Below are 57671 nucleotides of genomic sequence, written 5' to 3'. Positions count from 1 at the left end.
CGCCAGTGAAATCGGCCTGCCCGCCGATGACATCACGCTGGAAGAGGGTGACACGGATACCGCGCCTTACGGGCTTGGGACCTATGGATCCCGGTCCACTCCGGTCGCTGGCGCGGCCACGGCAATGGCGGCCCGCAAAATTCGGGCAAAAGCCCAGATGATCGCGGCCTATCTGCTGGAGGTACACGACAATGACGTCGAATGGGACGTGGATCGCTTTGCTGTCAAAGGCGCGCCGGAGCGGTTCAAGACCATGAAGGAAATCGCATTCGCCGCCTATAATCAGGCCATTCCTGGGCTGGAGCCGGGTCTGGAGGCCGTCAGTTACTATGACCCGCCCAATATGACTTATCCGTTCGGAGCCTATATCTGTGTCATGGAGATTGACGTGGATACTGGTGAATGGGAAGTCCGGCAGTTCTATGCGCTGGATGACTGCGGTACTCGGATCAACCCGATGATCATCGAGGGGCAGGTCCATGGGGGTGTGACCGAGGCACTGGCCATCGCGATGGGTCAGGAGATTGCCTATGATGACATGGGCAATGTGAAAACCGGTACGCTGATGGACTTTTTCCTGCCAACCGCGTGGGAGACGCCGAACTATACCACTGACCATACGGTGACCCCATCCCCGCACCATCCGATTGGCGCAAAGGGTGTGGGGGAAAGCCCGAATGTCGGCGGTGTGCCTGCGTTCTCGAACGCAGTGCATGACGCGTTCCGGCCTTTTGGGTTGGTGCAGAGCCATATGCCGCACGATCACTGGCGGATTTGGAAGATTGCCAATGGTCTGGGGATGCATGGGTGATTGGTATCGGACCGGCTGTTGCCGGTCCGACCGACGGAGGGGGCTCTGCCCCCTCCGAACCTCCCCCGGGATATTTGGGGCCAGATGAAGATAGGATCCTGGTTTTGACCTTGAACGACGTGCAGAACGGGTTGGCCGAGCAGGGCTATGTTGCCGATGATCGGTTGGTCATGGCGCTGCATCTGGCGCAGAAACTTGGGCGCCCGTTGTTGCTGGAGGGGCCGGCGGGTGTGGGGAAAACCGAAGTTGCGAAAGCGGTGGCAGCCTGGCGCGATACGCGATTGATACGTCTGCAATGCTACGAAGGTCTGGATGCCAGTCATGCCATCTATGAATGGAACTATCAGCGACAGCTATTGGCGATCCGGGCGAGCGAAGCGCAAGGCGGCGTCGCTGAGGCGCAGCTGTTTTCGGATGAATATTTGCTGAAAAGGCCTTTGTTAGAGGCTATCTCGGAAACGAAACCTCCGGTTCTTTTGATTGATGAGATTGATCGGGCGGATGAGGAGTTCGAAGCCTATCTTCTGGAAATCCTGTCAGACTTTCAGATTACCATACCCGAGTTGGGAACGGTGCAGGCACATGTGCGGCCTGTCGTCATTCTGACGGCCAACGGGACGCGGGATTTGTCGGATGCGCTGCGCAGAAGGTGTTTGTACAGCTTTCTTGACTACCCATCGAGGGAGACCGAACTGGCAATCCTGCGGGCGCGACTGCCTGAAATTGAAGGGATTCTGGCGCGTCAGATCATCGGTGTTGTACAGGCGCTGCGTCAGGAAGATCTTGAGAAGAAACCGGGCATCGCAGAAATGCTGGATTGGGCAGCAGCCCTGTCCGGGTTGGGTGTCAATGATCTGGCCAAATCCCGCGAAGACGTGCAGGCGACGCTGGTGTGTTTGCTGAAAACTGCCGCAGATTACAATGCGGCACCGCCCGAGGTGATGGATCGCCTGATTGGAAAGGTCGCGTGATGCAGGTTACGCGCTTTCCCTCTCGGGCCTCGGGTCTTGCCGACCGTATGTCGGGTTTCATAGCGCATTTGCGAATGAACGGTATGCAATTGGGGGCGTCGGATGCGGCGGACGTGCTTGCCGCCTTGTCCGAAGTGGATGCAACGGATGCCAAACAGGCCCGGCAAGCCATGTGCGCGATATTGACCGGAGATGCAGAAGATTGGCGCCGGTTTGATGAACTGTTTGACGCCTATTGGTTCAACGCTGGCGCACAGCGTTCGGGAAAAGCGAAAAACAAGCATGTGCGGGTGCAGTCCGCCAAGCCAATGATCTGGCAGACCAGAACTCAGGGTGAGGACGAACCACGATCCGGGTCGGAGCAAGAGGCCACTCTGCCTGACTGCGGTGAAGGGGAAGCCGAAGGGGTGGACGGTAAGTTGATCGCTACGCGAACGGCCAACCTGTCACGCCGGGACTTGCGAGAGTTGATGGATGAAGAGACTCTAAAACAGGCTGAAACAGCCGCCCTGACCTTGGCGCGGGCATTTCGGGACAGGCGATCGCGCCGCCGGAAACGGGCGTTGCGCGGGGCTGTTCTGGACATGCGCCGAATACAGCGCGCCAGTCTGGCGCGAGGCGGTGAGCCGCTGGACCTGTATCGCCGAGCGCGGCCGCCGCGCCCGATGCGGATTGTGGCATTGTGCGACGTGAGTGGTTCGATGACCGTATACTCACGTGTGTTTCTGGCTTTTCTGAAAGGGTTGATCGGCAGCGGGATCAAGGCGGACGCGTATTTGTTTCACACGCGATTGATGCGGGTCACAGATGCGTTGCGCGACCATGACACCCTCCGGGCTGCGGGTCGGTTGTCGCTGATGGCCGAAGGCTTTGGCGGCGGTACGGATATTTCCGGCAGTCTGGAGCGATTTCTGTCGGGATACGGTGCGCGGGCACTGAACGGGCGTACTGTCGTCCTGATCCTGTCGGACGGATATTGCAGTTCTGATCCGCAGGATCTGGGGGATGTGCTGGCGCGTATCAGGCGCAAGGCACGTCGGATCGTCTGGCTGAACCCTTTGAAGGGCTGGAAGGATTATAAGCCGATTGCGGCAGCGATGCAGGCAGCTGAACCCTATCTGGACGCGCATTTACCGGCCAATACGCTGGATGCATTGGCGGCGCTTGAGCCGCAGTTCCAAAAGCTGTGAAAGGAGTCTGACATTGGCGAGTTTCGACATTTTTGACACCATCGATCAGCTGCGCGGAACCGGAGAGGCCTTTTGCGTGGCGACGGTTTTGCGCACGGCGGATGCGACCTCGGCCAAAGCTGGGGGCAAGGCAGCGATTACCCAGGCGGGTGAAATCCTGGGGCATCTAGGCGGGGCTTGTGTGCAACGCGCGGTCCGGGCCGCGGCGCAACAGGCTTGGACGTCCGGGGTGCCGCAGATTATCCGTGTCAAACCTTCGGAAAAGGTGGTGAAAATGACCGATCCCGATGGTGTGCAAACGTTCAAAAGTGGGTGCCCGTCCGGTGGCACTGTTGATCTTTTGGTCGAGCCCTATCAACACGCGCCCCGGCTGGTGATTTTCGGCGAGGGGTCGATTGCCAAAGCTCTGGCGGCACATGGATCGCTGGCCGGATTTCGCACGGTTGTCGAGGATGGGCTTGATATTGCTGGAAACCATGTGCGGTTCGCCTTGGCTCAGGTCGATGCGCTGGGCGTGGAGCCGCGGGACTTTGTCGTGGTGGCTGCGCAGGGGCGCAGCGATGCATCCGCTTTGAAGGCTGCATTGGAAACCGATGCGACACGCGTGTCGATGGTGGCCAGTCGCCGCAAGGCAGCTACGCTGACTGCAAAGCTTATCGCCCAGGGATTGGACCCTTTGAAAGTTGCGCGCCTGAAATCCCCGGCGGGGTTGGACATACATGCCATAGATCCGCATGAGATCGCCCTGTCGATTTTGGCCGAGATTGTGATGTGGCGGAACGGTGAAAAGGCAGCAAAGGTGTCGCATGATGAAAAGCTTGCTTGAACACCTTTGCCACATGTGGCCTGCGTGGCTGGCTTAAAGGATAGAAACGGCTGCAATGCGCCTATTTCCAAGATGTTGTTGAACAAAGGAAAGACCTGAATGGAACTGACTGATGAAATCCGTATCGCAGCGCCACGCGACGTCGTTTACCGCGCGCTTAACGATCCCGACATTTTGATGGAATGCATCCCGGGATGTGAGGAACTGACGCAGAAATCACCAACCGATCTTGAGGCGAAAGTTGTTCTGAAAATTGGCCCGGTCAAAGCGCGCTTTGCGGGTGAGGTCACATTGGACACGGCCAATGCACCAAACGGGTTCTCTTTGATGGGTGAAGGCAAGGGCGGGGCGGCTGGATTTGCCAAAGGCGGCGCAGACGTTTCGTTGACCGAAGAAGGTGACGAAACCGTACTGAAATACACGGCGAAGGTTGATGTTGGTGGCAAGATCGCTCAGCTCGGCAGTCGGCTGATTGCGGGAACCGCCAAGAAGTTGTCGGCAAAGTTCTTTACGCGGTTCGGAGAGATCGTGTCAGAGCAGTCGACTGCATGATCCGGGGCGTTCCATAGCCGAGAGGTTGTCAAAGCATGGACCACTGACGACAAGGCGGGGGAACCCGCCATCAACCGAAGTGTGGCAATCGGCGGTGACTGCAAATACTCAGTCAGGACAACACCCTTCAGCGAGAGCTGCGAGCACCCCTGTCAACGGGGGGTTGAAAATCGGGTTTTGCCCATAAAAAATTGGCTTTTCCCGAAATAACCGGTAGATTTTCTGCAAAAGGTGGAAAACACCGGAGGCAGTAAGAGAGCAGATGTCACAGGCAAAAACTCGTGTTTTGCGGACCACGATACCTGCCGGTCTTGTCGGCAAACGGGACGGTCTTTTTTTCTTGTGGGGCGAGATTGAGCGCGCCCGTTTGAAAATTGAAGACGGAGCCCACCACGACTCTGCAACGCCAGATGGGCCAAATGTAAACATGGCAGACGCAGCAAGGCGTCTGGTACAGGTGCCGGTGGACGAGTTCATATTTTATTGATGGGCAACGTCTGGATGGAAATAGCGGAATCTATTCTTTTTCAAAGATCAGGATAACTTCGCCGAGGCGTATGCCAAAGCGTGAGACGTAAGCGCGGTTTAACAGACGGTCCTCGGTCAGCAGCCACATCCAATCGTCAAAACTGACGCGCATCGTGCCATCTTTGACAGGCAGGTCAATCTTGTATTTCCAGTTGAAGGTGTCGCCCCTCTCGGTCCCGCTGGCGGTTCCCAGCACACCGGGCGCAGTACCAGTCCACGTGTCATCGCCAGTCTTTGTCAGCGTCCAGATGCGCTGTTCGGTTGCGCCGTCGTCGTAGATAAAATCCTCGACCAGTGTCAGGGTTTCCCCGTCCCATGTGCCGTCGATATCGACTTCAAATCTGCGTGGAACATTCCCCAACACATCCTGAAACTGCCCGTAAGCCACGGTCTTTCCGTCGAAGAATTCCTCGAGGTTCAGTTGCCGTTCAGACAGAAAGGTTGTCGGAACCTTCGGTTTGCCAGAGCAGGCAACCAGAAGTGCAAAGCTTGCGACGGAAACGCATGTAATCAGAGAGCGACCTGTGATCATTGCACCAGCCGCCTTTCTGAAGTGGTGCTATACTCATTTGCGCCACCTACGTGGATCGGATGTGATTTGGGGGTCGGGCGCATTGTTGCAACGAGCTCAGCAACCTTGATGCCAAACTTACGCATCTCGGAACGATTCATAATGACGCCATGTTCTGTCAGATACATCCAGTCTGTAACATCCAGTGTGTGTCCTCCTGCGTCTTTGGGCAGAATGATCCTGTAGGTCAGCTTGATCGTTGCGCCGGATATCGTGCCGTGACCTTCGCCAACGATATCCTCTGCTGTTGCCGTGAACGTATTTCTGGTGCCTAGCGTCAGATACCATTTACGGTTCATCTTTTTGCCATTTGAGTACGTGAAGAACTCGGAAAGTGTGCCGGTGTTCCCATTCCACTCACCGATCATGCGGGCCACAAAGCTGTTCGACATCCTGCCATTGGGGCCATAGATCAGACCCTCGGACAGGATTTCACCGTTCAGATGCCTTTTCAGCGAAAAGATGGGCCCAGTACCGGCATAGTCTGACGGGGTCTGCGCACGAAAGCTCAGCAGTCGGGCGCGGAAAAACATTGCAATCAGCAGAGCCAGCAGGATGATGGCGAAAGCATTCATTTGCTTGTAACCTCGGTTGGCAGGGTCAGGACCATTCCAAAGGCCCCAAGTTTCAGGATGCAGGGCAGCACCGCGTAGGCGAGATTGAGTGAATCAAGCGCTTGGGCGGAATTGGTTTGACCGGGGGTGAAGCCACTGCGCTCCAGCAATGGCAGGGTAATAAAGGCTGCCAGAGCCAGGCCCAGCTTGCCAGCAAAGGACCAGATACCAAACGCTGTGGACGCGTTAAGACCGGCTCGGGTCAAAGTGAACGAAAACATGGCGGGCAGCACGACCATATCCGCGCCCAGAGCGGCACCCGAGGCGAGGCAAATCAACGCAAAACCGGTGAGGTTCCCAGCGCTCAGTGTGGCGGCACCGATAAACCCCGCGATGGAAAGCGGCATCGCAATTATCAGTGTCTGTTTCGAGCCAATTTTGTTGCTGAGCTTTGCCCAAAGCGGCACGCTTGCGCCCGCGCTGAGGAAAAACAGGATCAGCAACGGTCCGGCTTTGCCGGGCAGTTGCAAACGGTCCTCTACGAAAAAGAGAAACAGGGTCGATGTGGTGGCCACAGGCAGGCTGTTGATCAAAGCCAGCACCAGAAGGCGCAAACCCCCGGCCTTGCCCAGGCTTGCGAAAGACAGACCGGATCCGGTGATTGGGGGCCGCCGCCAGATCGGAACAGTCAACAAAAGGGTTGCGACCGATAACAGACCCAGAAACAGACCAAATGCGGGATAGCCTTGCGCGTGGGCTCCGGCGGCAACAAAAAGGGCAGGGGCACTTGCCGCGATGATAACGCCTGTCAGTTGTCCGCCTTCCCGATAAGCGGCGAGGGTCATCAACTCCTTCGCATCCGCGCGTTTTGCTAGCGTCGCACTTCGCCCGTAGAGCAGGATAGTCCCCAGGCTATAAGCCGAAAACAACAGTATCAGAAGAACAATCAATGTCAGTACATCTGCGCCTTGTTGCAGGCTGAACAGCGCCGGAAATCCAATGGCAAGGCCGAGAGCTGCCATGGACGCAAAGACAAGCTGGCCACCGGGCCATCTATCTATCGCCCAACCGATCAGTGGGTCCTGTACCAGATCGACCAATCGGATCATCAGCAAGACGGTGCCAATCACCCCCAGTCCAATGCCCAGATTCACCGCCGCAAAACGCGGTAGATGAATGTATAGCGGGATGCCCGCCGCAGCGAGCATCAGCGCGTATAAGCTGACCCGAGGGTAAAGCATCACTTTCCCTGAAGCATCTGGGTGAAGGACGCTGACCGTGTGTTTTCGCCGAGGAAAACCGACATGAAACTGCGTTTGATGCCCGGATATGCCATTGTGCAGGTCTTTCGACCGTTCAGCCAGAAACTGACCTTGTCTGGCCCGTCGGACACCGCCAGATAACTGTCACCCTTGGTGACACCCCTAAAACACACGTCCAGTTGGTCGCCGACCGGGGCAGGGTGGCCGACGCGTTTCATCTCGCCGAGCGTCGAGTTGACCAGCGCATTCTTCTTGATGCTTTTACGGTATGTCAGCTGAAGCCCGAAATCTTCACTCCAACTGAACGAAGCACCTTTGGGTGTGTAAAGCTTGGCGTCGTAAATCGGAAACCCGAGATAGCGGAAGGTTGCAGTTCCGCGAAGTTGTGCACCATCCAACTCTTCCGTCACAGGCGACGCGATCAACCCAGTGGGGGCCAGCAAGGAAAGGCTTAGAAGGCTCGCGCGCAACATCCCGCTATTCGGCGGCAACAGAGATGGCCGGATTTTGTCCAAGAATGGCATATTCAGCTCCGATTGTTTGCGGGGCACCATTTATCCGCTCAACAACATGCATCGCGCTGGCGATCCCGTCTTCGTGAAATCCGTGCCGGTTATACGCACCGGCGAACCAGGTTCGGTTCTGTCCTTGTATCTCGCGAATATGCCCCTGTGCTTTCAGGGCGGCTTTGTCGAATACCGGGTGGGCAAATTCGACCTGATCATAGATTTTATCCGCTGGAATCTCTGTCGAGGCGTTCAGCGTCACAAAAAGCGGGTCGTTGTCCGGTATGTTCTGTAGTCGATTCATCCAATATGTAACGCCTACGTCTCCGGCCTGTGATCGATAGGTCCAGCTGGACCAGCATGCACGCCGCTTTGGCATCTGGCCAGGATCACAATGCAGGGTGGCGGTGTTGGGTTGGAACCGAATTGCGCCCAGTGCAGCGGTTTCCGCCGGGGTGGCATTCCCGCCCAAAATGGCAAGCGATTGGTCAGAGTGGGTAGCCAGGATGATCTCATCAAACTGATCCACCGCACCCTGACTGCGGACCGTAACACCTGTCTCACTCCGGGAAATGTTCTGAACCGGACTGGCCAAACGGATTGCCGCCCCTCGTGCCCGTAGGGCGGCATCGATCCTGCGGACATATTCGATACTGCCACCTTTAACTGTGTACCACTGGTGTTGATTTGCGCGGCCACTGGCCAGAAGGGCGTGATTTCGAAAGAACTGCACCAATGAGCGTGCAGGGAACTGATCCACCAGTTCAACCGGAGTTGACCAGATCGCCCCACACATTGGCATCAGATAGTTGTGGCGGAACCAGTGTCCCAGACGAAGCTGATCCACCAACTCACCAATCGTGGTGTCGTCATCTCTTGCAGCCTCCGGAGCCTTTTTGCCAAAGCGCAGAATGTCGGCAATCATCTTGTAATAGGCAGGGCGCGCAAGATTGCGCCTCTGCGCGGTCAGGGTGCGCAGATTGTTCAAACCATATTCGATACGACCATTGTCGATTGTCGCTCCAAAACTCATTTCGCTTTCGATCACGGGAACATTGAGCTCATCAAAAAGTCGGGTCAGAAAAGGATAGGTTGCGTAGTTGAAGACGATGAAACCAGTATCCACCGGTTGATCGCCGTTCTTCCCGGCCATGACTGTGCGGGCATGGCCACCTAAACGCGGTTCCGCCTCATAGAGGGTCACGTCATTGTTTTCTGAAAGGTAGTAGGCGGCTGAAAGGCCTGAAATACCTGCACCAACAACTGCGATTTTCTTCCGTACACCCTGGGTTTCGTCGAACATTCCAGCCTCGTTATGTGGTTCTTAGAATGAAATACGCGGGGTAGGTGCAGCTGGATCAATCCGGTTGGAAGTTTTGTCAGAAGCGCGATCGCATTTGATCCAACTACGTCACGGGCCCGTAGAATATGAAACATGACTGAATCGGCCCGCGCATGAGCAGCTTTGACGGAAAAACCTATTGGATCATCGGCGCAAGCGAAGGTTTGGGTCGTGCTTTGGCTAAGGCGCTAAGCGACAGGGGCGCGCATTTGATCTTGTCGGCGCGTAGTTCTGAACGTTTGGCCGACATCTGCTCCGAGCTTCCCAATGCCCGTGCGATCCGGTGCGATGTCACTGATTTAGACTCTGTTCGCGGGGCTGTGGCCGAGGCGGGTCTGGTCGATGGGCTGGTTTACAATGCCGGCGCGTATGACCCCGTGCGCTCGGCGGATTGGGATACAGAGGCGTCGCTCAGGATGGGTGATGTAAACTATCTGGGTGCTTTGCGTGTGTTGGGTGAAACCGTCCCGGACCTTGTTAAGGCAGGTCGGGGGGATATTACGCTGATCGGGTCGCTCGCGGGCTATCACGGGTTGCCAGCGGCCATCGGATATGGGGCCAGCAAGGCGGCACTGATTTCCCTGGCGGAAACGATGCGCCATGATCTGGCGGGCACCGGCGTGACCGTGCGGATCATTAATTCCGGCTTCATCAAGACCCGTCTGACTGAGAAAAACAGCTTCAGGATGCCCATGCTGATGAGCCCCGAGGATGCGGCGGATCGTGTGGTCAAGGCGATGTTGCGGCGCCGTTTCCGTACAGATTTTCCTGCACCATTCTCGTGGTTTATCCGTCTGATTGACTATCTGCCGGATCTGTTGGTGTACCGAGGGAAATAGACCCTAACCAAACTGCCCGTGACAAAACCAGCCTGCAGACATGGTTCCGCCATGGCCATAAAACAGCCACAACCGCTCGCCCTGCTGTGTCACTACAACCCAGTAGTCCCGCACGCCGCTGCGCCAGTTCGGGTCATCCAGCCACCATTCCGGTGCGATCCGTTCCGGGCCGGTGGCCTGCGCCAGCTGCCAGTTACGCCCGCGCCAGCGAAAGGCGCTGGGCACGTCAGGGGTTTCCGGTGCCATCACCGGCTCAGGCTGCCACATCAGCAGGGGGCGGGGGCGTGGCGGCGCAGGCCAGTCGCGGGCAGGTTCCGACCATGCCGCCGCCAGCGTTTGCGCCGTTTTCTCAGGGATGTGCGAGGCCGCGGGATGGCGCCGGGTGATCGCCTCAAGCCCCACCCGCGCGCCCAGCTTGCCGATCAGATCATCCACGGCGGTGTTGCCCGCCAGCCGGTTGCGGGCCACACGGCGGGCTTCGGCATGGCCGGCCACGGTACGGGCGTGGATGGGTTCTGTCTGAACCGCCTCAAGCCGCAGCATGTCGATGCCGTAGCCTGCGTCGATCTTGTCAACTTTCATCTCTAACAAAGGGCGAATGCGGTATTTATCGTAAGTTGGGCGGGCCAGGCCGACCTCGATAACCTCAGCTGCCTGATCGGCGCGGTGCGCCTCCAGCCGCAGGGTGCGGGCACCGCGCCCCTTTTCTTCCAGCTTGGTGCAAAGCGTTGGCAGAACCCGATCAACCGCAGCCATGACATCCTCAACCAGACCAATCGGGTTGGGCAGGGTCATCCGCACCGCGAAATGGTGCGGCGGGCGGGCGGGCGAAACAGGCTCGGGCGCGCTGCCCATGGCCTGATCCAACCGCAGAACCAGCCCGCGTCCAAACCTCCGCGCAAGGCTGGCGCGGGGTTGACCCAGCAGATCGCCGATGCGGCGCAGGCCCAGACGGTTCAGCTGCACGACAACCTGATCTTCCAATCGCAGCGCGGCGATAGGCAGGGGGCTGAGTGCGCCATAAGATTGACCCGGCGGTGCGATCCGCGCGCCTCCACCCAGGGCCCTCACTTGCGGCGCGGTGCCGCCTTTGGTCCAGTGCCGCCGTTTACCCGCCCGGGCGCGGGTGGCACGGGCCTCCTGACTGATGGCGTCGCCATTGCGGTCGGATGTGGCCGCCTGCCCCGCATAGCGCGCCAAAGCCCAGGCTGCGCCCAGCGTGTCGGCGATGCCAATCTGTACGCTGAGGCCCATATCCGCGCAATCGGTTTCAAGAACGTTCAGCAACGCCTCCTCTCCGCCAAACAGATGGGCGCAACCTGACAGATCGACGATCAGCCCGTCCGGGGCCTCTTCGGCCACCCATGGGCTGAACTTTCCCGCCCAGCGACGCAACGCGGCCAGGAACGCGGCTTCGGCCGGGGCGTTACGGTGCCGCGTGATCAGGTTGGCACACATGGCATGAGCATCCCGCACCGGCTGGCCGATACGCAGCCCGACAGCCTGCGCATCGGCATTCACTGAGGTAATAACCTGCATGTTCGACTGTTCGGCCACGATGGCCAAAGGCCCGGTATGCAACCCCCGCGCAGCGCGGATCAGCCGTTCAGCCCCCAGACGGGGGAACCATAGCGAAAGTATTCGGCGTTTGGGCATTTGCAGGCATCACAATGTTCTTACTTTGTTCTTAAGTGAGAATCGATGCCTGAGTCGAGTCCGCCCTTATCCGCAGGTCAGCCGCAGGATGATCCCGTCGCCATTCACGTACACGTTCAGCCGGTCGATGCGGTAATCCTGTGTGGCGATGCCATCCGGGCCCAGCACGCGCGACCGTGCGGGCAGGTTTGCCTGAATGTTCGAAACCGGCTGGCCAACGGTATCGGAAAAATCTTCTCCCTGACAAAAGGCCAGATCGACCGGGGCAGGTTCCGGCGGCAGCAAAGCGTCTTCGGGCGCGGGCGGGGTTTCAGCACAGGCCGCCAGAAAGAACAGGATCGGGAAAAATCGGTGCATTGGCGTTCCTCATTCTGGCAATGTCGTTTCTGCAATATCAATTAATTAGCCAACCTGCCATGAAAGCACGGTTGAAAACACCCTGTAATTGACGCAGGGTCGGGGCAAAAGTGACAGGGAGATAAGTAGCATGCGTACCCGTGCCGCCGTCGCCATTCAGGCAGGCAAACCTTTGGAAGTGATGGATGTGAACCTCGAAGGCCCCAAGGCGGGCGAGGTTCTGGTCGAGATCAAGGCCACCGGTATCTGTCATACCGACGAATTCACCCTGTCGGGTGCCGACCCCGAAGGCTTGTTCCCGGCCATTCTGGGCCATGAAGGCGCAGGCGTGGTGGTCGAAGTGGGTCCGGGCGTAACCAGCCTGAAGCCGGGCGATCATGTGATCCCGCTTTACACGCCGGAATGTCGCGAGTGTGAATACTGTCTGCACCCCAAGACCAACCTGTGTCAGGCGATCCGGGAAACCCAGGGCAAGGGCCTGATGCCCGATGGCACCTCTCGTTTCTCGACCTCGGATGGCGATCCGATCCTGCACTACATGGGCTGCTCGACCTTCTCGAACCACACAGTTCTGCCTGAAATCGCCCTGGCCAAGGTGCGCGAGGACGCGCCGTTCGACAAGATCTGCTATATCGGCTGTGGTGTCACGACCGGTATCGGCGCGGTCATCAACACCGCCAAGGTGGAAATCGGCAGCCGCGCAATCGTGTTTGGTCTGGGCGGTATCGGCCTGAACGTCATTCAGGGCCTGCGTCTGGCCGGAGCAGACCAGATCGTCGGCGTCGACCTGAACCCCTCCAAGGTGGAAATGGCCACCAGGTTTGGCATGACAGACTTCGTGAACCCGTCTGAAGTTGAAGGCGATCTGGTGCCGTATCTCGTCAACCTGACCAAGGGCGGAGCGGATTATACGTTTGACGCCACAGGCAATGTCGGCGTGATGCGCGCAGCACTTGAAGCAGCGCATAAGGGATGGGGTGAGTCGATCATCATCGGTGTGGCACCTGCAGGGGCCGAAATCTCGACCCGGCCATTCCAGCTGGTTACCGGTCGTTCATGGCGCGGTACCGCGTTCGGCGGCGCGCGTGGGCGCACGGATGTGCCCAAGATCGTCGACTGGTACATGGAAGGCAAAATCGAGATCGACCCGATGATCACCCACACCATGGGTCTAGACGACATCAACCACGGCTTTGACCTGATGCATAAGGGCGAAAGTATCCGTTCGGTGGTTATCTACTAAGAGAAAATCCACAGTTTTCCAACCAAGGCGCGCTGATCGGCGCGCCGTTTTTGTTGGACCTACTTTCCAGGCCGTGACGCCCCGGTATCTGAACGCGGCGACCGAACCCGCAGAACCGGGGTGTTGACCGAGGTGGTGTTGGCCCGGCTTTCTCGCCAAACAACATAGACGCCGGACGCGATGATGATGCTGGCACCGACGGCGACCCAGATGTCAGGGCGCTCGTCGAAGAAGATCATTCCAAACAGTGTTGCCCAGATGATCTGGCTGTATTGGCTGGGGGCGACGACACCGGCGGGTGCGGCGCGGTAGGCCAGAATGATCAGGTGTTGCGCGATGACCGAGAACACCCCAACCAGCGCCATCATCGCCAGATGAAGCAGGGAAGGCGGCTGGTATACAGCCGGTTGGGCAAGGCTCATCACGACGATAGCCAGCAGCATCGGATAGAGGATCAGCACGGCCGAGCGCTCCTCCTTCCCGATCTTGCGCACCAGGACCGAGGCAAAGGCGCTGCAGAAGGCGGCCATCAGGGCGGCCATGTGGCCCAGTGTGATATCCGTTGCACCGGGGCGCAGAACGATCAGGACGCCGATCAGGCCGACACCAACCGCAGCCCAGCGCTGAACGCGGACCACTTCACCCAGTATCGGGATCGACAGTACCGTGACGATCAACGGGAATGAAAACAGCAGGGAATAGACCTCGGCCAGTGGCAGAACCGAAAACGCGTAAAACGCGCAGGACATGGCCGTAACCATCAGGCCCGAACGCAGCAACACCAGCCATGGGTGATGCGGCAGAAAGTTTCCCGTCGTGCGGTCGGTCAGGATCGTGACGGCCATTGGAACGAACGAAAACAGCGTGGCGAAAAAGATGATCTGCATCACTGAATAGGTGCCGCCCAGCACCTTGATCAGCGCGTCGTGGCTGGCAAAGACGGCAAATCCCAGAAATGCATAGCCAAGCCCCCGCAGGGTGTTGTTTTGAGCACTCATCAATCCGGCCTCGGCCTATGTTGGTATGGTGACGATACATCATAGCAGCGCAGGCAGGGTTCCCGGCTGTCCGTAGTGCTGCTTAACCCTATTCCGAGGGCGCGAATAGCCCTTATTTTATCGCTAACATCGCATGGCCGCCATGATCCGGGATCATCGCAGGATCGGCGGCGCGTCTTTGGGCTGTCGTGCGGATTGGACACCTGCCTTCATGCCGACACCGATGCGGCGGGCCAAGGCGACCCACGGTGTGGCCGTTTCCGCGGGCAGGGTCCGGGTGGCGACCTCCTCGAACAGATCCAGCCAATGGGCAAAGAATTCCGGTTTCACATCGGGCCGTTCGATATGGACCCGTTGCGGATTGCCGTCGTAGCAGCGCTCATACAGGATGGCATTGCGCCAGAAGGCGGCGATCTTGTCCTCATGCGCGGGCCAGTCGGTGACGTGGTTGGCAAATACGGGCCCAAGAACCGCGTCTTGCCGGACACGGGCATAAAAGGCGCGAACTTGCGCGTTGATTTGCTCGGGCGTCGCGGGAAAGCGCGGGGGAAGGATGGGTCTGGTCATGACAGCCTGAATTTCGACTCTGTTTTTGGCAGATAGGGTGTTCCGGGGTTACGGAACAGAGGTGGTTTTGTCGCGCCCATCCGGCGTCAGCAGGTACCGCAGCAGGGCCACCGGGTGCGCCCGCAGGCTGAGGCGGGTGGCGACGTAATCTTCGACCACCTGTTCGCCCAGCGTCATTTGCGGCAGATAAGCCTCGGGTTCGTCCAGCGCCTCGCCCTCCAGATCTTGCGAAAACAGGGGCAGAGGCTTGGCTGTGGCAATTGCCTTGGCCTGCCACAGCGCCTCGCGCCGGGTCAGGTCGCAGGCGGCGAAGGCATCAGCCTCGGCCAGCCGTTCGATCACCGATGGTCCAAGGCCTGCGCGGCGCCAGACATCGTCGACCTGGGTGTAGCCGTTGCCGCGCGCGGCGGTCAGCCAGCTGGCGTCTTCCTCGCTCAGGCCCTTGATCTGGCGAAAGCCCAGCCGCAGCGCCAGCCCGCCATGGCCATCAGGCTCCATCACATTGTCCCAAAAGCTGGCATTGATGCAGACCGGGCGCACCTGCACCCCATGCTCGCGCGCATCCCGCACAATCTGGGCCGGCGCGTAGAACCCCATCGGCTGCGAATTCAGCAGGGCGCAGGCGAAGATGCCCGGATGGTGGCATTTGATCCAGGCCGAGGCATAGACCAGCAGCGCAAAACTGGCCGCGTGGCTTTCGGGGAAACCGTACGAGCCGAAGCCTTCGATCTGGGAAAAGCAACGTTCCGCGAAATCCTGTTCATACCCGTTGCGCTTCATCCCGCGCAAAAAGAGCGCGCGGAACTCGCTGACATTGCCATGTTTCTTGAAGGTCGCCAGCGAGCGGCGCAGCCGATCGGCCTGTTCCGGGGTGAAGCCCGCGCCGACAATGGCGATCTGCATCGCCTGTTCCTGAAACAACGGCACGCCCAGCGTTTTGCCCAGCACCTCGCCCAGCGCGTCCGAGGGGAAGCTGACCTCCTCCTCTCCGTTCCGGCGGCGGATATAGGGGTGGACCATGTCGCCCTGAATGGGGCCGGGGCGGATGATAGCAACCTCGATCACCAGATCATAGAAATTACGCGGCCGCATCCGCGGCAGGAAGTTCATCTGTGCACGTGATTCCACCTGAAACACGCCGATGCTGTCCGCCTTGCAGAGCATGTCATAGACTGCCGGATCCTCGGGTGGCAGGGTGGCGAGGGTATAGCTGGTCTGGTGGTGCTGGCCGATCAGGTCAAACGCCTTGCGGATGCAGGTGAGCATCCCGAGGCTGAGGACATCGACCTTGAGGATGCCAAGACTGTCGATATCGTCCTTGTCCCAGCAGATGACCGTGCGGCCCTCCATCGTGGCGTTTTCGATGGGGACAAGCTCATCCAGCCGACCCTCGGTGATGATGAATCCTCCCACATGCTGCGAGAGGTGGCGGGGAAAGCCGTCGATCTCATAAACCAGCATTAGAGTCTGTTTCAGGCGCCGATCTTCGGGGTCGAGGCCAATTTCGCGCATCCGTTGCGCCTCAAGCCCCGAGGCCGAGAAAAAGCCCCAAAGCTGTGAGGAAAGCGCCGAGATTGTATCTTCGGTCAGGCCCATGGCGCGTCCAACCTCGCGGATGGCGCGTTTGCCGCGGTAATGGACCACCGTGGCACAGAGGCCCGCGCGTTCGCGGCCATAGCGGTCATAGATGTGCTGGATCACCTCTTCGCGGCGTTCATGTTCGAAATCGACGTCTATGTCTGGCGGTTCATCGCGCGCCTCGGAGACGAAGCGTTCAAACACCATGGTGCCCATCTCGGGGCTGACCTCGGTGATGCCGAGGCAAAAGCAAACGACCGAGTTGGCAGCCGATCCGCGCCCCTGGCAGAGGATGCTGCGCGAACGGGCGAAATGGACGATATCGCGGACGGTCAGGAAGTAGGGTTCGTATTTCAGCTTGCCGATCAGCGTCAGCTCATGCGCCAGCATTTTTTTCGCCTTTTCGGACGCCCCGGCGGGATAACGCCATTTCAACCCCTCATGCGCCAGACGGTGCAGGCGCTGGGTCGGGGTTTCTTGTGTACTGCCCTCGTTGGGGTATTCATAACGCAGCTCGTCCAGCGAGAACGTGAGTTGTTCGCTGAGCGCATAAGCGCGGACAACGGCCCCCTCATGACCTTTGAAGATGCGTAGCATCTCGGCCTCGGAGCGCAGGCGCTGTTCACCATTGGCCAAAGCGTCCCGACCCAATGCATCCACTTTGCGACGCAGGCGGATGGCAGTCAGCACATCGCCCAGTTTGCGGCGGGTGCCGTGGTGCATCATCGGTGTCGCGCTGGCGAGCGTGAGGATGCCAAGCTGTTTTGCTTCGGTCTCTAATAAAGAGAAAAATGCGCTATCGGCGCCATCATACCGGGGGTGCATCAATAGATGCATCCGCCTGGCAAAGCGGCGCGTCAGCTGCTGCGCCTGTGTCCGCCACGCGCCCGCGCCGCCCGGAGAGCCCGCCGCCTGTGGCCACAGCAGCAGGTGGAGGCCATCGGAAGATTCGAGCAGGTCAGACAGGTGCAGGATGCAGTCGCCTTTCTCGGCGCGCAGGCGGCCTTTGGAGAGGATGCGACACAGGTTGGCCCAGCCCTGCCGGTTCAGGGGCAGAGCGGTGACCATGGGCGCATCGGTGAAGATCAGTCGCGCCGCCGGGATCAGGCGGGGAACCGCGTGGATGGGATAGGAGGGCGGCCTGGGGATGTGATCGGGGCAGGGTGGACCGATTGAGGTATTCTGCGCCTCCCACGCCAGCCGTTCGCGGACCTTGCGGGCGATCTCGCGCGCCTGAGTATGGGCGCGGACGATCCCGGCGACCGAGTTGTCATCGGCAATCGCAATGGCGGGTAGGCCCAGGGTGACGGCACGCTCCATATACTCCTCGGGGTGCGACGCCCCGGTGAGGAAGGTAAAATTCGACGTGATCGACAGCTCGGCATACATGGCGATTCCACATTATATTCACGTTTTGTTCTTTTTCGAGTCCTTTGCGCAGGAAACGGGTCGATTGGGTCCGGTCGCACGGGCATGGTCAGCAAAAAGGAGATCCGAGATGTTCAAAATCACCGCTTTGCCCACCAACGATGTACGCGCTCTTCAGGCAGGTGGCGCGGATGCATATGGTTCAACGCCGGAACGCGCTGTTTCGACGGGTGTAGGTAACCCGTGCCGCCACTGCCTGCGACATATCCCCGAGGGCGATGAGATGCTGATATTGGCACATCGACCTTTTTCAAAGACACATCCCTATGCGGAAACCGGCCCGATCTTTTTGTGTGCAACACCATGTGATCGGTACGAGGAAGACGCGCTGCCCGAAATTCTGACCACCTCGCCCGACTATCTGATCAAGGGCTACGGTACGGATGACAGGATCGTCTATGGCACTGGGGCGATCACGCCGACGGATCAGATCGGCGCAAAAGTCAGGGATATCTTTTCCCGATCCGACGTTGCCTATATTCACGTGCGATCCGCGCGGAATAACTGCTATCAGGCGCGAATAGACCGGGCTTAAAGCTTGACGCGGTGGATGCCCCGGCGTGGCTGATCCTGATCATCCGCCGGATGATCTTCGGTACGGGACGAGGTCAGGGCAAGGAATACATCCTCAAGATCGGCCTCTTCGGTGCGGACGTCGCGGATGCGGATATTCGCGGCGCGCACCGATTCCAGAACCTGTTCGGCGCTGGTCTGGATGTTTCGGTATTGCAGGACAAGGCTGCCATCATCGCGGAGAGCTGCCTCGACGCCTTCTGACACAGGCAGATCAATGATCGGGCTGTCGGGCACAATCACCATGGTGCGGCTGTCCATGCGGCCCAGCAGGTTGGCGGTGCTGTCCTGCGCGACCTTTTCACCGTGGTTGATAATGGCGATCTCGTCGCACATCTCCTGCGCTTCTTCCAGGTAGTGGGTGGTCAGGATGATGGTCATGCCCTGTTCGTTCAGCTTGCGCACATTGGCCCAGAGCATCTGGCGCAGTTCGATATCCACTCCCGCTGTGGGTTCATCAAGCACAAGGATTTTCGGGTGATGCACCAGTGCCTTGGCCAGCAGCAACCGCCGCCGCATACCGCCCGAAAGAGTGCGGGCATAGGCCTCGGCCTTGTCGCTGAGACCGACCAATTCCAGAATCTGATCACTGCGCCGTTGGGATTTCGGAACGCCATAGAGACCGGCCTGAACCTCAAGCGCGCCGCGCGGGGTGAAAAACGGGTCGAGGTTGAGCTCTTGTGGCATTACACCAATGGCCGATCGCGACTGGCGTGGATTCTGATCCTGGTCGAAGCCCCAGATCGCCACGCGACCCGCCGATTTTACCACCAGACCAGCCAGAATATTGATCAGGGTCGATTTTCCGGCACCATTCGGGCCCAGCAGACCAAAAACCGAGCCGCGCGGGACGGTCAGGTCAATGCCTTTCAGCGCATGCTTTTCGGGCTGACCCTTGCCTCCGCGATAGGTTTTGCGCAGCCCTTCGATCCTGATTGCCGCGTCGCACATGTGGCACTTGCCCCCGGTTTGATCATCGCTCATAAACGCACCTAATACATGCCCGCGTGGCCGACAACCGAAGAAGGATCGCCAGCCGTGACCATCGAAGCGCCGGAAACCAAGATCGTCGAAACCGCCCGTGTTGCCTGTGATGGCGGCGAAGGTGCGTTGGGCCATCCGCGCGTGTGGCTGCAAATTCCAGAAGACGCAGGCTGGGTTGAATGCCCCTATTGCGACTGCAAATATGTTCTGGCCGGGCATCAGACTGACGCCTGAGCCTGTGTTGCCCTGTCTGGGCATTGAGTATTTATGAAAAGATGAAGTTTGCGGCTGCGGTGCGGGTGGCTCTATCGTTGCGCCCGTGGCATTAGTGTTTTCGCAAACGATCAGAGAGGGCGCGAAATGACCACGAATTTCGGAAAAGGGTGTCACCTGCATCTGATCGACGGATCGGCCTTTATTTTCCGGGCCTATCATGCGCTGCCGCCACTGACCCGCAAGTCGGATGGGTTGCCGATTGGGGCTGTTTCGGGCTTTTGCAACATGCTGCAGAAATATGTCGAGGGAAACACCGGGGCAGATGCGCCGACCCATGTGGCAGTGATCTTTGATAAAGGTTCTCATACTTTCCGGAACGATCTTTACGACCTCTACAAGGCCAACCGCGAGGCGATGCCCGAGGATTTGCGCCCACAGATGCCGCTGACCCGCGAGGCGACAAAAGCGTTCAACATCGCCTGCAAGGAGATGGAGGGTTATGAGGCTGACGACATTATTGCGACCCTCGCCGTTCAGGCGCGGGATGCAGGTGGCCGTGTGACCATCGTGAGTTCCGACAAGGATTTGATGCAGCTGGTCGGGGACGGCGTCGAAATGCTGGATGCGATGAAGAACAAACGCATTGACCGGGATGGCGTGGTCGAGAAGTTCGGGGTCGGACCGGAACGTGTGGTCGATGTTCAGGCGTTGGCCGGTGACAGCGTCGACAATGTTCCGGGGGCGCCGGGAATCGGGGTCAAGACGGCGGCTTTGCTGATCAACGAATTCGGCGATCTGGAGACCCTGCTGGACCGGGCAGATGAGATCAAGCAGCCTAAACGCCGCCAGACCCTGATCGAAATGCGAGACCAGATCGAGCTTTCGAAGAAACTGGTTCAACTGGACGAGAATACACCGCTGGATTTCACCTTGGACGACCTTGAGGTGAAGGACCCCGATGCGGACACGCTGTTGGCGTTTCTGGCTGAGATGGAGTTCCGCACCCTCACCAAGCGTATCGCTGACAAGCTGGGGGTTGAGGCTCCGGTGATTGCCGACGCCCCTGCGCCAGCGGTGGAAGCGGTCGAGGCCGAGGTGATCCCGTTTGACAGCTCGAAATACGAATGCGTGCGTGATGCAGCGGCCCTGCAAAAGTGGATTGACCAGGCCTATGAGCGTGGTTGGGTTGCTGTGGACACAGAGACCACGGGCCTGAACGAGATGATTGCCGGTCTGGTGGGTATTTCGCTGTGTGTCGAGGCCGGAGAAGCCTGTTACATCCCGTTGACCCACCGCGATGGATCAGCGGATGATCTGTTTGGCTCGGATGCTTTGGCAGAAGGGCAGATGCAATTGGATGAGGCCCTGAGGCTTTTGAAACCGATGCTCGAGGACCTGTCGGTCCTCAAGATCGGGCAGAACATGAAATATGATGCCAAGATCTTCAGGCGGTATGGCATCGACGTGGTACCCATCGACGATACGATGCTGATGTCCTACGCCATGCATGGCGGTGAGCATGGGCATGGGATGGACACCTTGTCCGAGCGTTATCTGGGCCACACACCAATCCCGATCAAACCGCTGCTGGGGTCGGGAAAATCGGCAATTACCTTCGACAAGGTCGCGATTGACGAGGCCACGGCTTATGCCGCCGAAGATGCGGACATCACCTTGCGTTTGTGGCAGCTGTTCAAGCCGCAATTGCACCGGGCGCAGGTGACCACGGTCTATGAGACGCTGGAACGGCCGCTTGTGCCGGTGCTGGCCGAGATGGAGATGCATGGCATCAAGGTCGACCGTGATGTCCTGAGCCGGATGTCCAACGCATTTGCCCAGAAAATGGCCGGGTTAGAGGCTGAAATTCACGAGCTGGCCGGAGGAAGCTTTAATGTCGGGTCGCCTGCTCAGCTGGGCGAAATCCTGTTCGACAAAATGGGTCTGGAAGGTGGCAAGAAAGGCAAGACCGGCAAATACTCGACCGGCGCTGATATTCTGGAAGACCTCGCAACCGAGCATGAACTGCCGCGCCGTGTTCTGGACTGGCGGCAGCTGAGCAAGCTGAAATCGACCTATACCGACGCGCTGCAGACCCATATCAACCCCGACACAGGTCGGGTGCATACGTCTTATTCGATCACCGGAGCAAATACAGGGCGTCTGGCCTCGACCGATCCGAACCTGCAAAACATTCCGGTGCGGACAGAAGAAGGGCGGCGTATTCGTGAGGCTTTCATCGCCGAGCCGGGCAATGTGTTGTTAAGCCTCGACTACAGCCAGATCGAGTTGCGGATTCTGGCCCATATCGCTGATATTTCGGCTCTGAAACAGGCATTTTCGGACGGTTTGGATATTCACGCCATGACCGCGTCCGAGATGTTTGATGTGCCGTTGGATGAGATGACGCCTGATATCCGCCGTCAGGCAAAGGCAATCAATTTCGGTGTGATCTACGGCATCTCGGGCTTTGGTCTGGCCCGAAACCTGCGCATTCCGCGGGCCGAGGCGCAGGGCTTTATTGATCGTTATTTCGAACGTTTCCCAGGCATTCGCCGTTATATGGACGACACAGTCGAATTCGCGAAAGAGCACGGCTATGTGCAAACCCTGTTCGGGCGCAAGATTCACACGCCCGAGATCAATGCCAAAGGGCCACATGCCGGGTTCTCGCGCCGCGCAGCGATCAATGCGCCAATTCAAGGTACGGCGGCGGATGTGATCCGGCGCGCGATGGTGCGAATGCCCGATGCGATCAACGGGTTGCCTGCCAGGATGCTGTTGCAGGTTCACGACGAGTTGCTGTTCGAAGTGGCCGAAGATGCAGTGGATCAGGTGATCGACGTGGCCCGAGACGTGATGGAGGGCGCTTCGGATCCTGCGGTCAAACTGGATGTGAAGCTGGTCGTGGATGCCGGGAAGGGTGCAAACTGGGCTGAGGCGCACTAGCGGCGTTGTTCATCAGTCCTCGGCGGGCTGTCCTTGCAGCGGGTCAGCCCTGCGGCCTGACCATACGGTTCACCATTCGTTGCACGGACGGGCCAAACAGCAGGATTACGGTGAAGGCAATGGGCCAGCAAAATGCCCAGGACGCCATCCAGTCGCCAACTGTGCCGGGGTTAAACCCGATTGCTTTGACCGTCGCGATCCCCGTTACAATCAAGGACATGAGGCCGGACATGATCAGGCTGAAAACGGCACGGGCATAGCGGGCTGGTATCAAGGCAGGCATCCTAATGGTCGCAATGCCCTTGATGTGCGGTATCTGAATGAAAATTACCAGTGCAAGTCCCGCATCCAGTCGAGTGTGTCGCAGGTGCGTTGAGTTGAGGGTGTGTATTCCGCGCTGATCCAGCCGCTATAACCTGCCGCGTCCATGGCCGAGAACAAGGCCTTGAAATCCGTTGGTCCGCGACCCGGTTCCGTGCGATCCGGGGCTGCGCCAACTTGGGCATGGACCACCTGCGGATGAAAGCGGTCCCAGACAGCCAGCGCGTCGCCATGGATCATATGGGCGTGAAAGCTGTCATATTGCAGGCCGACATTCGGGCGATCCACCTGGTTGAGCACCTCTGCTGCCAGATCGTAATCGTTCAAAAAATATCCGGGCTGTGAAACCGGGTTGAGCGGCTCGATGGTGAATTGTTGCTGTGGGGCGAAATCGGCGGCCCATTGCAGATTTTGCACAAAACAACTCAATGCATCCGGCCCGGTAGCGTATCCGGACATGATGTGGATCAGGCCGGGGCGTAGCACCCTTGCATATCGCAGGACACGGCGAATGTCCGACTGGAACCGCGATTGACCATCGGGGATTGCTGCGTAACCCGGCGCACCGCCGGTGTAGTTGGGCGGTGGTGCGTTGATCAGCACAAGCTCCAACCCGTTGGCAAGCAAGGCGCGGCGGGTTTCCGTCGCGGCGATGTCGTAAGGAAACAAGACCTCGACCGCTGTGAACCCGGCATCTGACGCAGCCTGAAACCGCTCCAGGTAAGGCATTTCGGTAAATAGCAGTGAAAGGTTGGCAGCAAATCTGGGCATGAGCGGTCAGTGGTTGTGTTGATCCGACCATAACCAAGGGATGATTTTCGGGGAAGGGATCGAAAACGACAGATTGTCGAAAATCGACCAGATCGCTTGCTCCGAATCAGCAAGGGTCCGCACAGCGCGGCGCGTCATTACGGGTGCCGCATTAACAAAAGGTCCGAATCCAATGGCGATGAGCCCGGAACCCGTACGCGGGGCAACTACCGCTATGTCTGGTGGCCGAAACCCTGCGTTGTCAGGGAATGGGTTGGCGGTTGCCTCCATGATTACCTGGGCGGCGGGGTTCCCGGCGGCGGAAGTTTTGCTGCAAACCTGGCCCCCTGTTGCATTGCTGACCGCGCGCCTGGCGCTGGCGATCGCCGTTCTGATACCGGTCTGGATCCTGCTGGATGGCCCCAGCAGAGTGTTACGCGCAAGATGGGGCCGGGCGATGGTTGTCGGCGGCTTTGGTTTTGGCTTTGCCATGTTTCTGCTGATCGTTGCGCAGAAAATGACGGACCCGGTGACAGTCGCGATCATTGCATCCTGCGCGCCTTTGCTGGCAACGGTACTGGAGCTGATGGCAGGAACCCGACGGCTGAAGTGGACCTTTGCGTTGGGTGTTCTGGTGTCGGTTCTGGGTGGGCTGATTGCAACCAGCACCGCCGCGCCCGAACAGCTGGGGCTGGGCGCGGTTCTGGCGATCCTTGCAACGGGCCTGTTTTGCTGGGGCAGCATGGCCACTGCGCGCGACTTCCCCGAACTTAGTCAGATCGGGCGCTGTACGATTACCTTCGTCGGTGGGTTGCTCATGGCCGCGGTGTTGAGTTTTGGGGCGGCCCAGCTGGGAATGGATGTGTTGCCAACCGCTGCCATTGATGGGCAGCAATGGGGGATGCTTGGGATCTATGCCTTGATATCACTGGGGCTCAGCCAGGTGCTGTTCATCTCGGCCGTGGGCAAGCTGGGCGTGGCGCTGGCTTCGTTTCACATCAATATCGCCCCGTTTTACGTGATGCTGATCATGCTGATGTTGGGGGAAGACTGGAATTGGACCCGTGCGCTGGGCGCGGGCGTGGTTGCTTTGGCCGTAGTACTGGCCCAGGATCGCGCATCTCGGTCAGCCAAGATCTGCTGAAGGGATGAGCGGGAAGAACTGTCCACCTGACCAGACACCAAACCAGCCCTCATGGTGGCTGCCAATCTCGACGAGGCGGTAAAAACTTTTGCGGTCTATGCGGGCTTCGAGGTTGGCGCGGATCAATATGTAGGGTGACGGTTCTTCTGTTGCGGGATCAATAACAACCCGGATCGGATGAGCGGGCCCTGCAACAGCGATGCCGTCCACTTGTGTGCGAAAGGTCAGGTTCTGCGTCTGACCTTCGCCGGTTTGCTCGAAATCCACGGCGATGAACGGCGCGTCCTCGACAGTGATTCCCACCTTTTCAACCGGAGTAACCAGATAATATTTCCCGTCTTCTTTCTTAAGAATTGAGGAAAAAAGCTTCACAAGCTCGAACCGATTGATGGGCGAGCCTAAATAACTCCATGTACCATCTTTTGCGACACGAATGTCCAGATCGCCACAAAACGGGGGATTCCACAGGTGAACGGGCGGTAAACCTCGGGTTTTGGCGGCTTTAACCGATGCGGCCAATCCGTCGGGCGAGGGTTTCACAGGTTTTTGTCCGCTCATTGCTTTTGCCATTTCCTCTCAGCGCGATACACTTCAATCATATTCGTCCACGGAAGGGAAAGTCATGAACGAACCTGCCGACCTCGTAGCCGAGATCGAAGCGCTGGAAAACAAGCTGCAAGAGGCCAAGGCCTCGATCACCCGCCGCTTCATCGGGCAGGAAAGGGTCGTTGACCTGACCCTGGCTGCGCTTTTGTGCGGTGGTCACGCCCTTCTGATCGGTCTGCCGGGCTTGGGCAAGACGCGTCTGGTTGAAACCCTGTCAACGGTGATGGGGCTGCATGGCAATCGCATTCAGTTTACGCCCGACCTGATGCCAGCCGATATTCTTGGATCTGAGGTGCTGGATACGGCCGATGATGGCAGCCGCCATTTCCGTTTCATTCCAGGCCCGATCTTCTGTCAGCTGCTGATGGCGGATGAAATCAACCGCGCAAGCCCGCGAACGCAATCTGCGCTGCTGCAGGCGATGCAGGAGCGTACGGTGACAGTAGCCGGTGAGGACCGTTCCCTTGGTGTGCCATTCCACGTTCTGGCCACGCAAAACCCGATCGAACAGGAAGGCACCTATCCCCTGCCCGAAGCGCAGCTGGACCGGTTTCTTGTGCAGATCGATGTAGAATACCCCGACCGCCAGACCGAGCGGGATATTCTGCTGGCCACGACCGGTGTTGACGAAGACGAAGCACATCAGATTTTCAGCAAGGAAGAGTTGCTGGCTGCGCAGGTCCTGCTGCGTCGGATGCCCGTCGGGGACTCGGTTGTCGAGCTGATCCTTGATCTGGTGCGGGCCTTCCGCCCAGAAGAAGCGGGTGTATCCGAACGGGTTGCCGAAACCGTCGCGTGGGGTCCCGGGCCACGCGCTGCGCAGGCGCTGATGATGACGGTTCGGGCACGTGCGATGTTGCAGGGGCGTCTGGCACCCAATGCCGAGGATGTGCTGGATATGGCACGCCCGGTGCTTAGTCACCGGATGGCTCTCAACTTTGCGGCACGGGCACGCGGCGACAGTTTGGCCGACCTGATCGACTCGACTGCTGTCGGGTTGATCCGGACCGAGGCGGCAGCGTGAATGCCGCGCTGACCCTTCGCGAAAGATCCGAGGCCGAGGCATCGCGGCTGCCGCCCCTTTTGGCGCGGGCCGAGCATCTGGCGGGCACCGTTCTGCTGGGTGACCATGGACGGCGGCGCTCTGGCATGGGGGATGATTTCTGGCAATACCGCCCAGCACAGATCGGGGACAGTCGCCGGATGATCGACCACCGCCGCTCGGCGCGTGGAGATCAGCAATATGTGCGGGAACGCGAATGGCAGATCGCGCAATCGGTAATGCTTTGGGTCGATCAGGGGGCGTCGATGCGGTTTGCGTCCGACAAATCGTTGCCGACCAAGGCAGATCGCGCCCGGCTTTTGGGACTGGCAACGTCCATCCTGCTGGTCCGCGGTGGAGAGCGTGTTGGCCTGACAGGCACGACCTTGCCACCCCGGCGTGGCAATGCGCAGATCATCCGGCTGGCGCAAGCCTGGTCCGAGGATGATCAAACGGATTACGCCCCGCCTGAACATCGCGCCATGATCCCGCATGCCCGTGCCGTGTTCATTTCGGATTTTCTTGGTCCAATGGACGAAGTTGAACTGGCCCTGACCAAAGCCGCAGACCGTGGTGTTCGCGGCGTAATCCTTCAGGTGCTGGACCCGGGCGAAGAGACATTTCCTTATCGTGGGCGTACGATTTTCGAAAGCGTCGGGGGGTCCGTCCGGCACGAAACGCTCAAGGCGGCAGAGCTGCGGGACCGCTATCTGCAACGCCTCGCCCACCGTAAGGATGCGCTGACGCAGCTTTGCCGGGCGACTGGCTGGCAAATGGGCCTGCATCACACGGGCGATAGCGCGCAAGCGGCTCTGTTGTGGATATATCGTGCGCTGGACGGGGGAACGCGATGACGGTTCTGGCGGGCATCGGCTTTACCGCTCCATGGGTGCTGCTGGGTCTTCTGACCCTGCCGATCCTGTGGCTGATCCTGCGCGCGGTGCCGCCGGCGCCGATCCGTCGGATGTTCCCGGCGGTGACGTTGCTCTTGGGCCTGAAGGATGACGAAAGCGTTTCGGACCGCACGCCGTGGTGGCTGTTGCTGCTGCGGATGCTGGCAGCTGCGGCGGTGATCATAGGTCTGGCCGGTCCGGTTCTGAACCCGTCGCGGGATGAGATCGGGTCCGGGCCGCTGCTGATGGTGTTGGACGCCAGTTGGGCAGGCGCGACCCGATGGTCGGCCACGCTGGATCAGATCGATGCGCAACTGACCGAGGCCGGTCGCGCAGGGCGCACGGTGGCTATCCTGCGCCTGACCGAACCGGAAACACCTGTTTTTCAGGCGGCCGAGGCATGGCGGGGACATTTGCCGGGATTGATGCCCAACCCATGGCAGCCGACCGAACCTCAGATCGCACAGGCCATTGCGGCACTAAATTCAATTGATGGGGGGTTTGACACCCATTGGTTCAGTGACCGGCTGGATTATGTGGATCATGCGGCGCTGGTCTCCAGCTTGCAGGCTCGTGGCGATGTGGTGGTTTATCAGGCGGCGTCCCGGCCCATGGCGATCCTGCCTGCCGCTTATCAGGACGGGTTGATCCAATTGACAGTGCAGCGCGCAGGCCCCGGACCCGAGGAACGTGTGACAGTATTGGCACAAGGGCGCGACCCGGCCGGAACGGCGCGTGTGCTACATTCAGTGGAACTGACCCTGGAAGCCGGGAACGCTTCGGCGCAGGTCGATCTGGCGCTGCCATCCGAACTCCGCGCGCGGATCACGCGGTTCGAAATCCAGGGCCAAAGGTCTGCCGGGGCCGTGACCCTGACCGATGACAGCCTGCGTCGTCGCGAGGTCGCGCTGATTGCCGGGAGTTTGAACCGCGAAGGTCTGGAGCTGCTGTCACCCCTGCATTATCTGACTCAGGTCCTGAGCCCCACGGCGGATTTCGTCGATGGTGGCCTACCCGAAGTTCTGCCCGCCAATCCGGATGTCATTGTTCTGTCAGATGTGGCCCAGATGTCGGAACCGGAAAAGGCGGACCTGATTGAATGGGTCGAACAGGGCGGTTTGTTGCTGCGCTTTGCCGGCCCGCGCATGGCGGCCAGCGATCTTGGGCGTGACACCGAAGACACCCTGCTGCCTGCACGGCTGCGCAGCGGTGGGCGATCTGTCGGCGGCGCGATGAGCTGGGGTGAGGCCAAGACCTTGGCACCATTCCCCGAAACCTCGCCCTTCTATGGACTGGACATCCCTGATGACGTGGTCGTTTCCACTCAGGTCATGGCACAACCAGACCCTAACTTGGCGGATCGCGTAATTGCCTCACTGTCTGACGGCACGCCTTTGGTGACTCGTAAGGCGTTGGGGTTGGGGCAGGTGGTGTTGTTCCATGTGACCGCCGATGCAGAATGGTCGAGCCTGCCACTGTCGGGCCTGTTCGTTGAAATGCTGGATCGGCTGGCCGTGGCTTCGGCTGCAAAGTCCCGGCAAGAGGCTCAGTTACTGGGAACAACATGGGAGCCGGTACAAATCATGGACGGATTTGGCACCTTGTCAGATGCCGGAACCCTGGCAGGTGTCGACGGGGTTGAACTGATATCGGGCCAGATCGGGCCGGAACTGCGTCCGGGTCTTTATGAAAGTGGCAAGCAGAAGCTGGCGTTGAACGTCGTTTCGGAAGAAACTCAGCTGCGCCCTGTTGTCTGGCCCGCGAATGTGCCGATCAAAGGGCAGGAGGTCAGTACGGAAACGCCACTGGGCGGTCTGTTGCTCAGCCTTGCACTGATTTTGCTGACAGTCGATGTTATTGCATCGCTTGCTTTGTCGGGCAGGTTGGGTTTGGCCCGAACAACGGCCTTGGCGTTGACCGGTGTCCTGTTGGTACCCGAAGGTCACGCGCAAACGCCTGAGGACACCGAGTTTGCATTGGCTGCGACCCACGAACTGGTATTGGCGCATGTCCTGACTGGCGATGCGCAGGTAGATGATATTGCGCAAGCCGGGTTGCGCGGGCTTGGCCAAACCCTGCTCTATCGCACATCGGTTGAACCCGCAGACCCCATCGGTGTTGATCTGGAACGGGATGAGCTGGCGTTCTTTCCGTTGCTTTATTGGCCGATCTCAGCGAACCAGTCGCAACCTTCAGCCGAGGCCTATGTCAAGCTGAACGCCTATCTGCGGTCCGGAGGGATGATCCTGTTTGACACACGTGATGCGGATATCGCCAGTTTCGGTGCCTCCAGCCCAAATGGCCGCAAACTGCAACAACTGGCCGGACCGCTGAATATCCCTGCATTAGAGCCGATTCCGCGTGATCATGTTCTGACACGCACGTTCTACCTGTTACAGGATTTTCCGGGCCGATATTCAGGCACCGAGGTTTGGGTTGAAGCCGCGCCGCTGGATGCAGAACAGATCGACGGGATGCCTTTCCGCAATCTGAACGACAATGTGACGCCGGTGGTCATCGGCGGCAATGACTGGGCCGGTGCCTGGGCGGTGGATCGCAACGGGCAGGCCCTGTTGCCCGTCGGGCGCGGTTATGCCGGGGAACGGCAACGCGAGTTGGCCAATCGTTTTGGTGTCAATCTGGTGATGCATGTGCTGACGGGGAACTACAAATCCGATCAGGTTCACGTGCCCGCCCTTCTGGACAGGTTGGGACAATGACAGGAACCGTCATCTTCGATCCGCTGATCCCGTGGGCGATGCTGCTTGTCGTGGGTATGATTGCCGTGGCCGGAGTCGTTCTGGCTTTGTGGCGTGGATTGTCGGGATGGGCCTTGCGTGGGTTGGCGGCGCTGGTGATCATCGCTGCGCTGTCCGGCCCGGTCTATCAGATCGAGGATCGTGCACCTCTGACAGATATCGTTCTGATGTTCGAGGATGAAAGCGCCAGCCAGGCGCTTTCAGACCGGGTGGAACAAACGGCTATGGCCGCAGAGGATTTGGCCACCGAGATCGAGGCACGCGACAATACAGAACTGCGCCGCATCCGGGTCGGCGATGGTGAAGGCGATGAGGGCACGCAGATCATGGCAGCCCTGAACGAGGCCCTGGCCGAAGAGCCGCGTGCGCGTATTGCCGGTATCCTCGTGGTGTCCGACGGGATAGTGCATGATGTCGATCAGGCCCCGGATCTGCCCGCACCGATGCACCTGCTGCAAACCGGGCGGGAAAGCGACTGGGATCGCAGGCTTATTGTCCGAAACGCCCCTGCTTTCGCCATCATTGGTGAATCGGTGACCTTGACCCTGCGCGTCGAAGACAGCGGAGCTGCCCCCGCAGGTGCAACATCTGCACCGTTGGAAATTTCGGTGGATGGGGGCGAGCCCGAACAGTTCAGCATTCCAATCGGTCGCGATGTCGAACTGCCCGTCACATTGCCCCATGGCGGGCGCAACGTGATCCAGTTTTCCGTTCCTCAGGCTGAGGGCGAGTTGACCGACCGCAACAACACGGCCCTGATCCAGATGAACGGCGTAAGGGACCGCCTGCGCGTGCTGCTGGTCTCGGGTGAACCGCATCCGGGTGGTCGCACGTGGCGTAACCTGTTGAAATCCGACAGTTCTGTTGATCTGGTGCATTTCACCATCCTGCGCCCGCCTGAAAAGCAGGATGGTGTGCCGGTGGACGAGCTGTCGCTGATTGCCTTCCCGACGCGTGAGTTGTTTCTGGAAAAGATCAACGATTTCGACCTGATCATCTTTGACCGCTACAAGCGGCGCGGGATTCTGCCTGCGATCTATCTGGACAATGTCACAAGCTACATCAACGAAGGCGGCGCGGTCCTGGTTGCCGCCGGACCTGATTTCGCCGGTGCCGACAGCATCTTCCGCTCGCCCCTGGCGCCAGTTCTGCCAGCTCAGCCAACCGCGCGGGTGATCGAGGAACGATATGTGCCGATGGTCAGTGATCTGGGGCATCGTCACCCGGTCACGACCAACCTTGGAGAATCCGAGGATTGGGGGGCGTGGTTGCGACAGATCGACGTGAAACATCGCTCGGGCGACGTGCTGATGACCGGGGTCGAGGATCGTCCGCTGCTTGTCCTGAACCGTGTCGGCGAAGGGCGCGTTGCGATGCTTGCGTCTGACCATGCCTGGCTTTGGAGTCGTGGCTTCGAAGGAGGGGGTCCGCAGCTGGAGCTGTTGCGCAGGCTGGCCCATTGGATGATGAAGGAACCGGAACTGGAAGAAGAGGCGTTGTGGGCCGAGGCCAACGGTCAGTCCATGCGCATCATTCGTCAGACGCTCGGGACAGAAGTCGGCCCGGTAACAGTCACCTTGCCGAATGGCGAGACGTTGGAGATTACTTTGAAAGAGGTTTCTCCGGGTCGGTTTGAAGCGCAGTATTACGGCCCCGAGATCGGCCTTTATCGTTTGCAGGAAGGCGACCACATGGCTGTGATCGGCCTTGGCCCTGCTGCACCGAAGGAGTTCGAGCGCACCATCGCGACTGGTGATGTCCTTGAACCGGTGCTGGCCAGGTTGCGGGGCGGTGTGATCCGGTTGGAAGATGGGCTGCCGTCGATCCGCAACGTACGCGCCGGACGCCCCGCCGCCGGTCGGGGTTGGATCGGTCTGACCCCACGCAACGCGTATGAGACGCGGGATGTCACGCAGGCCGGGTTGCTGCCGCCCTGGCTTGTCTTGCTGCTGGCTGGAGGCTTTCTGCTGGGCGGTTGGCTGCGGGAAGGGCGGCGTTAACGCTGGCCCATTGCTGTTCTTTAACGGGAACCGGGCGCGCTCTGGTCGATCCGGAACGAGGCCCGGTCGGATTGGCCCTGTGCATCCACCACCACAAGTGAGGTAAATCCGGGTCCGGGATTGGGAATTTCGAATTCTCGCTGCCGTTGCCCGGTCAAGACAGGCACGCCGTTGGTCAAAACGGAAAACGGCCCGACACCACCGCGTAGTTTCACCGTGAGAGGGCTCCCGAAAGTCTCTAACACAGCGTTTTCTGGTGGAAACAACAGATCAGGTGCGGTTTGGTCCGTTTCGAAAGCCGCCGCGCGGGGCCGGAAACGTTGCAACGGTTGCGGCAATTGCGCCGCGCCAACCAACAGTGTTGATGGTGGCGGTGGGCGCAGGGGCGTGAGTTCGGGTTTCAGCAGGCCGAAAGCCTCGGTCAGAAGCGGCGCGGCAACGTCCCCTCCGAATGCGCCGGGAACAGGTGTGCCATCCGCGCGTCCCAGCCAGACCCCGATGACATGCTGCCCGTCAAAACCAATGGCCCAGGCATCGCGGTGCCCATAAGAGGTTCCCGTTTTGAAGGCCAGCGCCCCTGAAGTGCTGCCCGTGGGTGGTGTGATCCCGGATAGGATATCCGCAATCTGCCATGCTGAGGTTTCGGACAAAACACGAGAGGTGAGCCGTGCATCAGCCAGGGCGTCATGGCGCAGAATCGGGCCTTGCCCACCAGCGGCCAGCATCACGTAGATCTGCACAAGATCATGCAAGCTCAGACCGACGCCACCCAAGGATATTGCCAATCCGGGTGTACCACTGCTCAGGCGCGGTTCTGATCCTGCTGTCCGCAGTGCTGCCATCACGCGCGCAGGGCCCAGCTCGTGCGTCAGGCGCACGACAGGGATATTCAGCGACAATTGCAGCGCGTCCCGAACCCTTACATCGCCCCGGAAAACGCCATCGAAGTTTCGCGGGGCGTAACGCCCGAACATCACCGGGCTATCGCGGATCAGGGTTTCCGGATGGGCCAGCCCCTGATCGAATGCCAGCCCGTAAACCAGAGGTTTCAGCGTCGATCCGGGCGACCGCACGGCTTGGGTCATATCCACGAACCCTTGTCGTGCATCCTGATACCCGGCTGACCCGACCGAGGCCAAAATCTTACCGTCGCGATGATCTGCCACGATCAGCGCAGCGGACACGTGCGGCCCGACGCGCGCGGCGGCCCGAGCGACCACAGTTTCCAACCGGGCTTGCACCCCTGCATCCAGGGTCAGATCAAATACACCGGTTGCACGGGTTTGGCCTTTCACGCGGTCGGTCAGATGGGGTGCAAGGCGCGGAAACGGGATCATTTGATCAGGAATGGTTTCCGTCAGGGCTGCGTGCGTCTCAGCCTTGGTCAATACGCCGTGGCGCTCTAACCTGCGCAAAATCCGATCACGGGCAATTTGGGCTGTCTCGGGTCTGCGATCCGGGCGCCGCGCCTCCGGGGATTGCGGCAAAGCGACCAGCAGGGCCGCCTGTGCGGCGGTCAAACGGGTTGCTTCTTTGCCGAACCAGGCGCGGGCACCGGCACGGATACCTTCCAGATTGCCGCCATAGGGGGCATGGGTCAGGTAGAGGTTCAGGATCTGTGTCTTGCTCAGCTGCCGTTCCAGCGCCAATGCGACCCTAATCTGGCGAAATTTGCCACTCCAACGCCCGGTCGATCCATCTTCGATCAGCCGCGCGACCTGCATGGTCAGGGTTGATCCGCCCGAAACCGCGCGCCCATTCCAAAGGCTTTGCCCGGCTGCGCGCAGCAACGCGACAGGGTCCACGCCCGCGTGGGTCCAGAAACGTTTGTCTTCGTACCGGACCAGCATGGTGGTGAAATTGGGATCGACCGCGCCGGGCTGCAGCCTCCAGATGCCATTTGCAACCGGAAACACACGCAGGAGGTCACCGTTACGATCCCGCATCTCGACCGAAGTTTCAGTCAGAACGGGCGGCAGCACCGTGGCGTCGACCCAGCGGTCGACACCATCCCGCGCCAACGCCGCCAGATAGAGGGCACCGGCCAGCGCAAATAACAGGCGCGGCACCCTAGGCATGAGAGCCGCCCAAACAGGGATATGAAAGATGGCCAGTCACTGCACCTCGACCCGTCCCGTCGCCGTTCGCGCACGGTTCTGGGGGCGGTACATATCCTCGACCGAGGCCGCGGGATGGTGGAACACGCCCGGTGTGACAGCACGGGCGACATAAGCCAGTGTCACGGTCTGGCGCCTTGACAGGTCAACCGCAGCCAGGAACCTGTCCGAGCGGAACTCGGTATGTGTGGCATCAGACAGATCCAACCAGTCCAGCGACCGTACATCGCCCGATCGCAGCAGGTTCGGGTTGTCAATCTCGATTCCGGCGGCAAGGGGATCGTCCACCATCAGACGCGCCCCACCGCTTTCAAACGGCGTGACCGTCAGAACCGTGACAAACCGGTCCCCCACGGCAAAGCGGCCCGCGTCAATCAGATCGCCGTCCATCGAATAATACTGCCGTTCGATTGCATAGCCGGTGCCACCAGCCCCAGGCGGATCTTCGGGGATTCCGGTCACCGTCAGGGTGATATCGGTTGCCTGACCGTCGGTCGCAGTGATGTTGACCTCTTCCGCCTGCCCGGATTGCAGAACCTGAACAAAGGGGCCGGATACTGACACGCCATTGACCGTCAAACCGGAGCCGGACGGATCAGACACCAGCGCGTGCGCCGCCAGCAGGGACCATGTGGCCTCTTGCGTGGACAGGGGAGTGCGGCCCGTGCTTACCCGTTGGATCAATGCGTTGCGGTCAATCGCCTCGCTGCCCGCATCTACCGCCAGGGTCAGCAGGCCCGCCGCATCCCGCAGGCGGGTGCCGTAATCCGCGCGCCAGTGGTTTTCCTGATCGTTCGGCACCTGTTGCAGCATCCGCGCCGCACGGGCGAACATCGCGTCTGCGCGGGTCTGGTCCCCGTACGAGGCCAGCGCAGCGCCCAGTTGCGCTGCAGCCAACGGCGTGTCGAAAGCATCCCCTTTGACATCCGCATAATAGCGCAGATCGCCCATCGCCGCCGCGCCTTCCCGCGCCAGAACCATCAGGGCATAAGCGATATCCTGACCACCTTCGTCAAAATCCGGCGCATAATTGACCCGATTGCGCAGGTTATCCATGGCCTGCGCAAAAGCCTGATCCGGTACCGGGTGCCCCTGCGCACGGGCGCGCGACAGGAAATCGGTCACATAGGCGTCCAGCCAGAAATCACCGCTGCCTGCGCGCCACAGGCCAAAGGCACCGTTTGCAGCCTGACGAGTCAGGATGCTTCGGATTGATTCCGTGATGCGTTGATTCACCTCCGGGCCATTGCCCAGCCCCGAGGCCTGCGCAACAGATGACAGGTAAAGCAGCGGCAGCGCCTTGCTTGTGATCTGCTCGGTGCAGCCATAAGGGTAACGGTTCAACTGATCCAGCAGGCCGGGCATATCGAACTTTGCCAGTGCTCCGGCGGACAGGATGGCCTTGGCCGAGCCGGGTTGAAACCCATCAAAAACATCCTGCGAAAACAAAAAGCTGTCGCCCGCACCCAGCGCAAAGCGCCGTGTCCGGGCAATCACGGGATCATTGGCCCGCACCGGCATCCGCAGGGTTTGCGACAGATCGCGCCCGTCTGGCGTGGTGATGGAAACGCTGATCTCTGGATCGCCAATAACATGGGCCGTTACAGGGATGTCGAACACCGCTTTGCCACCATCCTCCAGCAGAAAGCTTGCCGGTACCGGGCCCAGTTCCAGCCCACTGGTGGTGGTCAGGCCAAGCGCCATGTCTCCGGATGCGCCATCCGCATGGACAATCTCAAGCCGCATCCGACTTTGATCGCCGGGGGCCAGAAACCGCGGCAGACTGGCAGTAACCACCACCGGATCGCGGACGATCATGTCAGCTTCGGCCTGACCGACGGCTTTTTGTGACCACGCGACGGCCATCAGTCGGACCGTACCATTGAAGGCGGGCAGGGGGATGTCGACCTCAACCGCGCCATCCGCACCGACCTGAACCGGGCCGCTGAACACCGCCATCAGATCTTGCGTCGGTGGCGGGGATTGGCGGCGCATCCCGTTGTCATTGTCGCCGCCAGAGCGAACCGTACCCATCGTTCCGTTCATGCCGTTGATCAGCCGCCCGTAAACATCACGCAGGTCCACACCCAGCCGACGTTGCCCGAAATAGTACGCTTGCGGGCTTGGGCTTTCGAACCCCGTCAGGTTGAGGATGCCCACATCCACAGCAGCAAGGGTCAGCCAGACTGGATCATCGCTTGTAACATTTTCGACCCTAACAAGGGCCTTCTGTGTTTGACGGGGCGAGGTAACCTCGGGCACCTCAATGGCAACCGACAGCGTGCGATCCGCAGGATCAATGGCAGCATAGGCGACGCCCATGGCGCGTGCCGGGTTCTGACCGGCCGCAACATCCATCGGTCGGATCACCGTGGCAGTGACATAGGCACCTGCACCCCAATCTTCTGTCACCTCTATCGGGATAACACTCTCGCCCTCCTTTACGGCAACCATCTGGCGATGGATCAGTCGGTTCGACAGCACTTCGACTTGGGCGATACCTGCCATGCGCGGAACGATGCGCAGCTGTGCGGTTTCCCCGGCGCGATAGCTGTCGCGATCCAGCGACATCTCAAGCCGGTCAGGCGTGGTCGAAGCATCTGCGGCCTGATACCAGCCTGCGTGGAAATCGACAGCGGTTTCCGTAAAGGTGCCATCAATACGTTGGACCACCAGTTCATAACGGCCCCAGTCCACGGGTTGGGACAACGTCAAAGGAATAGTGGCGACGTCAATCTCTCCGGTGGCAACGCGAGTGCGTCTGGTTGTCGGTTCCCAATTCCAGTTTCCGTAAAGCTGATACCATTGATACCGCGTTTCGATCTTGTTCAGCGTCCAGCGCAGGCGCATCGGGCTGGGGCTCAGGTCGGGTGCAAGGCCGATGATCTGAAACGCGGCCTCGGTACCTTCAGGGAGTACGTCCTCGAACAGGGGTTTGACACCGATGACAGGTTGCGGCGGCAGGACAGGAACGCTCAGGTGACGTTCAACAGGGCGGCCTGAGCCGTCAGCCAGTCGCGCAATAACCTCGGCTTCAATTGGCTTCCCTTCCGTCTCTAACACAGGGATTTCAACGGCAATAGATGCTTTGCCGTTTGCATCTGTACGCGTGTCACCAAAATAGGTGCTTTTGATCGATGTCTCGGCGTCATAGCGGCCAAAGCGATACCCGTCGTAGCCCGGCACTGTGTCCGCCGGGCGTGCGATAACCTGACCGTCGATGCTCAGGTCCGACCCCGGCGCACCAAACAGATAGCGCGCGTCGATCGAAAGCGGAGGGCTGTCGCCGGGACGCAGGGGCGCGTCCGGCAGGGTCAGCTCAAAATCTATACGTTCCGGCAGGAAGTCTTCTACCAGCACTGTTTGCCGCGCCAACGCATCGCTTTTGGGATCAGACCTGATCTCGATCCGCCAAGCACCGCGCGGTGCATCCTCCGCAACAGGCAGGGCAAAGATATGTCCCCCGGCGACGCCGCCATCCGAGACGGTTCGGCGGTATTCCACGCCGTCAGGGCGATACAGGATCGCAATCAGGGGCAGGCCCTCGATAGCCTGCGCCTCACCATCGCGCGACAAGGCGGTGAGGTGGATCACCTCTCCGGCTCGATAAGCGCCGCGATCCGTGGCTAGAAAAACATCAACCGGCCCCGCAGGTGCACGTCCTTCAACACCACGATCTGACAGGTCAAAGGCAGGATCGGTCAGGGATAGAAAGCTGAAGTCACTGTCCCCGGTCGATGCCATCACCAGCGCGGGCGCACTTGCCCCCTTGCCCCGTGTCAGGCCGGGATCGAACCGGACATAACCCGATTCATCCGTTCGCGCTTCGGCGATGACCGCATTTGCGCTTGTGACCAGTGAAACCTCGACACCTTCACGGGGTGCCGCGTCGCTCAGCCCGCGCACCGTGACGTGCAACCCGTCGGTGCCAAGCACGCTGCTGATCCCAAGATCGGACAGAACAAACCATTGCGTTGCGCCCGGGTCGTCATAGGGATCAGCCCCCGGAACACGGGCGGTCAGAGCATAAATACCGGCGGGCTGATCCGCGATCGCCTCGGCCATGGGCAGGCGCGCCGTCATGGTCTGGTTCAGTTCGTTGGCCACTTCGGCGATGCCAGTCCAGATATCCTCGGCAATTTCATCGGAAAATTCTGCTTCCTGCCATTCACTAAGCGGACGACCGAAGAAATCCTGCTGCACCGCGCGCAACAGGTTCCGGTCGCTGACCCTCCGCAGGATCAGGTTCAGCTCGGTGACGTTGACCGTTTCAACGGGCAACGCAGCATCAGCGGATTTCGGCAGAACGTAGCTGCGCCCGGGAAACCGGACCGAAGGCGCCCGGTCGCGCACGTAATGGGCAAGCTCAACATTGCGGTTCAGCGCCTCGCCCGAGGCGGAGGGCAAGCCTTCGCGTAGCGTCAGGCGATAGCGCTGACCATGGGCGACACCGCCAACGCACAGCTGCCTGCCCTCAGCCTGTACCACCAACCCGTCATCGTTGCGCTGGACAAACGGATCATAGTCGACCCCCGCCTTGACCAGCGGTTCTGAAAACTCGACGCAGATCCGCGGTGCAACGGCGTCGCTTTCCACAGAACTGTCGACCACGCGAAACCCGTATTTCTTGATGGCATCATTCAGCGCGGCCAGTACATCCTCGCGCGGTTGGATTTGCTCTGCCAGCCGCAGCACAGGGATCATATCGCGCCCGCGCTCGACCTCTTCCAGGGCGCGGGCCAATGTCATTAGGGCGGCAACCTGCGTGCCGGGAGTATCGGCGCGCAAGTAGCCATTGGTTGCGGCATTCAGCGCACGGTTGCGCAGGTCGCGCCGTTCACTCCAGTCCGAAGAGTTTGTCTGCAACAACAGGCGCGCGTATTCCACCCATAAATCGGGCGCGTCACTGAGCGATACCGCCACACCAGTCCAATTCATCGCCTGCCGCGGGCTGCTCGCGCTGCGCGCCGCGCCCAGAACAGCCTGCAGGTCGTTGCCTTGCGCCATATGAACAAAGCCCAGATCGCGTGCCTGATCTGCGGCCTGCTTCAGGTCAGCAGTACCAAGTACACTCAACGCATTTGCACGCGTTTTTGCCAATGTTTGGGTCTGATCTGGAGTAAGCATCTTCTGCGCAGACACAGCCCCCTGATAGGCCTCTTGCCGGTTTACACCACTTTTTGGAAAACAGGCATTGGATCGGGTGTTGTAGGTGAACGCGGTGCAACGCGTATTGGCGGAACAGGCCTGAATGCAGGACTTCAGATCGGTATCGAAAAGGGCGTCCAGATCCGAGCCATAAAAATCCACGTCCCGCGTCGTGATGTAACGGAATTCAGGCACTGCATCTTGCGCCTGGGTGGCGCTGGGCAGGACCAAAAGCGAAATGACGTAAGTTATTGAAATAAAAACAAAGCGGCGCATGGTGCCCTCCTCTTTGGGCACAGCGTTGCATGGCGTGCGCCTGTTGTGCAACGGCTTAAACAGTTTTTCATCCTCTGTCGGGATGCTGGGTGCAGAACGTTCTGGAATCAATCAAATGAGTCTTGCACATAAATTGGCACAGGAACGGCGCGCGCGCTTGGCAGCTGAACGGGTGCTGGCCCTGAAGCAGGCAGAGCTGTCGGCAGCCAATCGCAAACTGGGTCAACATGCCATGGCATTGACCAAACGAATTGGCGAAACGCAGGCTGAGGTTGAAACCGTTCGGGATGAAAACGAAAAGGTCAAATCCGACCTCTGCGTGGCCAACGCCAAGATCGAGGTTGCCGAACGCCGCTTGTGGCACTCGATTCAGACAATACAGGACGGATTTGCCTTTTTTGACGGTGACAACCGGCTGATCGGCGCAAACACCGCGTATCTGAGTGTTTTTGAAGGTCTGGACGAAGTCGCGCCGGGGATATCATACCCCCGTATTCTGCATTTGCTGACGTCAGAAGGTATTGTCGATATCGGGGATGAATCCGCGGAAGACTGGCAGGCCAGAATGCTGGCCCGCTGGAGCCGCGCCAATCCGCCACCAATCGTTATGCAGCTTTGGAACGGTCACTATATCCGTCTGATCGACCAGCGTGGCAGCGGTGGTGATATGGTGAGCCTTGCTCTCAACATCACAACGTCGGTCCGGCATGAAATCGAGCTTAAGGCGGCGCGAGAGAGGGCCGAAGCAGCAAACCGGGCCAAGTCGGCCTTTCTGGCCAACATGAGCCATGAAATCCGTACACCGATGAACGGCATCGTTGGCATGTCCGAGTTACTGGACGAGACACCGTTGGACGAAGAGCAGCGGCTATACGTCAATACGATTCGCAATTCGGGTGAGGCGCTGCTGGTCATCATCAACGACGTTCTGGATTATTCCAAGATTGAGGCGGACAAGCTGGCTCTGCACCCCGAACAGTTTGATCTTGAACGCTGCATTCTTGAGGTTGCAATGCTGCTGCAGCCCAGCGTGCGCGATAAGGGGCTGACATTGCTGGTGGATTACGACTTGTTCTTGCCAACCCTTTTTGTGGGCGATCCTGGTCGGATACGGCAGGTTCTGACCAATCTGGTCGGCAACGCCGTCAAGTTCACCTCCGAAGGCTACGTGCTGGTCCGGGTGACAGGGGTGCCCAACCCGGATGCGCAGATCTGCGACATCCATATCGCGATTGAAGACACCGGAATTGGCATCGACGCCGAGAAAATCGACCACATATTTGGCGAGTTCAATCAGGTCGAAGACGAGCGCAACCGCCAGTTTGAAGGCACCGGGCTTGGCCTTGCCATCACCAAGCGGCTGATCACCTTGATGGGCGGCACGGTCTGGGTTGAAAGCGAACCGGAACAGGGATCCTGTTTCGGTTTTCGCGTGACACTGCCCACGGTAGAAGGTCCGCAACCCGAGCCTCCGAACCTGGCGGAATGTTTGAAACATGTCCTGCTGGTCGAAGACCTTGCCGTGAACCGGGCCATTCTTGCCAAGCAGCTTGGGCGACTGGGGGCTGAGGTGACGGTTTGCACGTCGGGGACCGAGGCGCTGTCACAGATGAATGATCAGATTGATCTGGTTCTTTGTGACCACGACCTGCCGGATATGGATGGGCTGGACCTTGCGGTCTCGCTCAGGGATCGGGGGTGGGGTGATATTCCGGTGGTTGTGATGTCGGCAAACCCAGGCTTGATTCACGCGCATCCTGCCCGTGACCTGATCGACGGTGTCTTGCAGAAACCCATCCCGCGGTCCGAGTTGTATAGCAGGCTGATGGCGCTTGACAGCCCATCGTTGGAAAGGTGCCCTTTGGACGTGGGCAAAACAGTCTCTAAAAAGCGAGATTCTGAATCTGCGCACCCCCGACGTATGAGGGTTCTTGCCGCCGAGGACAACCGTACCAACCAATTGATCCTGAAGAAGATGGTTAAGGATCTGAATATCGATCTTCGCTTTGCCTCCAATGGGATTGAAGCGGTTGAGATCTATCAGGCGTTCGAGCCAGATCTGATCTTCATGGATATTTCAATGCCGAAGATGGACGGCAAACAGGCAACAGCGGAAATTCGCGGGCTTGAGGTTGCAACCGGTCGTCACGTTCCCATCGTTGCCCTGACGGCTCATGCCATGGCGGGGGATGATCAGGGTATTCTGTCAGCCGGCTTGGACCACTACCTGACCAAACCGCTACACAAGAACCGAATTCACCAGATGATCCTGCAACACCAACCCGATTGCGTCTGCTCGGTCGCAGACACCATGCCCGGTGTCAAAATCCGGCGTGAGCGGGGCGAAAACCCAAATCCGACCTCGTCGGGCTGACACTTCAGGCGTTTGCCATCGGGATGCAAGTTCAAGTGATCTGGGTTTCAGGCCGCATAAGGTCTGACGAAAACGGGCTTATCCGCTTCCGACAGATCAGGGCGGTATTCATAGCCGCCACTGTCGAAATCCAGCAGTCCCTTAGGGTCGGTCAAGCGGTGTTGGATGACATACCGCGCCATGGCACCGCGCGCCTTTTTGGCAAAAAAGCTCACAATCTTTGGGGTGCCGCCCTTATCTTCCATGAAGACCGGTGTGATGACGCGCAGGTTCAGGGCATTCAAATCCACCGCACCAAAATACTCCTGACTGGCACAATTCACCAGAATGTTGCTGTTAATCTCGGCACCTTGTGCATTCAGTGCCTTACTCAGCTGATCGCGCCAGTATTCGTAAAGGTTCTTCCCTCTTCGGGTTTTAAGCTTGCTGCCCATCTCAAGCCGGTAGGGCTGTATCGCGTCGAGTGGCCGCAACACACCATAAAGGCCGGAAAGGATGCGCAAGTGGTCTTGCGCCCATAACAGCTCGTCTTCGTCCAGCGAAGCAGCTTCAAGCCCTTGATATGTGTCGCCAGCAAAAGCAAGCGCAGCCGGGCGTGTGACCTTGGCGTCGGGTGCATCCGAAAAAGCGCGATACCGGTCGCGGTTCAGGCGTGCCAGATCGTCGCTCAGATCCATCAGTTTCTTCAGATCACTCAGCGTCAGGTTGCGAGCGGTTTTGGACAGCCGGATCGCATCCTCCTGAAAATCGGGCTGCGTTACCCCGACATTCCGCTCTGCCCAGTCCAGCCGTTTGGCCGGGGAAATCACGATCAGCATATCCGCCCTCTTTCTTGCCTGTTCGGGGGTATCTAGCCCGCCTCACGCAGCACGTCCAGAAAAGCGGCGCCAAACCTTTCGTGACGTCGATCACCCAGCACCTGCGCAATCCCACGGGGATCGTCTGGGCGGAGTTGCGCAACTTTTGCCAATTGTGAGGCCGAGCAGGTCAGGGGCTTGTCGATCCCGGCTGGACCGCGCGACAGCAAGGACTGAACTTCCATCAAACGGTCGTAAATCTCACCCTGATTGCGGCCAGCCAGTTTTCGGCGCGCCGGATGAACGCTTTTTGCTTCGCCCGCGATTACTTCAAGGAACGTATCGCCATAGCGTTCCAGCTTTTTGGCGCCTACACCGCCGATCCGGGCCATATCGTCCAGCGTTACAGGGCGCTTTTCGGCCATCTCGATAAGCGTGCGGTCGGGAAAGATGACATAGGCCGGAACACGTGCAGCTTCGGACAGGGCACGGCGTTTGGCCTTGAGCGCTGACAGCAGCGGGGCGTCTTCTTCGGACACCATAGCCTTGACCGCAGGCCGACGTACCGCATTGCGCAGCGTATCCTTGCGCAGGTTTATCTTTGCCTCGCCTTTCAAAATTGGTTTGGCCGCCTCGGTCATGCGCAATGCGCCGTGACGTTCAGGGTCGGGGCGCACCAGATCGTGGCCCATCATCTGGCGGAAAATGGCCTGCCATTGCGGGCGCGTCCAATCTTTGCCGATGCCAAATGTGGACAAATCCTCATGGCGGCGGGCGCGGATTTTGTCGGTCTCGTTTCCCAGAAGGATGTCGATCAAGTGGCCTGTCCCGAACCATTCCTCGGTCCGAAGGATCGCGGACAGGGCCATACGCACCGGAGTTGTGCCGTCGAAAACTTCGGGCGGGCTGTCGCACAGATCGCATTTGCCGCAGCGTGCTGTGGCCTCGCCAAAGTAACCCAACAATGTTAGGCGGCGGCATTCCAATGCCTCGGCCAGACCCAGCAAGGCATTCAGGCGCGCATGATCGGCCATGCGCCGCTCGGGCGGCGCCAAACCCTCGTCAATCTGTGAACGCCGCAGGCGAATGTCATCGGGGCCGAACAGGGTCAGCGTTTCGGCCGGGCCGCCATCGCGTCCGGCGCGTCCGATTTCCTGATAATAGGCTTCGATTGATTTCGGCAGGTCCGCATGGGCGACCCAACGGATATCGGGTTTGTCGATGCCCATACCAAAAGCCACGGTTGCGACCACGATCAACCCGTCCTCGCGCGCGAAACGGGTTTCGACAATGCGGCGATCTTCGGGGTCCATCCCGCCGTGATAGTGGCAAGCCGAGTGCCCCTCGGCGCGCAGGGCCTGAGCAATCACCTCGGTTTTATTTCTGGTGCCGCAGTAAACGATACCGGACTGGCCTTTGCGCGCATCTGCGAAATCAAGGATCTGCTTGCGCGGTCCGTCCTTTGCGGCGAAAGCCAGATGAATGTTAGGCCGGTCAAATCCGCGCAGAAATTTGCGTGGCTCAATGCCATCGAACAGTTTTTCGACAATCTCATCCTGCGTTTCGGCGTCCGCCGTGGCGGTAAACGCGGCAAGCGGAACCTTCAGGGCGCGCCGCAACTCTCCGATCCGCAGGTAATCAGGGCGAAAGTCATGCCCCCATTGACTGACACAATGGGCTTCGTCCACGGCGATCAGGCTGACGTTGATCCGACGGAGCATCCCAAGCGCCGACCCGGCAGCCAGACGTTCGGGTGCCATGTAAAGCAGCTTTAGCCGCCCGTCCTCCAGCGCGTCCCAGACGGCCTCGGTTTCCTCGGGCGTGTTGCCGGATGTCAGCGCACCGGCCTCGACCCCGGCCTCTTGCAGCCCCCGCACCTGATCACGCATCAGGGCAATGAGCGGAGATATAACGACCGTCACGCCATCGCGGAGCAGTGCAGGGAGTTGAAAGCAAAGAGACTTCCCGCCACCTGTGGGCATGATCGCCAGCACGTTTTCACCTGCCGTCACGGCGTCGACAATCTCTTCCTGCCCGGGGCGGAAGGCGTCGAATCCAAAGACATCTCGCAGCAAGGGTGCGGCGTCGAACATATGCGGAGGTGCCCTGTTTTAAGGTTTATCTGCTCTTAAAACAGGACAATCACATACTAAGATTCAGTGAACAAGAGGTCAGTAGAAATAGGGCGCGTTGTTGATAAGGATGATCCGCAAGGCATAGACGCCGATCAGCACCACCAGCGGGGTCAAGTCCAACCCACCCATATTGGGTAGAACGCGGCGGATCGGCCCGTAAATAGGCTCTAATATCCGATTTAATCCGTACCAGATTTGTGCAACCAGTTGTTGGTGCAGGTTGAGCACCTGAAAGTTGATCAGCCAGCTCATGATCACATGGGCCAGAATGATGAACCAGACAATGTCCAGGATCAGCAGCAGGATTTGGATCAGCGACAGCATGGGATCTCCGTTTTCTTGTTGGACGAGACCTAAGCACCCTTTCAGCAAAGAGCAAGTAGGCTGAACTCTGCGCTTGCGAATTGCCCCAAAGCCCCGTCTTATGACCGCAACAAGAAAACAGGGGCAGAAATGGCAGAAATATCCAAGCGCAGGCGTATCTGGGGCTGGTGGTTCTTCGATTGGGCCAGTCAGCCCTATCACACTCTTTTGGTCACGTTCGTGTTCGGCCCTTACTTCGCGGGCGTCGCTGCGGAATATTATCTGGCATCCGGCCTGGACGCGGGGTCTGCGGATGCACAGGCGCAGGTGGTCTGGGCCAACTGCATGACCATAGTTGGTTTGATTATTGCCTTCGGTGCACCGCTGATGGGGGCGATGGCCGATGTGTCTGGTCGGCGCATCCCCTGGATATTCGCCTTTTCCGTGATGTACGCAGTAGGTTCCGGCGCGCTTTGGTACACGATGCCCGATGGCTCGAACATGTGGTTGATGCTGTCTGCCTTCGGTCTGGGTTTCATCGGCGCGGAATACGCCCTGATCTTCATCAATTCCCAACTGCCCGATCTGGGTGACGACAGCGAAGTGGGCGAAATCTCCGGCTCGGGCTTTGCTTTTGGCTATTTCGGCGGCCTGATCTCGCTGGCGATCATGCTTGCGCTGTTTGTGGAGCAGGCCAACGGCAAAACGCTGATCGGGATGGACCCCTTGTTTGGGCTGGATGCGTCGCAACAGCAGGGTACGCGCTTTGTTGGGCCGTTTACCGCCGGATGGTTCATTCTGTTCATGGTGCCCTACTTCCTTTGGGTCCATGACGACGAAACGACAAACAAAAAGGGCAGCGTTGCCGAGGCGCTGCGGCTGTTGGCAAAATCAGTGTCTAACCTGCGCCATCGCACCAGTTTGGCCAGTTACCTGGGCTCATCCATGTTCTATCGGGATGCGCTGAATGGGCTTTACAGTTTTGGCGGCGTCTATGCCCGGCTAGTGTTGGAATGGGACCTGATCAAGATCGGTGTTTTCGGCATCGTCAGCGTTCTGGCTGCAGCGGCATTTTCCTGGGTGGGCGGCAAGCTGGACAAGAAATATGGTCCCAAGCCCGTGATTATCGTTGCGATCTGGGTGTTGATCCTTGTCTGCATCACCATCGTTTCAATGGACCGGTCCCAGATATTCGGTATCGCCATGTCCGAAGGGTCGGGCTTGCCGGATATGGTTTTCTTTGGTTGCGGTATCCTGATCGGAGGCATGGGCGGCATCCTGCAATCCTGTAGCCGGTCGATGATGGTCCGGCATACGGACCCGGCAACCCCCGTCGAAAGCTTTGGCCTTTACGGTCTGTCGGGTCGCGCCACCGCTTTTGCTGCGCCACTTCTGATCGGGATCGCCACCTCGGTGACAGGAAGTGCTCGTCTGGGGGTGTCACCCATCGTTCTGTTGTTTATTCTGGGGCTATTCCTGATGCGCTGGGTGAGACCGGAAGGGGATCAGAGCAGATGATAATAAAACGTTTTTTGATAATATTGGCTGCGCTTGCTATTGCTGGCACTGCGACGGCAGAACCGCTGGCAAAGCAGTTGTTCGGGGCGCAGAAACAAAGTTCACAGCAAAAACCGGCCGCATTCGGCAGTTATTCGCGCGGATGTGCTGCGGGGGCAGTTCAACTGCCTGAAACGGGGCCTACATGGCAGGCTATGCGCCTGTCACGCAATCGCAACTGGGGGCATCCGCAGACGATCGATTACGTGCAGGACCTCAGCAGGTTTGCAGCCAGTCAACCGGGATGGAACGGTCTCTATATAGGGGATATCAGCCAACCACGCGGCGGGCCGATGACCTCGGGCCATCGCAGCCATCAGTTGGGGCTGGACATCGATATCTGGATGCTGCCGGGCGAAAACATGCGCCTGAGCCGCAAGTCACGCGAAAACATCTCGTCCATCTCGCTTCGTCGTTCCAATGGCGCTTACGTCAACGGAAACTGGACTAAGCAGCATCATGCGCTGTTGCGCGAAGCGGCAAAAGACAAGCGTGTCGCCCGGATTTTCGTGTTTCCCGGGGCCAAGGTTCAGATGTGCGACGATGAAAAGGGGAACCGCGACTATCTGCGGAAAATCAGGCCCTGGTGGGGGCATCACTATCATTTCCACGTGCGCCTGAACTGCCCCAGAGGGTCAAAGGGTTGCGTGAATCAAGACCCACCCCCCAAAGGCGATGGCTGCGCCGAGGCCCGGCAATGGGTGCAAAACATCTTGAACCCGCCGCCACCCGATCCCAATGCACCGCCGCCGAAGAAACGCCGGGAATACGTTCTGGCAGACTTGCCGCAACAATGCTCCGCCGTTTTGCAATCCAACTGAGTGTAGCGCTGTTTCTTGCCCCGGTGGCCGCCGCGCTGGATGTGAAATCGGCGGCCCACCTGGACAGTTTCGTTTGGCGGCATCCAGCAAGTTGGTTTGGCGGATTTTCAGCGCTTCATATCTCGGACGACGGAGGCCAGATGATTGCGCTTAGCGACCGGGCGCGGATCGTGACCGCGCGAATTGAGCGGCGCGAAGGCCAGATCGCGGATATTCACGTTCTTGGTCAATGGCCGGTGCTGTCCAGCAATGGGCATGTCATGAAAGGCGGCGTCGGCGATTCCGAAGGCATCGCGGTGACGCCGGGTGGCAGCATTTTCATCTCGTTCGAAGGGGTGCATCGTGTCGCCTATTACCCTACACCGGGCTCAAGCGCGCGTGTGTTACCTCGCCCGAATGCGTTTCGGGACCTTGCCGACAATGGTTCTTTCGAAGCTCTGGCCATTGATGGGCGCGGCTGGCTTTACACTTTGCCGGAAAAGAACCGCACCGCTAAAGGGGACATTCCGGTTTACCGTTGGAATGGCGGCACATGGTCGACCCCGTTTGTTCTGCCACAGCGCAGCGGCTTTAAACCCGTTGCCGCGGATTTCGGTCCCGATGGACGGTTCTACGTTTTGGAACGCAAGGTATCCTTGGTCGGTTTTCGATCGCGACTGCGGCGATGGGACGTGGTAGACGAGAAACCAGGCACCGAGGAAACCCTGTTCGAAACCGGAACGGGCGCGCATGACAACCTCGAAGGATTGTCGGTCTGGCGCGACGGGCAGGGCCGGTTGCGCGCCACGATGATTTCAGATGACAACTTTCTGGCGTTGCAGCGGACCGAACTTGTGGAGTACCTGCTGCCCGATTGACAGGGCGCAGGCAAAGGTCTAAAGGCACGGCTTGCCTTGGGACGGTCCCTTGGCCAAGTCGCCGCTACCTTGTCAAAACGGGCATCAAAACATGCAACGTAACTTCATTCCCGGCATTATTGCCATGGCCACCATTGTTGTGGCCTCGAACATTCTGGTCCAGTTCCTGATCCTTGACGGGCTGCTGACATGGGGTGCTTTCACCTATCCGCTGGCCTTTCTGGTTACAGACATCATGAACCGCGTCTATGGCGTGGGTCCGGCCCGTAAGGTCGTGTTTGCCGGCTTTGTCACCGGTGTTATCTGCTCGCTCATCGGCAGCCAGATCATGTTGCAGGGTGACGGGTTCACCTATGCTGCTGTACCGCTGCGCATCGCCGTTGCATCGGGAACCGCCTTCCTGATCGCGCAACTGACGGATGTCACCGTGTTCAATTCCCTGCGCGGTGGTCGCTGGTGGCGTGCGCCGCTGGTGTCGACGCTGGTGGGATCTGCACTGGATACCGCGATCTTCTTCACCCTCGCCTTTTCGGCCTCGGTCGCCTTCTTCGGTGCCAATGCTGACGCCGCAATTAATTGGGCGTGGGAGCCGGTACCCTTCATGTTGTCCGGCCCGGTGGCACCGCTTTGGGTGACGCTGGCTTTTGCGGACTGGTTGGTGAAGCTTTCACTGGCCCTGATCGCCCTGATCCCGTTCAAGGTGATCGTTGCGCGGCTGACTGCGCAGCCTGTGTAAAAAAACGCTTTGAGAATGGCACAACTTGTGGCACGCTTCTTTTCAACCGCAACAGATAGAAAAGGAGGTGATCCAGTGTCAAGAAAGAGATTGGAGAGAGGTGTCGGAACAACCGGGGGGATCGCCCGTTAGGGCAGCCCTTGGCGGAGCGCTCGCTCCGGCTGGTCGATTGATCTAACCGACCCGACCTCCTGAACTTTCGAAGGGCCGTCCCGCTGGGGCGGCCCTTTTTGTTGCCGTCACCCACTGGGGGTGTTCAATACTTACCATGCGCGGAGGCTGGCTGCGTTTGACGCAGCATAAAGCTTGGTCGCGGCAACGGCGTGAATACGTGTCGTCAAAGCTTCGGTGTCTGGCCGCGTGCACTTGATGTCTGGCAAAGCTGCCGCGCGGCCTGACCCGGATATCCTTCTTCCTCGCTTTCATCGAACACGACATAGGCGGCATAAGCGAATCTGGGTGCCATTTCGATCAACTTGAGCCACCCGTTGCAAAGCTCCGGTTCGACAACACGCCGTGGGAAATATCCGGCCGAGGGAACCGACCGAAGATATTGCAGGCCGAGGGTGCCAATGCCCAGCTGAAGGCGCGGTGCATCAAGTTCCGGAAAGTTCAACATATGATCGGCGCGAAACTCCGGGCCCCAGTCTATCAGGACATAAGCGTTGCCCAGATCAGCGGGCAGGGCTTCCGGGCCGCTGCTGACAAGAACAAACTCGTCCTCGAAAAGCTGGAGCGCGGACAAGCCCGGTGCGTTTCGCGGCCGGTACATGATGGCAAGATCCAGGCTGCCTTCCTCGATTTCGCGCGTGAGTGTTTCCGACGAGGCCGCTGTCGCCCGGATGGCGACGTCAGGGAGTGCCGCCATCAACTCGGGCAGGGCGTTGATTAGATAGCCGTCCCAAAGACTTGGTGTTGCGCCGATTTCCAAGGCGGCTGCCATCGAAGCAGGCAGACCGGCATCCAGCTTAGCCTGGGTCCACGTTCGCACCAGAACCTGCGCATGTTTGAGGAAATGCCGCCCGGCAATGGTCAGGGTCGCACCAGACTTGCTGCGTTCAAAAACGGGCTGTCCAAGCTGTTGTTCGAGCGTTCGAATCCGCATGCTGACAGTCGATTGCGTAACATGGACCTTGTCCGCTGCGTCAAGAAAAGTACCGGTTTCAACGACCGCAAGGAAAGTTCGGGCGAGCTCAATGTCCATCGTTCACCTATTTGAATATTCGATATTATGGGTGATATAAATTCGTTATTCAACGCTATGCGGATGTGCGATATATGCTGCGTAGCGCGAAAGTGCCCCCACCGGATCGGACCGCCAATCAACAGTTTTCATCGTATAGTGGACAACCCGATCTGCGGAACAGGTGTAATCTGTCTGCCGTAGATAAGCCTCCGACACCCAAGCGCTGCACCAACCCCTCAATGGGTAAACCGCCCATTCCCTGATGGAGAACAAAATGAGTCGAGTTTCTGTTGTTGCTCTGCTCGCGTCATTCCTTGCCCTTCCGGCCGCTGCCTTGCCGGTAGGACTGGACACGGACGGTGATGGTCTGGCTTCGCTGACCGAGCTACAGACAAAGTATCCCGATATTACCAGTGAGAGCTTTGCCGAAATTGACACGGATGCCGACGGTTTCGTCAATGACGAAGAAATGGTCGCTGCGGTCGAGGCAAAGTTGCTTCCTGATCCCAAAGGTGACGAATAAGCCAGGGTTGCCAAGAACATGAGAAACCCCTCTCCACCCTACAGGTGGATGCTTGCCGGAATGGGTATCTGGTTAGTGCTGTCCCCATTTGTACTGTTCAGCCAGAAAACCCTAGCTCACGGTTCGTCTGACCGTGAGTCGCTCGCCTTCATGACGATCGGTATTGGTGTGTTGGTCATGTCAGGCGCTAGCGGCCGGGGCCACCTTCTCGCACGGGTGGCTCCGGTATTGGCGGTCGGGGCATTGCTGATCGCCGCGCCCGAGGTGCTGCATTTTACCGGTCATGGTGTGGCAGTGGCAAATGCTTGGCTCACGGGATCTGCGCTGATCGCGCTCGCCGCTTGGGAGGCGCTGGCGAGCAACAGATTGCGTGCGATCCTGTAGGCTGGCGCGGGGCAGGCAACTGCCCCGCGTTTCTTTTGGCTCCGGCGTCTAAATGATCTCGTCCTCATCGAACATCGGATCGCCGTCAAGCTGGCTGGCAATTGTATCGACCCGCATTTCGACATCCGAGCCGGTCGTTTCCGCAATATGAAACAACGCGTCACCTTCATGAACGACAGGCAGATTAGTGCGCCCCACGATGATACCCGTGGTTTCGCAGATGATATCGGTCCTGAGTTCTCCGAACGGGTCGGAAATGCGTCCAAGCAGGTCACCGGCGGCCACGTATTCTCCGGTCGCTTTGAAAGTCCGCAACAGGCCACCGGCGGGCGCGCGCATCCATGAGCTTGACCGGACATGGACAGGCTTTTCGCGCACAGCGGCGATGCCACGCTTGGCAACCATGCCCTTTGCGTTCATCACCCGAAGGATGCCTGCAACCCCCGCCCGCGCAGACAGTTCGTCGAAACGCAGACCCTCACCGCCCTCGAACAGCAGGATATCCACACCACGCTCTTGCGCGGCCTTGCGCAGTGACCCGTCGCGCAGCTTTGAAATCATCACCACGGGCGCACCGAAGGCATCCGCGTATCTAAGGGTGACATCCGAAGCCGGAGAGACGCGGATCTGCGGCAGATTGGTGCGATGAATCGCGGCAGAATGAAGATCGATCCCCAGGTCCGACCGCTCGACGATCTCGGTCATGAAAAGATGCGCCAGCCGACCGGCCAGCGACCCCCCCTCGCTGCCGGGGAAGGAACGGTTCAGGTCGCGCCGGTCGGGAAGGTATCGGGAATGTGTCATGAAACCAAAGGCATTCACGATCGGGATAACCAGCAAGGTACCCGCAAGCTTGTCAAGTTGTGGCGCCCGAAGCAGTCGCCGCGCGATTTCCACGCCGATCACTTCATCGCCGTGAACGGCGGCACTGACGAACAGGACCGGTCCGGGGCGGCGACCGTGAACCACGTGTACTGACATGCTTACCGGCGTGTGATCCGACAGTACGCTAACCGGCAAATCCAGAGTGGTTCGTGTGCCGGGCGGTACGCGAAAACCTCCGATTTCAAAGGGACCGCGCATCACCTTTACCCACGGCCTCGTGTCTTTGTGTTGCCTTTGGCTGCATTCTTTTCGAGAAACTCGATGATTTTGCCCGCGACATCAATGCCGGTGGCCTTTTCAACACCTTCAAGCCCGGGCGAAGAGTTTACTTCCATCACCACGGCGCCGTGATTGGCGCGCAGCATATCGACACCGCACACATTAAGACCCATGGCCTTGGCCGCACGCACGGCTGTCGAGCGTTCCTCGGGTGAGATTTTGATAGGCTTGGCGCTGCCACCCCGATGCAGGTTTGATCTGAACTCGCCCTCTGCCCCTTTTCGTTGCATCGCCGCGATCACCTTTCCACCGACCACAAGCGCACGAATATCCGTGCCGCCTGCTTCCTTGATGAACTCCTGTACCATGATGTTGACCTTGGCGCCGCGAAACGCCTCGACCACGGATTTTGCCGACCGGTTTGAATCCGCAAGCACCACTCCGATGCCCTGCGTGCCCTCCAGCAGCTTGACCACCAGCGGAGCGTCCCCCGCCAGTTTGAGAACTTCGTCGGTCTGTTTCGGGTCATGCGCGAAGGTGGTGACCGGCAATCCGATCCCGTCACGTGCCATCAGCTGCATGGACCGCAACTTGTCACGGGATCTGCCAATTGCAACCGACTCGTTGAGCGGAAATACACCCATGATTTCGAACTGCCGCAACACGGCCAGCCCATAGAATGTGACCGAAGCGCCGATCCGTGGGATCACCGCGTCATAGCGCCCAAGCTTTTTGCCGTCGTAATAAACCTCGGGTCGGCGCGACGCGATATTCATGTAACAGCGTAGCGTGTTCACGATATCCAACTGGTGCCCGCGTTGTTCAGCAGCCTCTTTCAGACGCTGGTGGGAATACAGGTTTGGATTTCGGGCAAGCATGACAAGCTTCATTGATGTCGTCCTTCTGCGTCCTTGGATCTTGTCTTGCTCTTCATCTTTTTCGGGTCTTTTCGTGCATCCAGAAGATATGAGTGGCCGGGATCGACAAGGATCCCGCGCCGTCGAATGGCGGTACGGCCAAGGATCAGATCAAACTCCATCCTCGCGCGATTGGCCAGCGAAACGTCGATCAGCCAGCGATGCCGTCCAAGCAGAAGTTGTGTTCTGACAATCAACCGGCGTTCCGGAATGCCACCAGTGTTCTTGATTTCCCGCTCGTCTACAACCCGCGTGCGCACCCGACCCGATGAACGGCGATTATGGACCGGGATCATGAACTCGACCCATCGTTCGCCATCAACCTCGAACACGGTCTGGTCCACGGCATGCAGGGCCGCGGTTCTGGCGCCTGTGTCTATCTTTGCTGGAATATGCTCGATCCCGAACTCGGGCAGGCTGATCCGCTCGCGCCATCCTATGACTTCGGGGTATCCTGTTTGTTTAGCCATGGCGACTAAGCCACGCAGTCATCATTGGCGCGCCGGTAATTCACAAACGAATTCGCGCTCATCACAACGTAAAAACTATCCATATCGATTAACACATACCCAAGTTCAAAAAGTGCGATCGACAGGGCGCGGATATCTGCTTCATACAAACGCCTGCGCCCGGCGATCCGACGCACCAACTTGTCCGGAATGCGATACCGTCCGCTGGCCTTGCCGCCAAACTCCTGATCGTACAAGACGGCCAGACGTTCGGCTGCGGCGGATATCCAGTCATTTTCCTGCATGCACTTTCTTACAAATCAAAAATTTTTTTGTCTATAGGCAAATAATTTCTGCTATATCGGCGTAAGTTAAGAATCTATACCCCCACAGGTCGGCGGATGAGCGATACGGACTCCTTACCAAAGGAAACAGGGACGCAGCTTCAGCTGGCGTTGGAAAATCGCGACGGGGCGGCGCTGGCAGACCTGCTTGATCCGCTTTCGCTCAGCGATGCCTTGCGGGAATTGCTCAACCTGCCCGTTGACCAGCGAAGCGCCGCGCTCTCGTTGCTGCCACCGGAACGTGCGGCCGAACTGGTCGAAGAAGCGCCAAACGCGCTGGCGGTCGATCTTGTTGAACGCTTGGTATCCGAACAGGCCGCCGAGATCATCCTTGAGCTGGATTCCGACATTCAGGCGGATTTGATCGGTGAACTAGAAGACGCCGATGCAGAAGCGATCCTTGCCCGGATGGACCCGGAAGATGCGGCGGATGTCCGGCGGCTGGTTGAATATGACGACGATGTCGCCGGTGGTCTGATGGTGGCCGAAGCCTTTACCTTTTCCGATGGCGATACAGTCGGAAAGGTTCTGCGGCGTTTCGCTCATGAAGAATACGATCTGGAACGTTACCGTGGCCAGCACCCCTACGTTTTGAATTCCGATGGCGTGCCTGTCGGAGTGCTGTCCTTACGCAGCCTGCTGTCCACACGGCGAAGCATCAAACTCACCGATATCATGGTGCCCCCTATCACGGTTCCGGCCGGCATGCCACTGGAAGAACTGGAGGACCTTTTCGATGAGCACCCTTTTCTTGGGTTGCCGGTTGTCGAAACGGACGGGAACCTTGTGGGTGTCGTTTCCCGTTCTGCCGTGGATGAGGCCCTGCTAGAGCGCGCGGAATCCGCAAGCCTGAAACGTCAGGGTGTCTTTGGGGACGAACTGCGATCGATGCCCTTGCCGCTCAGGGCGCGGCGTCGGCTTCAATGGCTGTCGGCCAACATCGTGCTCAACGTGGCCGCGGCCAGCGTGATTGCCGCCTATGAACAGACCCTTGCCGCCGTGATCGCACTGGCTGTGTTCCTGCCGATGGTCTCGGATATGAGCGGTTGTTCCGGCAATCAGGCCGTTGCTGTCAGCATGCGCGAGCTTTCGCTTGGTCTGGTTCGGCCCATTGATGCTATGCGGGTCTGGTTAAAAGAGGTCTCGGTCGGCATCATCAACGGCTGTGTCCTTGGCCTGCTAATCGGACTCGTTGCCTGGATGTGGAAAGGAAACCCGTTTCTGGGTTTGGTGATTGGCGGCGCGCTGGGCCTGAACACGATCATCGCGGTATCGATCGGTGGCGTTCTGCCATTGTTGTTAAAGCGCATCGGTCAGGACCCGGCGGTCGCCAGTGGCCCTTTGCTGACAACGATCACTGACATGGCGGGTTTTTTTCTGGTCCTGAGCCTTGCAACGGCGATGATGCCACTCCTGAATTAGTGTTTTTCATGCGCCCTGATCAACACAGGGGTCGGGCGCTCAACCACTAGGAAGACATGACGATCTCAAGCATTGTCAAAACGCAGAACCTGAAAAAGCCGCCATTTTGCGACACTGACACAACGGTGTTCGATGCGGCCGTCACCATTGCGTTGCTGGACGTGAATGCGTTGGCGGTTCTCAGCGATGGGAAGCTGGTCGGGATTATCACGGATCATGACGTGCTGCTGTGCCTGGCGGATTCCGGCTCGGCTTTTTACAAGCAGACTGTGGGTGACTGGATGACGGAAAAACCCGTCACCTGCGCGCTGGGCTCGAAGTTGTCGACCGGTCTTAATCTGATGGCCAAACACAAGATCCGAAACCTTGTCGTAACTCAGAATGGAAAAGCAATTGCCGTTGTGAGCAGTAAAGAAATCCTGGCACGGGTGCATGAGGAAGACGAGCTGGAGCTGAAGGTGTTGCGTGATATCGCCCGCGGGGCTCAGGGCCAGTCAATCGCCTGACACCGCGGTTCCATGTCTGCTCGCTCTCCACTCAGGACCGCTAAGGAAGGTCACTGTTGGAAATGGAAATGCTGACTTTCCAGGTGCCATCCGTCTGGCGTTTCAGGACGTTCACAAACTTCCCTTTTTCCGGCGGATCAGAGTCAGCAAATGCAAAGGATCCGACCTGATAGGCGGTATCACTATCGACACCGAAATCGATCAACTCATTTGTATGTGTTCCGCCGATGTTTTCCTTCATTCTTTCCTTATAGGCTTCGATGAACGCTTCGCGCCCGCGCAGCAGGGGCTCGCCGGGCGCCAACAACATGACGTCTTCGGTAAAGAACGCAGCTGACGCGAACAAACGTCCCGGCCACCGCCAGGATTCTGAATTGCGCGACCTGCCAAAGCAGGCTTGATCGCACATATGCACTGCGTTAGGCACCGAGGATGAGGAGACTTGCTGAAATGCTGTGCCGCAATGGCTTACGCCCGCCCGCATGTTGCGGGTATCCGACGGCACGGGTCGGGATCGCGACTCTTCTTTTTCATTCGCCCAAGTCACCAAGCTGACACTGCCATGCTGCACATCACCGATGATATCGCGCTGCAAGACTGGGAAATGACCGAAAGCTTTGTACGGTCGTCCGGTCCCGGAGGGCAGAATGTCAACAAGGTGTCGACCGCAGTCGAGCTGCGCTTCGAAGCTGCACGCTCGCCGTCCTTGCCCGATCCGGTCAAGGCCCGGTTAAAGCGACTGGCCGGGCGACGCTGGACCAAAGACGGCGCAATCATCATTCAATGTGAGGAAACACGCTCGCAGGCCCGCAACCGTGAAATCGCGCGCGCGAGGCTGGCAGAACTGATCGCCCGCGCGCTGGTCAAACCCAAACGGCGGATCGCAACGAAACCGACCTATGGTTCGGTCAAGCGTCGACTTGCCGCGAAAAAGGCGCGTGGCGACGTCAAGGCGCTGCGGGGCAAGGTGTCTGAAGATTGATCTGGCATCTTGCCGGGGCGTTGATAGTCTGGCCCGCAAAGGCTGCAAAAGGGCAACGTCATGAGGCTGGAGGGAAAAACCGCAATCGTCACCGGTGGTGCATCGGGTTTTGGCGCGGGGATCGTGCAGAAATTCCTGGCCGAAGGCGCACGCGTCATGATCGCGGACATCAATGGTGACGCAGCCGCTGATATGGCGGGGCAACTTGGGGCCGGGGTATTGGCGCACCAGGTCGACGTCGGCAATAGGGCTTCAGTTCAAAAGATGGCGGACACGGCACTCGCCGCCTTTGGGGCGCTCGATATTCTGGTAAACAACGCAGGTGTCACCCACTTGCCAACCCCTCTGGAAAATGTCACCGAGGATGATTTCGACCGGGTCTTCAAGGTGAACATGAAGTCCGTCTATCTGACCGCCCGGGCATTTGTTCCCCATATGAAGGCGCGCGGCGCAGGCGCAATTCTGAACGTGGCCTCGACAGCGGGCCTGTCACCGCGCCCGAATCTGAACTGGTACAACGCGTCCAAAGGGTGGATGATCACGGCAACCAAAACCATGGCGGTCGAATTGGCCCCAACCGGCATTCGCGTGAACGCGATCTGCCCAGTGGCGGGCGAAACACCGCTGTTGAAATCTTTCATGGGCGAAGACACGCCCGAGATTCGCGCCAAATTTCTGGCGACCATCCCACTGGGACGGTTTTCAACACCCGAAGACATG

General features: G+C 59.0%; 51 protein-coding genes (2 of these 51 cut by a window edge). 26 read left to right on the top strand and 25 right to left on the bottom strand.

Translation table 11 applies throughout. The features are described from left to right. From ACR0AD_RS13735 to ACR0AD_RS13715, 5 genes are all read left to right on the top strand, one after another. Positions 1–811, top strand: partial view of an aerobic carbon-monoxide dehydrogenase large subunit gene (locus ACR0AD_RS13735; protein WP_480487921.1) — the 3' end only. Its footprint begins 1607 nt before the window's first position; 811 of the gene's 2418 nt are visible here — the last part of the coding sequence; its start codon lies beyond the left edge, outside the window; the stop codon is at positions 809–811. Positions 812–915: 104 nt separating this feature from the next. Further along, positions 916–1782, top strand: coding sequence for an AAA family ATPase (locus ACR0AD_RS13730; RefSeq protein ID WP_480487920.1), 867 nt, complete (start codon positions 916–918; stop codon positions 1780–1782). Then, complete coding sequence (locus ACR0AD_RS13725; RefSeq protein WP_480487929.1) at positions 1782–2972, top strand: vWA domain-containing protein; 1191 nt, start codon at positions 1782–1784, stop codon at positions 2970–2972. The genes ACR0AD_RS13730 and ACR0AD_RS13725 overlap by 1 nt, the downstream gene beginning before the upstream one ends. Positions 2973–2985: 13 nt before the next feature. Then, a complete protein-coding gene (locus ACR0AD_RS13720) occupies positions 2986–3798 on the top strand; it encodes an XdhC family protein (RefSeq protein ID WP_480487918.1) in 813 nt (270 codons plus the stop codon). 99 nt (positions 3799–3897) lie between these two features. Continuing rightward, positions 3898–4350 (top strand): SRPBCC family protein, encoded by a 453-nt coding sequence (locus tag ACR0AD_RS13715; RefSeq protein WP_480487916.1) that lies wholly within the window; start codon positions 3898–3900, stop codon positions 4348–4350. Positions 4351–4867: 517 nt separating this feature from the next. On the opposite strand, the gene ACR0AD_RS13710 is transcribed toward ACR0AD_RS13715, so the two are convergent. The 5 genes from ACR0AD_RS13710 to ACR0AD_RS13690 are packed head-to-tail and all read right to left on the bottom strand — an operon-like array spanning position 4868 to position 9074. Continuing rightward, entirely contained in the window at positions 4868–5410 is a 543-nt protein-coding gene (locus tag ACR0AD_RS13710; protein WP_480487914.1) for a DUF3833 domain-containing protein, read from the bottom strand. Beyond that, the gene (locus ACR0AD_RS13705; protein WP_480487912.1) at positions 5407–6024 is read right to left on the bottom strand and encodes a DUF3833 domain-containing protein; all 618 of its coding nucleotides are present in this window, start codon (positions 6022–6024) and stop codon (positions 5407–5409) included. The genes ACR0AD_RS13710 and ACR0AD_RS13705 overlap by 4 nt, the downstream gene beginning before the upstream one ends. Continuing rightward, complete coding sequence (locus ACR0AD_RS13700) at positions 6021–7244, bottom strand: MFS transporter (protein ID WP_480487910.1); 1224 nt, start codon at positions 7242–7244, stop codon at positions 6021–6023. The genes ACR0AD_RS13705 and ACR0AD_RS13700 overlap by 4 nt, the downstream gene beginning before the upstream one ends. Next, positions 7244–7738 (bottom strand): hypothetical protein, encoded by a 495-nt coding sequence (locus ACR0AD_RS13695; protein WP_245220513.1) that lies wholly within the window; start codon positions 7736–7738, stop codon positions 7244–7246. The genes ACR0AD_RS13700 and ACR0AD_RS13695 overlap by 1 nt, the downstream gene beginning before the upstream one ends. Positions 7739–7742: 4 nt before the next feature. After that, positions 7743–9074, bottom strand: a complete 1332-nt coding sequence (locus ACR0AD_RS13690) for an NAD(P)/FAD-dependent oxidoreductase (protein ID WP_480487908.1) — start codon at positions 9072–9074, stop codon at positions 7743–7745. Between the two features lie 152 nt (positions 9075–9226). Between ACR0AD_RS13690 and ACR0AD_RS13685 the strand changes: the two genes are divergently transcribed. After that, on the top strand, positions 9227–9952 hold the full coding sequence (locus tag ACR0AD_RS13685; protein ID WP_480487906.1) for an SDR family NAD(P)-dependent oxidoreductase: 726 nt from the start codon (positions 9227–9229) through the stop codon (positions 9950–9952). Between the two features lie 3 nt (positions 9953–9955). Here ACR0AD_RS13685 and ACR0AD_RS13680 read toward each other — a convergent pair whose 3' ends face one another. Then, positions 9956–11608, bottom strand: coding sequence for a DUF6504 family protein (locus ACR0AD_RS13680; RefSeq protein ID WP_480482653.1), 1653 nt, complete (start codon positions 11606–11608; stop codon positions 9956–9958). A gap of 66 nt (positions 11609–11674) precedes the next feature. Continuing rightward, entirely contained in the window at positions 11675–11965 is a 291-nt protein-coding gene (locus ACR0AD_RS13675; RefSeq protein ID WP_267364411.1) for an I78 family peptidase inhibitor, read from the bottom strand. Between the two features lie 130 nt (positions 11966–12095). Here ACR0AD_RS13675 and ACR0AD_RS13670 point away from each other — a divergent pair, with 130 nt between their 5' ends. After that, positions 12096–13208 carry an S-(hydroxymethyl)glutathione dehydrogenase/class III alcohol dehydrogenase gene (locus ACR0AD_RS13670; RefSeq protein ID WP_480482655.1) on the top strand — a complete coding sequence of 371 codons (1113 nt, stop codon included), beginning with the start codon at positions 12096–12098 and terminating at the stop codon, positions 13206–13208. Positions 13209–13267: 59 nt separating this feature from the next. Here ACR0AD_RS13670 and ACR0AD_RS13665 read toward each other — a convergent pair whose 3' ends face one another. From ACR0AD_RS13665 to ACR0AD_RS13655, 3 genes are all read right to left on the bottom strand, one after another. Further along, positions 13268–14206 (bottom strand): DMT family transporter, encoded by a 939-nt coding sequence (locus ACR0AD_RS13665; RefSeq protein WP_480487904.1) that lies wholly within the window; start codon positions 14204–14206, stop codon positions 13268–13270. Positions 14207–14359: 153 nt separating this feature from the next. Then, on the bottom strand, positions 14360–14773 hold the full coding sequence (locus ACR0AD_RS13660; protein WP_480474472.1) for a group III truncated hemoglobin: 414 nt from the start codon (positions 14771–14773) through the stop codon (positions 14360–14362). A 48-nt stretch (positions 14774–14821) separates the two neighbouring features. Continuing rightward, entirely contained in the window at positions 14822–17740 is a 2919-nt protein-coding gene (locus ACR0AD_RS13655) for an error-prone DNA polymerase (protein ID WP_480487902.1), read from the bottom strand. Between the two features lie 109 nt (positions 17741–17849). Between ACR0AD_RS13655 and ACR0AD_RS13650 the strand changes: the two genes are divergently transcribed. Then, a complete protein-coding gene (locus tag ACR0AD_RS13650; RefSeq protein ID WP_480487900.1) occupies positions 17850–18314 on the top strand; it encodes a DUF1203 domain-containing protein in 465 nt (154 codons plus the stop codon). Here the strand turns inward: ACR0AD_RS13650 and ACR0AD_RS13645 are convergent. Further along, complete coding sequence (locus ACR0AD_RS13645) at positions 18311–19303, bottom strand: ABC transporter ATP-binding protein (RefSeq protein WP_480487928.1); 993 nt, start codon at positions 19301–19303, stop codon at positions 18311–18313. The two genes, ACR0AD_RS13650 and ACR0AD_RS13645, sit on opposite strands and share 4 nt — an antisense overlap. Positions 19304–19390: 87 nt before the next feature. Here ACR0AD_RS13645 and ACR0AD_RS13640 point away from each other — a divergent pair, with 87 nt between their 5' ends. Further along, a complete protein-coding gene (locus tag ACR0AD_RS13640) occupies positions 19391–19570 on the top strand; it encodes a zinc-finger domain-containing protein (protein WP_267364399.1) in 180 nt (59 codons plus the stop codon). A gap of 126 nt (positions 19571–19696) precedes the next feature. Then, entirely contained in the window at positions 19697–22498 is a 2802-nt protein-coding gene (gene polA / locus ACR0AD_RS13635; RefSeq protein ID WP_480487899.1) for a DNA polymerase I, read from the top strand. Between the two features lie 43 nt (positions 22499–22541). On the opposite strand, the gene ACR0AD_RS13630 is transcribed toward polA, so the two are convergent. Together ACR0AD_RS13630 and ACR0AD_RS13625 are read right to left on the bottom strand one after the other, a co-directional pair. Continuing rightward, positions 22542–22772: a DUF2798 domain-containing protein gene (locus ACR0AD_RS13630; RefSeq protein WP_480474477.1), complete on the bottom strand. Its 231-nt coding sequence runs from the start codon at positions 22770–22772 to the stop codon at positions 22542–22544. Positions 22773–22825: 53 nt separating this feature from the next. Then, the gene (locus tag ACR0AD_RS13625; RefSeq protein WP_480482667.1) at positions 22826–23590 is read right to left on the bottom strand and encodes a hydroxypyruvate isomerase family protein; all 765 of its coding nucleotides are present in this window, start codon (positions 23588–23590) and stop codon (positions 22826–22828) included. Between the two features lie 268 nt (positions 23591–23858). Here ACR0AD_RS13625 and ACR0AD_RS13620 point away from each other — a divergent pair, with 268 nt between their 5' ends. After that, positions 23859–24713: a DMT family transporter gene (locus tag ACR0AD_RS13620; protein ID WP_480487897.1), complete on the top strand. Its 855-nt coding sequence runs from the start codon at positions 23859–23861 to the stop codon at positions 24711–24713. Here the strand turns inward: ACR0AD_RS13620 and ACR0AD_RS13615 are convergent. After that, entirely contained in the window at positions 24696–25283 is a 588-nt protein-coding gene (locus tag ACR0AD_RS13615) for a DUF1285 domain-containing protein (RefSeq protein WP_480487895.1), read from the bottom strand. The genes ACR0AD_RS13620 and ACR0AD_RS13615 overlap by 18 nt on opposite strands. 52 nt (positions 25284–25335) lie before the next feature. Here ACR0AD_RS13615 and ACR0AD_RS13610 point away from each other — a divergent pair, with 52 nt between their 5' ends. The 4 genes from ACR0AD_RS13610 to ACR0AD_RS13595 are packed head-to-tail and all read left to right on the top strand — an operon-like array spanning position 25336 to position 32013. Further along, a complete protein-coding gene (locus tag ACR0AD_RS13610) occupies positions 25336–26343 on the top strand; it encodes an AAA family ATPase (RefSeq protein ID WP_267365919.1) in 1008 nt (335 codons plus the stop codon). Then, on the top strand, positions 26340–27215 hold the full coding sequence (locus ACR0AD_RS13605) for a DUF58 domain-containing protein (protein ID WP_267365920.1): 876 nt from the start codon (positions 26340–26342) through the stop codon (positions 27213–27215). Before ACR0AD_RS13610 ends, ACR0AD_RS13605 begins: the two co-directional genes overlap by 4 nt. Next, complete coding sequence (locus ACR0AD_RS13600) at positions 27212–29974, top strand: DUF4159 domain-containing protein (RefSeq protein ID WP_480482673.1); 2763 nt, start codon at positions 27212–27214, stop codon at positions 29972–29974. The genes ACR0AD_RS13605 and ACR0AD_RS13600 overlap by 4 nt, the downstream gene beginning before the upstream one ends. Beyond that, positions 29971–32013, top strand: a complete 2043-nt coding sequence (locus tag ACR0AD_RS13595) for a hypothetical protein (protein WP_480482675.1) — start codon at positions 29971–29973, stop codon at positions 32011–32013. Before ACR0AD_RS13600 ends, ACR0AD_RS13595 begins: the two co-directional genes overlap by 4 nt. Positions 32014–32033: 20 nt before the next feature. Here ACR0AD_RS13595 and pbpC read toward each other — a convergent pair whose 3' ends face one another. Further along, positions 32034–34091, bottom strand: coding sequence for a penicillin-binding protein 1C (pbpC, locus tag ACR0AD_RS13590; protein WP_480487892.1), 2058 nt, complete (start codon positions 34089–34091; stop codon positions 32034–32036). Between the two features lie 36 nt (positions 34092–34127). Continuing rightward, entirely contained in the window at positions 34128–39554 is a 5427-nt protein-coding gene (locus tag ACR0AD_RS13585; protein ID WP_480487891.1) for an alpha-2-macroglobulin family protein, read from the bottom strand. 115 nt (positions 39555–39669) lie between these two features. On the opposite strand from ACR0AD_RS13585, the gene ACR0AD_RS13580 reads away from it, so the two are divergent. Beyond that, on the top strand, positions 39670–41928 hold the full coding sequence (locus ACR0AD_RS13580; protein WP_480487890.1) for a response regulator: 2259 nt from the start codon (positions 39670–39672) through the stop codon (positions 41926–41928). Positions 41929–41975: 47 nt separating this feature from the next. Here ACR0AD_RS13580 and yaaA read toward each other — a convergent pair whose 3' ends face one another. The 3 genes from yaaA to ACR0AD_RS13565 form a co-directional block, all read right to left on the bottom strand. Further along, entirely contained in the window at positions 41976–42746 is a 771-nt protein-coding gene (gene yaaA, locus ACR0AD_RS13575; RefSeq protein WP_480482683.1) for a peroxide stress protein YaaA, read from the bottom strand. A 32-nt stretch (positions 42747–42778) separates the two neighbouring features. Then, a complete protein-coding gene (recQ, locus tag ACR0AD_RS13570) occupies positions 42779–44818 on the bottom strand; it encodes a DNA helicase RecQ (protein ID WP_480487888.1) in 2040 nt (679 codons plus the stop codon). 78 nt (positions 44819–44896) lie between these two features. After that, entirely contained in the window at positions 44897–45184 is a 288-nt protein-coding gene (locus tag ACR0AD_RS13565; RefSeq protein WP_170382138.1) for a YggT family protein, read from the bottom strand. 129 nt (positions 45185–45313) lie between these two features. Between ACR0AD_RS13565 and ACR0AD_RS13560 the strand changes: the two genes are divergently transcribed. The 4 genes from ACR0AD_RS13560 to ACR0AD_RS13545 all read left to right on the top strand — a co-directional run bounded on the left by ACR0AD_RS13560 (position 45314) and on the right by ACR0AD_RS13545 (position 49134). Continuing rightward, positions 45314–46681: an MFS transporter gene (locus ACR0AD_RS13560; RefSeq protein WP_480487887.1), complete on the top strand. Its 1368-nt coding sequence runs from the start codon at positions 45314–45316 to the stop codon at positions 46679–46681. After that, a complete protein-coding gene (gene mepA, locus ACR0AD_RS13555; protein WP_480487885.1) occupies positions 46678–47541 on the top strand; it encodes a penicillin-insensitive murein endopeptidase in 864 nt (287 codons plus the stop codon). The genes ACR0AD_RS13560 and mepA overlap by 4 nt, the downstream gene beginning before the upstream one ends. After that, positions 47514–48398, top strand: a complete 885-nt coding sequence (locus ACR0AD_RS13550; protein WP_480487884.1) for an esterase-like activity of phytase family protein — start codon at positions 47514–47516, stop codon at positions 48396–48398. The genes mepA and ACR0AD_RS13550 overlap by 28 nt, the downstream gene beginning before the upstream one ends. Before the next feature lie 91 nt (positions 48399–48489). Then, a complete protein-coding gene (locus ACR0AD_RS13545; RefSeq protein WP_480487882.1) occupies positions 48490–49134 on the top strand; it encodes a queuosine precursor transporter in 645 nt (214 codons plus the stop codon). Between the two features lie 337 nt (positions 49135–49471). On the opposite strand, the gene ACR0AD_RS13540 is transcribed toward ACR0AD_RS13545, so the two are convergent. Beyond that, complete coding sequence (locus ACR0AD_RS13540) at positions 49472–50338, bottom strand: LysR family transcriptional regulator (RefSeq protein WP_480487880.1); 867 nt, start codon at positions 50336–50338, stop codon at positions 49472–49474. A gap of 256 nt (positions 50339–50594) precedes the next feature. Here ACR0AD_RS13540 and ACR0AD_RS13535 point away from each other — a divergent pair, with 256 nt between their 5' ends. Together ACR0AD_RS13535 and ACR0AD_RS13530 are read left to right on the top strand one after the other, a co-directional pair. Then, on the top strand, positions 50595–50843 hold the full coding sequence (locus ACR0AD_RS13535) for an EF-hand domain-containing protein (RefSeq protein ID WP_480487879.1): 249 nt from the start codon (positions 50595–50597) through the stop codon (positions 50841–50843). Positions 50844–50903: 60 nt separating this feature from the next. After that, positions 50904–51227, top strand: coding sequence for an SPW repeat domain-containing protein (locus ACR0AD_RS13530; protein ID WP_480487877.1), 324 nt, complete (start codon positions 50904–50906; stop codon positions 51225–51227). A gap of 48 nt (positions 51228–51275) precedes the next feature. Here ACR0AD_RS13530 and ACR0AD_RS13525 read toward each other — a convergent pair whose 3' ends face one another. Genes ACR0AD_RS13525 through ACR0AD_RS13510 form a run of 4 tightly spaced genes read right to left on the bottom strand, consistent with a single transcriptional unit; the run spans position 51276 to position 54002 of the window. Further along, positions 51276–52310 (bottom strand): succinylglutamate desuccinylase/aspartoacylase family protein, encoded by a 1035-nt coding sequence (locus ACR0AD_RS13525; RefSeq protein WP_480487875.1) that lies wholly within the window; start codon positions 52308–52310, stop codon positions 51276–51278. A 5-nt stretch (positions 52311–52315) separates the two neighbouring features. After that, positions 52316–53221 carry a 30S ribosomal protein S6--L-glutamate ligase gene (gene rimK / locus ACR0AD_RS13520; RefSeq protein ID WP_480487873.1) on the bottom strand — a complete coding sequence of 302 codons (906 nt, stop codon included), beginning with the start codon at positions 53219–53221 and terminating at the stop codon, positions 52316–52318. Beyond that, positions 53218–53718, bottom strand: a complete 501-nt coding sequence (locus ACR0AD_RS13515) for an ATP-dependent zinc protease family protein (RefSeq protein ID WP_480487871.1) — start codon at positions 53716–53718, stop codon at positions 53218–53220. The genes rimK and ACR0AD_RS13515 overlap by 4 nt, the downstream gene beginning before the upstream one ends. Before the next feature lie 5 nt (positions 53719–53723). Further along, positions 53724–54002 carry a hypothetical protein gene (locus tag ACR0AD_RS13510; RefSeq protein WP_480482704.1) on the bottom strand — a complete coding sequence of 93 codons (279 nt, stop codon included), beginning with the start codon at positions 54000–54002 and terminating at the stop codon, positions 53724–53726. Between the two features lie 96 nt (positions 54003–54098). Here ACR0AD_RS13510 and mgtE point away from each other — a divergent pair, with 96 nt between their 5' ends. Both mgtE and ACR0AD_RS13500 read left to right on the top strand, forming a co-directional pair. Further along, positions 54099–55463 (top strand): magnesium transporter, encoded by a 1365-nt coding sequence (gene mgtE / locus ACR0AD_RS13505; RefSeq protein ID WP_480487869.1) that lies wholly within the window; start codon positions 54099–54101, stop codon positions 55461–55463. 56 nt (positions 55464–55519) lie between these two features. Next, on the top strand, positions 55520–55969 hold the full coding sequence (locus ACR0AD_RS13500; RefSeq protein ID WP_480487867.1) for a CBS domain-containing protein: 450 nt from the start codon (positions 55520–55522) through the stop codon (positions 55967–55969). Positions 55970–56009: 40 nt separating this feature from the next. Here ACR0AD_RS13500 and ACR0AD_RS13495 read toward each other — a convergent pair whose 3' ends face one another. Next, the gene (locus ACR0AD_RS13495) at positions 56010–56378 is read right to left on the bottom strand and encodes a YybH family protein (RefSeq protein ID WP_480487865.1); all 369 of its coding nucleotides are present in this window, start codon (positions 56376–56378) and stop codon (positions 56010–56012) included. A 153-nt stretch (positions 56379–56531) separates the two neighbouring features. Between ACR0AD_RS13495 and arfB the strand changes: the two genes are divergently transcribed. Further along, positions 56532–56951, top strand: coding sequence for an alternative ribosome rescue aminoacyl-tRNA hydrolase ArfB (arfB, locus tag ACR0AD_RS13490; protein ID WP_480487863.1), 420 nt, complete (start codon positions 56532–56534; stop codon positions 56949–56951). Between the two features lie 60 nt (positions 56952–57011). Continuing rightward, a protein-coding gene (locus ACR0AD_RS13485) for an SDR family oxidoreductase (RefSeq protein WP_480487861.1) crosses the window boundary here: on the top strand, positions 57012–57671 show its 5' portion. Its footprint extends 87 nt past the window's final position; 660 of the gene's 747 nt are visible here — the first part of the coding sequence; it begins with the start codon at positions 57012–57014; its stop codon lies beyond the right edge, outside the window.

The organism is Ruegeria sp. BH8 (assembly GCF_056538065.1).
The sequence above is the reverse complement of the archived record's forward strand: the minus strand, read 5'-3'. Positions and strand labels throughout refer to the sequence as shown.

Coding starts and splice junctions, on each gene's coding strand:
- ACR0AD_RS13545 (WP_480487882.1), top strand. CDS start 48,490: ATGCAACGTAACTTCATTCCCGGCATTATTGCCATGGCCACCATTGTT.
- ACR0AD_RS13585 (WP_480487891.1), bottom strand. CDS start 39,554: ATGCGCCGCTTTGTTTTTATTTCAATAACTTACGTCATTTCGCTTTTG.
- ACR0AD_RS13565 (WP_170382138.1), bottom strand. CDS start 45,184: ATGCTGTCGCTGATCCAAATCCTGCTGCTGATCCTGGACATTGTCTGG.
- arfB (WP_480487863.1), top strand. CDS start 56,532: ATGCTGCACATCACCGATGATATCGCGCTGCAAGACTGGGAAATGACC.
- ACR0AD_RS13690 (WP_480487908.1), bottom strand. CDS start 9,074: ATGTTCGACGAAACCCAGGGTGTACGGAAGAAAATCGCAGTTGTTGGT.
- yaaA (WP_480482683.1), bottom strand. CDS start 42,746: ATGCTGATCGTGATTTCCCCGGCCAAACGGCTGGACTGGGCAGAGCGG.
- ACR0AD_RS13580 (WP_480487890.1), top strand. CDS start 39,670: ATGAGTCTTGCACATAAATTGGCACAGGAACGGCGCGCGCGCTTGGCA.
- ACR0AD_RS13620 (WP_480487897.1), top strand. CDS start 23,859: ATGATTACCTGGGCGGCGGGGTTCCCGGCGGCGGAAGTTTTGCTGCAA.
- ACR0AD_RS13600 (WP_480482673.1), top strand. CDS start 27,212: ATGACGGTTCTGGCGGGCATCGGCTTTACCGCTCCATGGGTGCTGCTG.
- ACR0AD_RS13645 (WP_480487928.1), bottom strand. CDS start 19,303: ATGTGCGACGCGGCAATCAGGATCGAAGGGCTGCGCAAAACCTATCGC.
- rimK (WP_480487873.1), bottom strand. CDS start 53,221: ATGAAGCTTGTCATGCTTGCCCGAAATCCAAACCTGTATTCCCACCAG.
- ACR0AD_RS13700 (WP_480487910.1), bottom strand. CDS start 7,244: ATGCTTTACCCTCGGGTCAGCTTATACGCGCTGATGCTCGCTGCGGCG.
- ACR0AD_RS13515 (WP_480487871.1), bottom strand. CDS start 53,718: ATGGCTAAACAAACAGGATACCCCGAAGTCATAGGATGGCGCGAGCGG.
- ACR0AD_RS13525 (WP_480487875.1), bottom strand. CDS start 52,310: ATGCGCGGTCCCTTTGAAATCGGAGGTTTTCGCGTACCGCCCGGCACA.
- ACR0AD_RS13665 (WP_480487904.1), bottom strand. CDS start 14,206: ATGAGTGCTCAAAACAACACCCTGCGGGGGCTTGGCTATGCATTTCTG.
- polA (WP_480487899.1), top strand. CDS start 19,697: ATGACCACGAATTTCGGAAAAGGGTGTCACCTGCATCTGATCGACGGA.
- ACR0AD_RS13705 (WP_480487912.1), bottom strand. CDS start 6,024: ATGAATGCTTTCGCCATCATCCTGCTGGCTCTGCTGATTGCAATGTTT.
- ACR0AD_RS13495 (WP_480487865.1), bottom strand. CDS start 56,378: ATGTGCGATCAAGCCTGCTTTGGCAGGTCGCGCAATTCAGAATCCTGG.
- ACR0AD_RS13685 (WP_480487906.1), top strand. CDS start 9,227: ATGAGCAGCTTTGACGGAAAAACCTATTGGATCATCGGCGCAAGCGAA.
- ACR0AD_RS13610 (WP_267365919.1), top strand. CDS start 25,336: ATGAACGAACCTGCCGACCTCGTAGCCGAGATCGAAGCGCTGGAAAAC.
- recQ (WP_480487888.1), bottom strand. CDS start 44,818: ATGTTCGACGCCGCACCCTTGCTGCGAGATGTCTTTGGATTCGACGCC.
- ACR0AD_RS13530 (WP_480487877.1), top strand. CDS start 50,904: ATGGGTATCTGGTTAGTGCTGTCCCCATTTGTACTGTTCAGCCAGAAA.
- ACR0AD_RS13625 (WP_480482667.1), bottom strand. CDS start 23,590: ATGCCCAGATTTGCTGCCAACCTTTCACTGCTATTTACCGAAATGCCT.
- ACR0AD_RS13660 (WP_480474472.1), bottom strand. CDS start 14,773: ATGACCAGACCCATCCTTCCCCCGCGCTTTCCCGCGACGCCCGAGCAA.
- ACR0AD_RS13540 (WP_480487880.1), bottom strand. CDS start 50,338: ATGGACATTGAGCTCGCCCGAACTTTCCTTGCGGTCGTTGAAACCGGT.
- pbpC (WP_480487892.1), bottom strand. CDS start 34,091: ATGCCTAGGGTGCCGCGCCTGTTATTTGCGCTGGCCGGTGCCCTCTAT.
- ACR0AD_RS13670 (WP_480482655.1), top strand. CDS start 12,096: ATGCGTACCCGTGCCGCCGTCGCCATTCAGGCAGGCAAACCTTTGGAA.
- ACR0AD_RS13655 (WP_480487902.1), bottom strand. CDS start 17,740: ATGTATGCCGAGCTGTCGATCACGTCGAATTTTACCTTCCTCACCGGG.
- ACR0AD_RS13680 (WP_480482653.1), bottom strand. CDS start 11,608: ATGCCCAAACGCCGAATACTTTCGCTATGGTTCCCCCGTCTGGGGGCT.
- ACR0AD_RS13535 (WP_480487879.1), top strand. CDS start 50,595: ATGAGTCGAGTTTCTGTTGTTGCTCTGCTCGCGTCATTCCTTGCCCTT.
- ACR0AD_RS13510 (WP_480482704.1), bottom strand. CDS start 54,002: ATGCAGGAAAATGACTGGATATCCGCCGCAGCCGAACGTCTGGCCGTC.
- ACR0AD_RS13560 (WP_480487887.1), top strand. CDS start 45,314: ATGGCAGAAATATCCAAGCGCAGGCGTATCTGGGGCTGGTGGTTCTTC.
- ACR0AD_RS13725 (WP_480487929.1), top strand. CDS start 1,782: ATGCAGGTTACGCGCTTTCCCTCTCGGGCCTCGGGTCTTGCCGACCGT.
- ACR0AD_RS13615 (WP_480487895.1), bottom strand. CDS start 25,283: ATGGCAAAAGCAATGAGCGGACAAAAACCTGTGAAACCCTCGCCCGAC.
- ACR0AD_RS13715 (WP_480487916.1), top strand. CDS start 3,898: ATGGAACTGACTGATGAAATCCGTATCGCAGCGCCACGCGACGTCGTT.
- ACR0AD_RS13550 (WP_480487884.1), top strand. CDS start 47,514: ATGCTCCGCCGTTTTGCAATCCAACTGAGTGTAGCGCTGTTTCTTGCC.
- ACR0AD_RS13695 (WP_245220513.1), bottom strand. CDS start 7,738: ATGTTGCGCGCGAGCCTTCTAAGCCTTTCCTTGCTGGCCCCCACTGGG.
- ACR0AD_RS13650 (WP_480487900.1), top strand. CDS start 17,850: ATGTTCAAAATCACCGCTTTGCCCACCAACGATGTACGCGCTCTTCAG.
- ACR0AD_RS13710 (WP_480487914.1), bottom strand. CDS start 5,410: ATGATCACAGGTCGCTCTCTGATTACATGCGTTTCCGTCGCAAGCTTT.
- ACR0AD_RS13500 (WP_480487867.1), top strand. CDS start 55,520: ATGACGATCTCAAGCATTGTCAAAACGCAGAACCTGAAAAAGCCGCCA.
- ACR0AD_RS13595 (WP_480482675.1), top strand. CDS start 29,971: ATGACAGGAACCGTCATCTTCGATCCGCTGATCCCGTGGGCGATGCTG.
- mgtE (WP_480487869.1), top strand. CDS start 54,099: ATGAGCGATACGGACTCCTTACCAAAGGAAACAGGGACGCAGCTTCAG.
- mepA (WP_480487885.1), top strand. CDS start 46,678: ATGATAATAAAACGTTTTTTGATAATATTGGCTGCGCTTGCTATTGCT.
- ACR0AD_RS13675 (WP_267364411.1), bottom strand. CDS start 11,965: ATGCACCGATTTTTCCCGATCCTGTTCTTTCTGGCGGCCTGTGCTGAA.